This window comes from Mycoplasmatota bacterium, from assembly GCA_018394295.1.
Classification (GTDB): Bacteria; Bacillota_I; Bacilli_A; order Haloplasmatales; family Haloplasmataceae; genus JAENYC01.
The window spans coordinates 1845484-1903154 of the sequence record CP074573.1; the positions used below are offsets into that span (position 1 = coordinate 1845484).

General features: G+C 28.6%; 52 protein-coding genes, 5 pseudogenes and 1 other annotated feature (1 of these 58 running past the window's edge). Of the genes and pseudogenes, 14 read left to right on the forward strand and 43 right to left on the reverse strand.

Annotated features, from left to right (window positions below; translation table 11 throughout):
* Positions 1–281: 281 nt before the first annotated feature.
* On the reverse strand, positions 282–521 hold the full coding sequence (locus tag KHQ81_08465) for a hypothetical protein (GenBank protein ID QVK16932.1): 240 nt from the start codon (positions 519–521) through the stop codon (positions 282–284).
* A 419-nt stretch (positions 522–940) separates the two neighbouring features.
* Here KHQ81_08465 and KHQ81_08470 point away from each other — a divergent pair, with 419 nt between their 5' ends.
* The 4 genes and pseudogenes from KHQ81_08470 to KHQ81_08485 all read left to right on the forward strand — a co-directional run bounded on the left by KHQ81_08470 (position 941) and on the right by KHQ81_08485 (position 3435).
* The gene (locus KHQ81_08470) at positions 941–1504 is read left to right on the forward strand and encodes a transposase (GenBank protein QVK16933.1); all 564 of its coding nucleotides are present in this window, start codon (positions 941–943) and stop codon (positions 1502–1504) included.
* A gap of 8 nt (positions 1505–1512) precedes the next feature.
* Positions 1513–2148 carry a hypothetical protein gene (locus KHQ81_08475; protein ID QVK16934.1) on the forward strand — a complete coding sequence of 212 codons (636 nt, stop codon included), beginning with the start codon at positions 1513–1515 and terminating at the stop codon, positions 2146–2148.
* A 24-nt stretch (positions 2149–2172) separates the two neighbouring features.
* Entirely contained in the window at positions 2173–2934 is a 762-nt protein-coding gene (gene istB / locus KHQ81_08480; GenBank protein QVK16935.1) for an IS21-like element helper ATPase IstB, read from the forward strand.
* 222 nt (positions 2935–3156) lie between these two features.
* Positions 3157–3435, forward strand: a pseudogene (locus KHQ81_08485) (DDE-type integrase/transposase/recombinase).
* 676 nt (positions 3436–4111) lie between these two features.
* On the opposite strand, the gene yajC reads toward KHQ81_08485, so the two are convergent.
* From yajC to ruvA, 5 genes are read right to left on the reverse strand one after another with little or no spacing between them, the layout of a single operon-like run.
* The gene (gene yajC, locus KHQ81_08490) at positions 4112–4390 is read right to left on the reverse strand and encodes a preprotein translocase subunit YajC (GenBank protein ID QVK16936.1); all 279 of its coding nucleotides are present in this window, start codon (positions 4388–4390) and stop codon (positions 4112–4114) included.
* 15 nt (positions 4391–4405) lie between these two features.
* Positions 4406–5548, reverse strand: coding sequence for a tRNA guanosine(34) transglycosylase Tgt (gene tgt / locus KHQ81_08495; protein ID QVK16937.1), 1143 nt, complete (start codon positions 5546–5548; stop codon positions 4406–4408).
* 18 nt (positions 5549–5566) lie between these two features.
* Positions 5567–6595, reverse strand: a complete 1029-nt coding sequence (queA, locus tag KHQ81_08500; protein ID QVK16938.1) for a tRNA preQ1(34) S-adenosylmethionine ribosyltransferase-isomerase QueA — start codon at positions 6593–6595, stop codon at positions 5567–5569.
* A 14-nt stretch (positions 6596–6609) separates the two neighbouring features.
* A complete protein-coding gene (ruvB, locus tag KHQ81_08505; protein ID QVK16939.1) occupies positions 6610–7608 on the reverse strand; it encodes a Holliday junction branch migration DNA helicase RuvB in 999 nt (332 codons plus the stop codon).
* 11 nt (positions 7609–7619) lie between these two features.
* The gene (gene ruvA, locus KHQ81_08510) at positions 7620–8177 is read right to left on the reverse strand and encodes a Holliday junction branch migration protein RuvA (protein QVK16940.1); all 558 of its coding nucleotides are present in this window, start codon (positions 8175–8177) and stop codon (positions 7620–7622) included.
* Positions 8178–8317: 140 nt separating this feature from the next.
* Between ruvA and KHQ81_08515 the strand changes: the two genes are divergently transcribed.
* Complete coding sequence (locus KHQ81_08515; GenBank protein QVK16941.1) at positions 8318–9235, forward strand: DUF3137 domain-containing protein; 918 nt, start codon at positions 8318–8320, stop codon at positions 9233–9235.
* Between the two features lie 54 nt (positions 9236–9289).
* Here KHQ81_08515 and KHQ81_08520 read toward each other — a convergent pair whose 3' ends face one another.
* From KHQ81_08520 to KHQ81_08565, 10 genes are all read right to left on the reverse strand, one after another.
* Positions 9290–10057 carry a formate/nitrite transporter family protein gene (locus tag KHQ81_08520; GenBank protein ID QVK16942.1) on the reverse strand — a complete coding sequence of 256 codons (768 nt, stop codon included), beginning with the start codon at positions 10055–10057 and terminating at the stop codon, positions 9290–9292.
* 101 nt (positions 10058–10158) lie between these two features.
* Positions 10159–11028 (reverse strand): LysM peptidoglycan-binding domain-containing protein, encoded by an 870-nt coding sequence (locus KHQ81_08525; GenBank protein ID QVK16943.1) that lies wholly within the window; start codon positions 11026–11028, stop codon positions 10159–10161.
* 66 nt (positions 11029–11094) lie between these two features.
* Entirely contained in the window at positions 11095–12153 is a 1059-nt protein-coding gene (locus tag KHQ81_08530) for a hypothetical protein (protein ID QVK16944.1), read from the reverse strand.
* 81 nt (positions 12154–12234) lie between these two features.
* The gene (locus KHQ81_08535; protein QVK16945.1) at positions 12235–13401 is read right to left on the reverse strand and encodes a hypothetical protein; all 1167 of its coding nucleotides are present in this window, start codon (positions 13399–13401) and stop codon (positions 12235–12237) included.
* 176 nt (positions 13402–13577) lie between these two features.
* Positions 13578–14861, reverse strand: a complete 1284-nt coding sequence (gene obgE, locus KHQ81_08540; GenBank protein QVK16946.1) for a GTPase ObgE — start codon at positions 14859–14861, stop codon at positions 13578–13580.
* A 73-nt stretch (positions 14862–14934) separates the two neighbouring features.
* Positions 14935–15219: a 50S ribosomal protein L27 gene (gene rpmA, locus KHQ81_08545; protein ID QVK16947.1), complete on the reverse strand. Its 285-nt coding sequence runs from the start codon at positions 15217–15219 to the stop codon at positions 14935–14937.
* A 12-nt stretch (positions 15220–15231) separates the two neighbouring features.
* Positions 15232–15543 (reverse strand): ribosomal-processing cysteine protease Prp, encoded by a 312-nt coding sequence (locus tag KHQ81_08550; GenBank protein ID QVK16948.1) that lies wholly within the window; start codon positions 15541–15543, stop codon positions 15232–15234.
* Between the two features lie 12 nt (positions 15544–15555).
* Positions 15556–15864, reverse strand: coding sequence for a 50S ribosomal protein L21 (gene rplU, locus KHQ81_08555; GenBank protein QVK16949.1), 309 nt, complete (start codon positions 15862–15864; stop codon positions 15556–15558).
* 16 nt (positions 15865–15880) lie between these two features.
* Positions 15881–15951: a sequence feature (ribosomal protein L21 leader region), on the reverse strand.
* Between the two features lie 51 nt (positions 15952–16002).
* Positions 16003–16737, reverse strand: a complete 735-nt coding sequence (locus KHQ81_08560; GenBank protein ID QVK16950.1) for a protease — start codon at positions 16735–16737, stop codon at positions 16003–16005.
* A complete protein-coding gene (locus tag KHQ81_08565) occupies positions 16727–17383 on the reverse strand; it encodes a peptidoglycan DD-metalloendopeptidase family protein (GenBank protein ID QVK16951.1) in 657 nt (218 codons plus the stop codon). Before KHQ81_08565 ends, KHQ81_08560 begins: the two co-directional genes overlap by 11 nt.
* A gap of 283 nt (positions 17384–17666) precedes the next feature.
* Here KHQ81_08565 and KHQ81_08570 point away from each other — a divergent pair, with 283 nt between their 5' ends.
* Positions 17667–17942: a hypothetical protein gene (locus KHQ81_08570; protein QVK16952.1), complete on the forward strand. Its 276-nt coding sequence runs from the start codon at positions 17667–17669 to the stop codon at positions 17940–17942.
* Between the two features lie 67 nt (positions 17943–18009).
* Here the strand turns inward: KHQ81_08570 and glpX are convergent, their stop codons facing one another.
* Both glpX and KHQ81_08580 read right to left on the reverse strand, forming a co-directional pair.
* Complete coding sequence (gene glpX / locus KHQ81_08575; GenBank protein ID QVK19600.1) at positions 18010–19014, reverse strand: class II fructose-bisphosphatase; 1005 nt, start codon at positions 19012–19014, stop codon at positions 18010–18012.
* Between the two features lie 133 nt (positions 19015–19147).
* The gene (locus KHQ81_08580) at positions 19148–19804 is read right to left on the reverse strand and encodes a hypothetical protein (GenBank protein QVK16953.1); all 657 of its coding nucleotides are present in this window, start codon (positions 19802–19804) and stop codon (positions 19148–19150) included.
* 283 nt (positions 19805–20087) lie between these two features.
* Between KHQ81_08580 and KHQ81_08585 the strand changes: the two genes are divergently transcribed.
* Positions 20088–24770, forward strand: a complete 4683-nt coding sequence (locus KHQ81_08585; protein QVK16954.1) for an Ig-like domain-containing protein — start codon at positions 20088–20090, stop codon at positions 24768–24770.
* Between the two features lie 155 nt (positions 24771–24925).
* Entirely contained in the window at positions 24926–25675 is a 750-nt protein-coding gene (gene istB, locus KHQ81_08590; GenBank protein ID QVK16955.1) for an IS21-like element helper ATPase IstB, read from the forward strand.
* 359 nt (positions 25676–26034) lie between these two features.
* Here istB (KHQ81_08590) and KHQ81_08595 read toward each other — a convergent pair whose 3' ends face one another.
* A complete protein-coding gene (locus KHQ81_08595) occupies positions 26035–26403 on the reverse strand; it encodes an IS6 family transposase (protein ID QVK16956.1) in 369 nt (122 codons plus the stop codon).
* 102 nt (positions 26404–26505) lie between these two features.
* Here KHQ81_08595 and KHQ81_08600 point away from each other — a divergent pair, with 102 nt between their 5' ends.
* Positions 26506–26895 (forward strand): GNAT family N-acetyltransferase, encoded by a 390-nt coding sequence (locus KHQ81_08600; GenBank protein ID QVK16957.1) that lies wholly within the window; start codon positions 26506–26508, stop codon positions 26893–26895.
* A gap of 96 nt (positions 26896–26991) precedes the next feature.
* On the opposite strand, the gene KHQ81_08605 is transcribed toward KHQ81_08600, so the two are convergent.
* The 7 genes from KHQ81_08605 to KHQ81_08635 form a co-directional block, all read right to left on the reverse strand.
* The gene (locus tag KHQ81_08605) at positions 26992–28332 is read right to left on the reverse strand and encodes an effector binding domain-containing protein (GenBank protein ID QVK16958.1); all 1341 of its coding nucleotides are present in this window, start codon (positions 28330–28332) and stop codon (positions 26992–26994) included.
* A gap of 123 nt (positions 28333–28455) precedes the next feature.
* Positions 28456–28734 (reverse strand): hypothetical protein, encoded by a 279-nt coding sequence (locus tag KHQ81_08610; protein ID QVK16959.1) that lies wholly within the window; start codon positions 28732–28734, stop codon positions 28456–28458.
* A gap of 194 nt (positions 28735–28928) precedes the next feature.
* Positions 28929–29384: a hypothetical protein gene (locus KHQ81_08615; GenBank protein QVK16960.1), complete on the reverse strand. Its 456-nt coding sequence runs from the start codon at positions 29382–29384 to the stop codon at positions 28929–28931.
* Between the two features lie 337 nt (positions 29385–29721).
* A complete protein-coding gene (locus tag KHQ81_08620) occupies positions 29722–31806 on the reverse strand; it encodes a leucine-rich repeat protein (GenBank protein ID QVK16961.1) in 2085 nt (694 codons plus the stop codon).
* Between the two features lie 427 nt (positions 31807–32233).
* Positions 32234–33742 (reverse strand): leucine-rich repeat protein, encoded by a 1509-nt coding sequence (locus tag KHQ81_08625; GenBank protein ID QVK16962.1) that lies wholly within the window; start codon positions 33740–33742, stop codon positions 32234–32236.
* A 260-nt stretch (positions 33743–34002) separates the two neighbouring features.
* Positions 34003–34806: an IS3 family transposase gene (locus KHQ81_08630; GenBank protein ID QVK16963.1), complete on the reverse strand. Its 804-nt coding sequence runs from the start codon at positions 34804–34806 to the stop codon at positions 34003–34005.
* Positions 34740–35303, reverse strand: coding sequence for a hypothetical protein (locus tag KHQ81_08635; protein ID QVK16964.1), 564 nt, complete (start codon positions 35301–35303; stop codon positions 34740–34742). The genes KHQ81_08630 and KHQ81_08635 overlap by 67 nt, the downstream gene beginning before the upstream one ends.
* A 524-nt stretch (positions 35304–35827) precedes the next feature.
* Here KHQ81_08635 and KHQ81_08640 point away from each other — a divergent pair.
* Entirely contained in the window at positions 35828–36877 is a 1050-nt protein-coding gene (locus tag KHQ81_08640) for a P1 family peptidase (protein ID QVK16965.1), read from the forward strand.
* Between the two features lie 436 nt (positions 36878–37313).
* On the opposite strand, the pseudogene KHQ81_08645 reads toward KHQ81_08640, so the two are convergent.
* A pseudogene (locus KHQ81_08645) lies at positions 37314–37534 on the reverse strand (hypothetical protein).
* A 926-nt stretch (positions 37535–38460) separates the two neighbouring features.
* On the opposite strand from KHQ81_08645, the pseudogene KHQ81_08650 reads away from it, so the two are divergent.
* Positions 38461–39926 (forward strand): annotated as a pseudogene (locus KHQ81_08650) (IS1182 family transposase).
* 107 nt (positions 39927–40033) lie between these two features.
* Here KHQ81_08650 and KHQ81_08655 read toward each other — a convergent pair.
* From KHQ81_08655 to KHQ81_08665, 3 genes are all read right to left on the reverse strand, one after another.
* Positions 40034–40183 (reverse strand): hypothetical protein, encoded by a 150-nt coding sequence (locus KHQ81_08655; protein ID QVK16966.1) that lies wholly within the window; start codon positions 40181–40183, stop codon positions 40034–40036.
* A 217-nt stretch (positions 40184–40400) separates the two neighbouring features.
* Positions 40401–40859, reverse strand: a complete 459-nt coding sequence (locus KHQ81_08660; protein QVK16967.1) for a hypothetical protein — start codon at positions 40857–40859, stop codon at positions 40401–40403.
* 131 nt (positions 40860–40990) lie between these two features.
* Positions 40991–41176, reverse strand: coding sequence for a DNA repair protein (locus KHQ81_08665; GenBank protein QVK19601.1), 186 nt, complete (start codon positions 41174–41176; stop codon positions 40991–40993).
* Positions 41177–41348: 172 nt separating this feature from the next.
* On the opposite strand from KHQ81_08665, the pseudogene KHQ81_08670 reads away from it, so the two are divergent.
* Positions 41349–42814 (forward strand): annotated as a pseudogene (locus tag KHQ81_08670) (IS1182 family transposase).
* Between the two features lie 201 nt (positions 42815–43015).
* Positions 43016–44314 (forward strand): ISL3 family transposase, encoded by a 1299-nt coding sequence (locus KHQ81_08675; GenBank protein ID QVK16968.1) that lies wholly within the window; start codon positions 43016–43018, stop codon positions 44312–44314.
* A gap of 164 nt (positions 44315–44478) precedes the next feature.
* Here the strand turns inward: KHQ81_08675 and KHQ81_08680 are convergent, their stop codons facing one another.
* From KHQ81_08680 to KHQ81_08690, 3 genes and pseudogenes are all read right to left on the reverse strand, one after another.
* Entirely contained in the window at positions 44479–44931 is a 453-nt protein-coding gene (locus KHQ81_08680; protein QVK16969.1) for a GyrI-like domain-containing protein, read from the reverse strand.
* Positions 44932–45235: 304 nt separating this feature from the next.
* A pseudogene (locus KHQ81_08685) lies at positions 45236–46796 on the reverse strand (IS3 family transposase).
* A gap of 122 nt (positions 46797–46918) precedes the next feature.
* On the reverse strand, positions 46919–47188 hold the full coding sequence (locus KHQ81_08690; protein QVK16970.1) for a hypothetical protein: 270 nt from the start codon (positions 47186–47188) through the stop codon (positions 46919–46921).
* Between the two features lie 517 nt (positions 47189–47705).
* On the opposite strand from KHQ81_08690, the gene KHQ81_08695 reads away from it, so the two are divergent.
* Positions 47706–48263, forward strand: coding sequence for a hypothetical protein (locus KHQ81_08695; protein ID QVK16971.1), 558 nt, complete (start codon positions 47706–47708; stop codon positions 48261–48263).
* A gap of 36 nt (positions 48264–48299) precedes the next feature.
* Here KHQ81_08695 and KHQ81_08700 read toward each other — a convergent pair whose 3' ends face one another.
* From KHQ81_08700 to aroA, 10 genes are all read right to left on the reverse strand, one after another.
* The gene (locus tag KHQ81_08700; GenBank protein QVK19602.1) at positions 48300–48539 is read right to left on the reverse strand and encodes a DNA repair protein; all 240 of its coding nucleotides are present in this window, start codon (positions 48537–48539) and stop codon (positions 48300–48302) included.
* Between the two features lie 191 nt (positions 48540–48730).
* A complete protein-coding gene (locus KHQ81_08705; protein ID QVK16972.1) occupies positions 48731–50092 on the reverse strand; it encodes a leucine-rich repeat protein in 1362 nt (453 codons plus the stop codon).
* A 266-nt stretch (positions 50093–50358) separates the two neighbouring features.
* Positions 50359–51039, reverse strand: a complete 681-nt coding sequence (gene radC, locus KHQ81_08710) for a DNA repair protein RadC (GenBank protein ID QVK19603.1) — start codon at positions 51037–51039, stop codon at positions 50359–50361.
* Between the two features lie 97 nt (positions 51040–51136).
* Complete coding sequence (locus tag KHQ81_08715) at positions 51137–51748, reverse strand: hypothetical protein (GenBank protein ID QVK16973.1); 612 nt, start codon at positions 51746–51748, stop codon at positions 51137–51139.
* A gap of 48 nt (positions 51749–51796) precedes the next feature.
* On the reverse strand, positions 51797–53086 hold the full coding sequence (locus tag KHQ81_08720; GenBank protein ID QVK16974.1) for a bifunctional folylpolyglutamate synthase/dihydrofolate synthase: 1290 nt from the start codon (positions 53084–53086) through the stop codon (positions 51797–51799).
* Positions 53087–53127: 41 nt separating this feature from the next.
* Positions 53128–53766: an endonuclease III gene (gene nth, locus KHQ81_08725; protein ID QVK16975.1), complete on the reverse strand. Its 639-nt coding sequence runs from the start codon at positions 53764–53766 to the stop codon at positions 53128–53130.
* A complete protein-coding gene (locus KHQ81_08730) occupies positions 53754–54443 on the reverse strand; it encodes a DnaD domain protein (GenBank protein QVK16976.1) in 690 nt (229 codons plus the stop codon). The genes nth and KHQ81_08730 overlap by 13 nt, the downstream gene beginning before the upstream one ends.
* 160 nt (positions 54444–54603) lie before the next feature.
* Positions 54604–55761 carry a CCA tRNA nucleotidyltransferase gene (locus tag KHQ81_08735; GenBank protein ID QVK16977.1) on the reverse strand — a complete coding sequence of 386 codons (1158 nt, stop codon included), beginning with the start codon at positions 55759–55761 and terminating at the stop codon, positions 54604–54606.
* A gap of 11 nt (positions 55762–55772) precedes the next feature.
* The gene (locus tag KHQ81_08740; protein ID QVK16978.1) at positions 55773–56444 is read right to left on the reverse strand and encodes a dihydrodipicolinate reductase; all 672 of its coding nucleotides are present in this window, start codon (positions 56442–56444) and stop codon (positions 55773–55775) included.
* Positions 56445–56633: 189 nt separating this feature from the next.
* Positions 56634–57671, reverse strand: the 3' portion of a protein-coding gene (gene aroA, locus KHQ81_08745) for a 3-phosphoshikimate 1-carboxyvinyltransferase (protein ID QVK19604.1). 222 nt of this gene lie beyond the right edge of the window; 1038 of the gene's 1260 nt are visible here — the last part of the coding sequence; its start codon lies off the right edge, out of view — the gene reads right to left on this strand; it ends in the stop codon at positions 56634–56636.

The following is a 57671-nucleotide window of genomic DNA, read 5'->3' on the forward strand; positions in this document are numbered from 1 at the left end:
GTTATAAATTACTTATACATGTAATGGCTTTTGATATTCTATCAATTGCTTTCATATCCTTTGTGTTATATCTAAAACTTGATGCACTAAGATATTATTCTAAGTGTCTAGTTAAAACAAGAAAATGAGTTCCAGATATGGTTTTTATTCAAATGAGTAAAGAAACCTTCTACTCTATTGGTTGTATTAACTATTACTTCACCAGTTTCTTCATCAATATCATATTTTACAAACTCATTTTCACAATCAAGATATCTACAATCCCATGTGTAACTGCATAATTATGTATATACTTTGGGACAATCATAACATTTTTTACTTGGTTCCTTACGATCCTTTTTGTGTATGTTCCAATGATTATTACAACCATAATATAGACATACAGGACCTTTAGGCCAAAGTATCTCCTTAAAGAACTCGTAATCTTTTTCTTCCAAATAAAACACTTCTTGAAGTTGTTTTTCTGATAAGTTATTTAATCTGCATAATTTCTGTCTGACTTTATTTTTATTTACACCCATATGAACATCACCTTTATATACTTAATTTAAGTATACAGTTTTTTGTTACTAAATAATTGTAAGAAACTTAAATTGGTTTAAACTTATAAATAATTACCTAATATTAACATGTTAAATAATTTTTAAGTCAATTTTATAAAAATTTTTTTTCGGTCTTATATGAGACTAATTTTGTAATAATCTACATTTTTAAATATAATGAATTATTGAATCAATAAATAAAAAAAAATATATGTTTTCTTGTGGCTGTTAAAGTTCTATTGTAAAACAGATGGGTAGTTCAATATTTTCTATTAATGATAATATAAAGATAACCAATCTTGATTATGAGAAAGTTACCAATTTTGGTAATAACATAATCAATTAGGTTATCTTTTTTAGTATAATAGTTTCAGTTGAACTGAAGCGAGGTAAAAAAAGTGACTGAAATAAATGTACTAGGAATGTTAGATATATTGAGAACGTATGATATGAAACCAAATTATAGTGAATTAGCAAGAATCTATGGATTAGACCGACATACTATTAAAAAATATTATGAAGATGGAGGAAAGAAATTGATTACAAGAAAACGCGAAAGTGGATTTGATCAATATAAAGAAGAAATATCACATTTGATGAATAAATCTGGCGTAACAAAGAAAGCAGTTCATGAATATTTAAGAGATAAATATGAAAATATACCGGCATATTCAACCTTTAGACACTATACTCAAAATAATCATATTACCATACCTAAAAGCACCACTCCACATGTTAGATATGAAACCAGGCCAGGAGACCAACTACAAGTAGATTGGAAAGAAAGTATGAAACTAATAAGTAAGTACGGAGAAGTATTTGAGTTTAATGTATTAACTTCTACTCTAGGATTCTCAAGGTATCATAAATTCGTTTATTCAAAAACAAAAACGACAGAAGACTTCATCCGTTGTGTAATCGATACATTAAATCATCTAGGGGTATCCCTAAACATATTTTAACGGATAATATGTCAGCTGTCGTTAGCATCACAAATGGAACTAAAAAGAAACATTCTAAAATAAAACAATTTGAACGGGATTTTGGAATTTCGATAAGATTATGTAAGGCAAGGACTCCAGAAACAAAAGGTAAAGATGAGTCCGCTAACCGATTCTTGGCTTGGTTACGTCCTTATGATGGTGAATTTGAAGATGAAGAGGAACTGATCAATATATTGAACAAGATAAACAACAAGGTCAATCTAGAGAATAATCAAACCACCAATATACCACCGAGTGTCTTATTTGAAAAAGAAAAAGAATATCTAAATCCTTTACCTAACAAAATTCTGTTAGAATCCTACGTAGAAAACGTAGATATACAATCAGTGCCGCAAACACTGCTTGTAAATTATAAAGGAAATGGATATTCTGTACCCAGTAAGTTTATAAACAAAAGAGTTAAATTGATACCCATTGATGATAAACTCTATATCTATTATAACACTGATTTAATCATAATACATAATATATCCAACAAGAAATTTAATTATAATGAGAGCCATTATAAAGCTGCACTTGGTATCACCATTAAAAATGATAATTTAGATATTGATCAAATCGCAAAAGAAAATCTAGCATTATTAGATCAAATAACACGATAATAGTAGAAAGATGAGGAGTACGCGATGTTAAATAATTATAATAAATTATTAAATAACTTAGAAACCCTAAATTTAAACCTTTTTAGAGCCAATATCGACTCTTATTTGAATCTTATCGCAAAAGGCGAAAAGAATATAGTAGATTCGTTATATGAACTTACAGAGTATGAAATGAATTTTAAACGAGAACGTGCAATAACGTCATGTGTTAAAGTCGCTAATTTCCCCTTTCTTAAAACATTAGATGATTTTGATTTTGGGTTTCAACCATCTATAAATAAAGACGAAATATTAAATTTCAAATATTTAAAATTCATTGAGAATAATGAAAATATTCTTCTAATCGGATCTCCAGGGGTTGGTAAAACTCATTTAGCTACGTCAATAGGAATTGAAGCAGCTAAATCAAGAAAAAGTACTTATTTTATAAGTTGTAACGATATAATTTTACAACTTAAACGAGCACATTTAGAAAACAGATTAGAAACAAGATTAAAATTTTTCACCAAATACAGGGTATTAGTAATTGATGAAGTTGGATTTTTACCTCTTGATACAGAATCATCTAATTTATTATTTCAATTAATCGCTAGACGGTATGAAAAAAAGTCTACAATTATAACAACAAACAAACCACTCTCTAAATGGGGAGAAATATTTGGAGATAGTGTATTAGCTAACGCCATTCTAGATCGATTACTTCACCATTCTCATGTGATAAATATTGTCGGTAGATCATACAGAACTAAAGATAAAATAGAAAGTATTGAACCTAATAAAAAATGATTATGAGTAAATTACCATAATTGGTGAATCTATCATAATCAAAATTGGTGAAATTTATATTGACATTAACATTTTCCTATTCAAAATAGGTGAATACTCAACTATCTAAGAAGGACTAATGACTCATAGTGTATGGTAAACATATCTACAATTAAATGGAAAATTGATATATTTATATATAGAACTGTTAACTCATCTGGTGATACAATTGACTTCTAGTTATCTAGAAAACGTGATAAAGAAGGTGCTAAAAAGTTCCTTAGAAAATCATTACGTTCTCCTCATAATAGTGATCCTAGAGAATTTACCACAGATAAAAAGGCTGCTACAGTAGCAACAATTTTAAATGAAATAAAATTAAAAAGGCTGGATCCAATAACCCAGCACAAAAAATCTAAATATATTAATAATAATGTTGAACATGATCATCGAGATATCAAGAGAATAACTAATAAGATGCTTGAATTCAAGCATTTTAAATCAACCTGTTCTGTAATCTAAGGAATTGAAACTATGCATATGATTTATAAAGGACAAACTAATACATATTTAGTAATTACTGAAATCAATTTGATTGATCAGCTGTTTTCTGTTGTGTAACTTACTTCAGTCAAAGATACTTTATAATATCTACTGGTTCTAAATTCTTTACTTTTAATTTTATTTACAACAGAACCAAATTACTTATTCATTCAGTAGGTCTTGAGACAACTGTTATTTCTTTTCATCACCATTTAAAAATGATTTACCTTTAGATTTAGCGATTCGATTCTTTTCTTCTACTATTATAATATATTCTTTTATAGTATTTTAAATATTTTCATCAAATATTATATCTTTAGCCTTAACAACACAATTTTACCTCTAAAACAATACTATTAATGTTTTACTCTTACCAACTTTGAAGTAATATAAAGGAGTGATACTACAATTAACATAATAAGTAAAATAACTTCAAGCGTTGTTACTATCTTTCCCTCTATTTTTCTATAAACATTAACAGTTAAACTCCTATTTTTGTAAAATCTAACATCTTTAAATCACTCAAATCGCTCACTAACTAGTGAGAAAAAGGCTCAAGCAACTCTGCTTAAACCTTAATACTTCAATTTGTGGGATATTTTTTACCCACACTATTTTACTAAAGAGCCTAAATTCTACAGTCTCTTTATATTTGTTATTCGCTAATAATTCTTTTAATCGCAGCTTTTTCAATTTTCATTTTAGCTCCGCTTACAAGAATTATCGTTACGACATCTTCTTTTATATCTTCGACGATACCATGGATACCACCAATTGTAACGATTTTATTATTTTTTTCTAACTGCGACTGCATTTCAAAGACTTGCTGACGTCTTTTCTTTTCTGGTTTCATAATAAAGAAATAAATAACTACTAAAAATAATAAAATAGGGACAACTAATCCTAATATAGTTGAAATTTGTTCTTGTGTCATTTTTATTCTCCTTTTTTAAAATTGTCTTTTATTATTTGGATCATTAAGACCATACTTTTCAAAAAATTCTTCTTTATAATCAAGTAATCGATCTTCTTTTATCGCATGACGTACATTTTCCATTAATTTTAATAAGAAATGGACATTATGATAAGAAATAAGCCTTTGACCAAATGTTTCACCTGCTTTAATTAAATGTCTTAAATAAGCTCTCGTATAATTTTTGCATGTGTAACAGTCACATTCATGGTCTAATGGAGTAAAATCTCTTTCATATTGTTTATTTTTAATCACGACTCGTCCATGACTAGTCATAGCGGTTCCGTGCCTTGCGATTCTTGTTGGTAGAACACAGTCAAACATGTCAACCCCTCTAATGCTTCCTTCAATTAATGCATCAGGTGAACCAACACCCATTAAGTAGCGAGGTTTATTGGTTGGTAAATAGGGTACCGTATATTCAATCACTTTATACATCGTTTCCTTACTTTCACCAACAGATAACCCGCCAATTGAATAACCTGGGAAATCAAGTTTCACTAGTTCCGTTGCTGATAAGCGACGTAAATCCTCGAAATCTCCCCCTTGAACAATACCAAACAATGCTTGTTTATCAGTATTTTTATGGGCTTTAAGTCCTCTTTCAGCCCAACGAAGGGTTCGTAAAACGGAGTTTTTAACATAATCATATTCAGCAGGAAGTTCCACACATTCATCAAAACTCATCATGATGTCACTTCCTAAATTATTTTGGATTTTAATTGCTTCCTCAGGTGATAAAAATAATTTTTCTCCTGATTTATGATGACGAAAATGGACTCCTTCTTCTGTGATTTTTCGCAATTTACTTAAACTAAAGACTTGAAAACCACCAGAATCAGTTAGAATTGGGCGGTCCCACTGCATGAATTGATGCAAACCACCAGCTTCTTTTATTATTTCATCACCAGGTTGTAACCACAGATGATAGGTGTTTCCTAGAATAATTTGTGCATTCATTTCTTTTAATTCTTCGGGAGATAATGTTTTTACGGTTGCTTGTGTTCCTACCGGCATAAATATTGGTGTTTCAATTACACCATGGGGTGTATGAAGTCTCCCTAATCTAGCCCCAGATTGCTTACATACATGTAATAATTCATATTTTATCGCAGACATTTATATAATCACCATTCTTTATTTAATAAACATTGCATCTCCAAAACTAAAAAAGCGATATTGTTGTGAAATTGCTTCTTGATAAGCTTTCATAACTTTTTCTTTTGATGCAAAAGCTGAAACTAACATGATCAAAGTAGATTTTGGTAAATGAAAATTAGTTATTAATCCATCAATCGCTTTAAATTCATATCCTGGATAAATAAAAATATCGGTATATCCACTATCTTCTTTAAACGCTCCATTAAATTTACTAGCGATTGTTTCTAAGGTTCTTGTTGATGTTGTTCCAACTGTAATAATCTGTTTTTTATTTTTTTTCGTTTGATTTAGTAAATCAGCACTTTCTTGACTTAATTGATAATATTCACTATGCATCGTATGATTCTTGACATCATCCACCTTTACAGGTCTAAAAGTTCCTAAACCAACATGCAAGGTTAGATAGGTAATATTAATACCCTTTTTTTCAATTTTATCTAATAATGCTTTGGTGAAATGAAGCCCAGCCGTTGGTGCTGCGGCAGATCCAATTACTTCTGAATACACCGTTTGATATCTGTCTTTGTCTTGTAATTGTTCTGTAATATAAGGAGGAAGTGGCATCTCACCTAATTTATCAAGCACTTCATAAAATATGCCTTGATAACTAAATTCAAAAATTCTTCTTCCTTCATCTAATATTTCAATACATTTCGCTTTAAGCATTCCATCACCAAAAACAATCACTGTTCCTATTTTAACACGTTTTGCTGGTTTACATAAGGTTTCCCATGTATTATTTTCTTTTTGTGTTAAAAGTAATACTTCTATATGTGCCAATGTATCTTCTTTAACGCCAAATAGTCTAGCTGGCATTACTTTGGTATTATTTAAAACAAGTGTATCTCCTTCATTTAGATAATCTAAAATCTCATAAAAATGACGATGCGTCACTTCACCTGTTTCTTTATCTAATATTAATAAACGCGACGTATCCCGGTTTTTAAGCGGTGTTTGCGCGATTAATTCTTTTGGTAAATGAAAATCAAAGTCTTCTACACGCATTTTTATTCCTCTTTCTATTGTGTATACTCAATATTTAAATGACGATATGCTTTTTCAGTTGCGATACGTCCTCTTGCGGTTCGTTTAATAAAACCTTCTTGTAGTAAAAATGGTTCATAAACATCTTCTAACGTTTGGACTTCTTCGCCAATTGAAGCCCCAAGTGCTTCAACCCCAACCGGTCCACCATTAAACCGTTCTATAATGCCTAATAAATATTTATGATCAGTATAATCAAGTCCGGCTCCATCAACATTCATCTTATTTAATGAATCTTGACATATTTCCATAGTAATTTTCCCATTTCCCAATACTTGTGCAAAATCACGTACACGACGAAATAAACGATTGGCTACCCTTGGTGTTCCCCTTGAACGTTTAGCAAGTTCAATCGCTGCATCATCATCAATTGGAAAATTGAATATAAGCGCTGTTCTTAAAACAATTTTTTGTAAATCAGTCACTGAATAATATTCTAAATGAGATATGACCCCAAAACGATCTCGTAGTGGACTCGATAAATCTCCTGCACGAGTGGTTGCTCCCACTAATGTAAAGGGAGGTAAATCTAATCGAATCGAACGAGCGGTTGAATCCTTCCCAACAACAATATCTAATACATAATCCTCCATCGCAGGATATAATATCTCTTCAATATTTCTTGGTAACCGGTGAATCTCATCAATAAATAATACATCACCTGGCTTTAATGTAGTAAGGATGGCAGCTAAATCTCCACCACGTTCAATGGTTGGACCAGATGTATGTTTAATACTGACATTCATTTCATGAGCGATAATATTAGCTAATGTTGTTTTCCCTAATCCAGGAGGCCCATATAATAAGCAATGGTCTAAAGCTTCATTTCGCATTTTTGCTGCCTCAATAAAGACATGTAAGTTCTCTTTTACTTTAGTTTGTCCAACATACTGGCTTAAGTTCTGAGGTCTTAAAGTTAACTCAAGTTCATCTTCACTCATTTTTGTTGCTGAAATAATGCGTTCATCTTCCATCAATTATCCTCCTACTTCAACATTAACTGTAAAGCTTTCGTAATATATTCTTGAGTTGTTAATTGTGTTTCAGTAATTTGTTTAAATACTTTTTCAATTTCTTTTGCTTTATACCCCAAGGCTAATAATGCTTCATAAGCATCTTCCAATTCTTTATTAATCACAAGTGTGTTAATTTGTCCTAACTTACCTTTTAAATCAAGAATAATTTGTTGCGCTGTCTTAGGACCTACTTTAGGAAATTTCGTTAAATACGATACATCTCCTCTTTCTATAGCACTTACTACATCACTATAATCACCTGGCGCTAATATTGCACAGGCTGATTTAGGGCCAATGCCTGTCACACTGATTAATTTTTCGAAAAATTCTTTTTCTTCAATTGTCTTAAATCCATATAAATCTTGTGCATCTTCTCGAATGTATAAATACGTATAAACTAGACGCATTTCATTTAAAACAAATAAATATGGATTTGGGGTTATAATTTTATATCCAATATTATTATTTTCTAAAATAACATAATCAGTACATATTTTTTTTATTTTCCCAAATATATAAGCATACATATTAAAACCACCTATCTAATTTCTATATTATACCATAAATCCATTCTTTTGAAAAACATAATTTCTTTTTTCATTCTATTTCTTAAGCCTACCGACTATATTATATTAATGATAATTTTTTACATAATATGAGGTGACTTATGATAGATGAAAAAATACTTAAAAAGTTGAATTTACTACGTAAAAAAGTCTTGGCACAGTACATTATATATTATATAAGTATCCCCATAATAACTTCTTTCCTCTTCTTATTTTCTACTTATATATCACACACATTCCCCTTTTTAACGATAATAATACTTTACTTATTAATAATAAATCTTGTATTTTACTCTTATGTTAAACCAAAATTTATTAATAAATATCATATTGAATACAAAAAGGAAATTCTCGCTAAAGTTAGCACCTATCTACATGAAACCATACTTTCTTTATCAATTGGTATATCAGAAGAAGAACTTTTAAAAACAAATATCCTACCTTTTATCACTCAGTATTATTCATCACATTTAATTAGAGGAAGTATTGACCATATTCCTTTTAAGAGTAGTAATGTAGAATTTTTTTATTATCACCATAAAGACCAAACTTTATCTTTTAAAGGTCAATGGTACGTATTTAAGTTTAATAAACCTTTTAAAGGGATCACTCATATATACGAGAAAAATGAATCCATTTACCAAATTAATAAACCAATCAATCTAAATTTATATCAAACCGAAGATATAAATTTTAATCGCAGATTCCATGTCTATTCAAATAACATAGAACAAACCAATCAATTACTTCGTTTTCATTTAAGAGAAAGAATAAATCTATTAGAACGAAAATACCATGGGAAACTTATGTTTATCTTTAACCAAGATTATCTTCATATTGGAATAAACAATAACACCTCTCGTTTCACTCCTTCTTTATTTCATAAAATAAATGAAATTGATTTTATGAATCAAATTGAAGATTTCTTATTAATTAAAAATATCATCAAATATATTAAAACATTAGATAAACTATCTAATACTTATTTAACTTATATTCAAAAAGCAATTGTCTCTTAATAAAAAAAAACAAAAACTCATTTATATCAATTATATAAATGAGTTTTACGCAATTTATTTTTTTGTTTTAACAAAAATAATGTAATAACTAAAAGGAATAATAATCCCACCACCGATAATATTACCTATTGTGACTGGAATTAAATTTTGAAACATTTGTGGTATTGTAATATCACTTCCAAGTAATGCAGAAAGCGGTAATATAAACATATTAGCTACACTATGTTCAAATCCACTTAGCACAAATGTGAATACCGGTAAAACTGCAACGATTACTTTCCCAGGTACACTTTTTGCTGAGAATGACATATAAACTGCTAGTGATACAGCGATATTACATAAAATTCCTCGCATCATTGCTTCAATAAAACCTAAATCAACTTTAGCCTGAGCAATTGAATTGATAGTATTCGTGATACTACTACTTTCAGCTATACGACTGAAATATAAAACAAAAACAAAGAATAAAGCACCAAGGAAATTTCCTACCCAAACGATCCCTAAATTTTTTAAAATAAGTGAAAAACGATATCGTTTGTCCAAATAACCTAAGGCTAATAAACAATTCCCTGTAAATAATTCACTTCCAGCAATAATAACTAAAACAATTCCTACAGGAAAGACCATAGAACCTAATAATCTTCCTAGGATGGGGTAAGCGGTTGAAGAAAATCCGCTATTTACAACAACATAAGCATAAAATCCAAATGCGATATACATTCCAGCGAGCATTGCTGAAACCAATACAGCAGCAAATTTCTTTTTAATTTTTGTTTCGCCAACGACACATGTTTCGAAAGCAATTTCTTTAGCTGATAACATATTTCCCCCTCGTTCAAATCAGAATATACATTAAATTATAAAGCATTGCTTACATATTTTCAATCTTTATTTCGAAAAAACAAAAATTACCACTTTTTATTTTATAAAATATCTAGGGTATCTTTTTTCTTACTTATTTTTGTATTTTTTTTAACATACTCTCGTAAATCTAATTTAATTTCTTTCACATTATCATCAAAACCATTTTCAATCTTGTCTTTTCTTAAAGAATCTTGAAAGAAAATCTTATCAATTTCTTCGATTGGTTTACCACAGGGATAAGGTGGATTAAATAATGGATTTTGAAATAATGGTTCATAAACCCTTGGATAATTTTTATTACTTGAATTTTGATTGAAACCATTTAATAAAGGAGGATTACTAAAAGCTGGTTGTTCAAAAAACTTTTGATCAATAGTTGGACTTTTTTCTTTGTGATGAGATATGGTTAAGTCTACAGGCTTTTCTTCTATTGTTTTTACTTCTTGTACATTAGGTGATGGTTGATATACTGTTCTATTATAAACTGGTGGCTGATAGTAGGCATATGGATAACTTGGTTGAGGTTGCTGTATGTATTGGTTTTGATAATATGCTGGCTGATATAATTGTTGTTGTGGGTAAGGTTGATAAGAATAAGCCGGTTGTCCATAATATGCTGGTTGTTTTTCAACCAATTCCTTATTATCAATTGGTTTTTCTTCCTCTAAGACCAAATCATTTTTTTTCGCTGTTTGAACTTCTTTAAAATCATCCATTTTCGGATAATATTTTTCTATATCTAAAAAATTATCTTTTAACTCATCGCTAACTTCATCTGATAATACCGGTAATCTAATTTTCATCCCTGGTACGATACTATCAATGTTGTTAATATGTCGATTTAATTTTATAATTTCTTCTTGTGAAACATTATATTTTTTAGAGATATCCTGGACGCTCTCATTAACTTGAACGATGTGAAATTTCAAAAAAATCACCTCTCATATAATCATACTATTAAATTATATGAAAATATGAAAGGAATGTTAACTTATTTATTGGTTTATTGAATCATAATAAGCAATCGTTTCTTTTGCTAAATTAGATACCACCGTATAATAACTTGTTTCAAAAGGCGCTCTAGGTTTTATAATTGGTACTAAGTTTTGATTATAATTTAAATAACCTAACATATAGGTATATTCATTACCATCCATACTGATTTCATATAAATTGATGTCATTTGGGTTATTATTAAATATTGATGTATTAACCATAAATTCATTTGTGGATATTTTTTGTATGTCTTGGATATTCAAAGCATTTAATAACCATCCTGTTGCTTGATAAACCCCCTGATCAATACTAAATGAGCGATACAATATATCGCCATGATGGTCGACAACTTCAAAATTTTGATTTAAATACACATCGTCTTTTTTATTATATAAATAAAGAATAGAGATAGCATCATCTGTTGCGATTGAATAGAGTTCATAACTTGATATCCCTTCATCATAAATGACATGTGTTTTAACTATATTTTCCTCTTTAGAAATCGTCGCATATGATTTTTTCTGTTCATTACCTTGATCAAAATGAATTTTCATTTCTTTTTGATTCAAATAGTCAAAAGTAAACGTATCATATTGAATTTTATGTATTCCTGAATAGGCTTTATTACCATCCTTTAGATTTTTAACCGTTACTTGAAGTGTTCTATCAGTATCCGTATCATCAATACTTACACGTGTTGTTGTTTTATCAATTGTTGCGAAATATTCATACTGATTGTAGTTATAGACTTCACCAGAATTAATCACATGATTATCCAGCGCTTGGTCTAGAATTTCACTAAACACGACGAATAACTCATCAATATATTGATATACATATAATAATTTAGCATATACATCTGACTTATAATTTTCTTGATTGATATTTGTGGTCATCACTTGTTTCTTACTATTTTCTAATAAATTTTTTGGTAATAATTGATAAACTGAAATATCAACTTTGATTTCATCTACATCAATTTTAGGTTTTTGTGCCCTACATCCAATTAAACAAATTATTGTCATTAAGACCATAAAACTAATTATAATCTTTTTCATAAATTCACCTCAATTATTCTTTTATTACTAGTTTGTACCTAAATTTTAACATCATGAAAAAAAAACACCTTTTTAGGTGTTTTAAAATCCAAGATATTTTTTTATTAGTTGAACAAATCCATCTATTCGATTAGTTTCTACTTTCCCATCTATAGGAGTAGCTGCTTTTGAATGATTAATAATAAGCATATATTGATAATAATCTGTTGTCACTTTTTCACAATCATTATCTCTTTGATGATACCAAACTAAATGCTTATTAAAGGGTGAGTCATTTCCATTTAAATGTATGAATACTAAATTCTTTGAAAAAACATCTAAATTATTTGTCTTGTATGTCTTCTTAATCTTTTCATTTTTATAGATAAAAGTTGACTTTATCGAATAAATCTCTAAACATTCACTGTCTTTATAAAATATCATAATTGATATGACCGCATTATTTACAGGTGAGGTCTCATCATGATTTAAAAAGTAGGTGAATGATTCAAACTGATCGTTTAATAGATCAGAAAATCCATGTTTAGCACCTAACTGAGCGTAAAACCCATCAAAATCATAGTAGGATTGGAGAAATAGATAATTTTGATACATCGCTAGGTCTCTTTCTTGCCAGTTTAGATTTTCATAAAATGATTTAGAAGCAATAATATTGTTTTTTATGTGTATTAATAATGGATCATTAGATGATAGATTTATGATAGAGTCTATATCCTTTATATCCTCTTTCATATAATAATTAAAGAAGTATATGGCACTATCTAAAGAATGTTCAATATCAATTCCTAGTATCCTAATTTTTTCATGTTCGTTTAAATTTTTGTTGTAGTGATATAATTTTTGATAAAACTGATATTCTTCCTGTGTACAAAAAGTACTTCCTTTATAAAATGAAAAGATTTGGTTTAATAAATCTTCATCTCCAGTTTTTAAATATTCATTTAATAAATAACCACTACTAAAAGAAATTTCAGCTAAATGTATTGTAATATTTTTTTCTTCATTTAAATAAGTTAAAAAATCATACTTAATCTTAGAATTTTGTTTAAAACCATGTAGTTCTGAAACAATAAAGGCTTTATTTGATAATAAATCATTCTCTTGTAATTGTATAGTTGGTGAAGAATAGTTTTTTAAATACTCAACTTCTTGTGCATTTATATCTTTTTGGTCAACATTCAAAATAAAAAACAACCCTAACATGAAAACAATAACCAAACACTCTATCATCCATTTTTTTATTTGCATAAAAAAAACTCCCTTCTTAACATCATATTAAGAAAGAAGTTATTATATATCTTATCTTTATATTTTTTACCCTTATATTTACATTAGAAGTAAAAAAATTATAATTTAATTAGCAATTAAAGAGAGATAATTGTATCTTTTAGCGATTCCTTGAAATTTATGAGATATAAGTAAACTTAATCTATAAATTCAAATTCATAACTTAAGATACGAACAATATCGCCATTTTTAACCCCTTTTTCACGTAGTGCATGGTCAACACCATATTTCCGTAACATTTTTGAGAAACGACGGACTGACTCATGTTGAGAAAAATTAGTCATTTTAAATAAACGTTCAATAATATGCCCAGTAACAACATAAACACCATCTGAATCTAAATTAATCTCAAATTTAGGTTTATCTTCTTCCATTTCATATATTTTGTTTTCCTCTAATTCATCTTCTTCATAAATTGGGAAGAAAGAAGCATTTTCTAATAAGTCAGCAATTTTATAAAGCATTTCATTTAAGTTTTGACGTGTTACAGCAGAAATTGGAATAATATCAATATCTTCTGTCAGCTTACTTTTAAAGGTTTCTAAGTTTTCTTCTGCGTTTGGTAAATCCATTTTATTAGCGACAATTATTTGTGGTCTTTTTAACAAATTCATCTTGTAACTTGCTAATTCATGATTTATTTTCTGATAATCTACAAATGGATCACGGCCTTCATGTCCTGCCATATCAACAACATGAACAATAACTCTTGTTCTTTCAATATGTTTTAAAAACTGAATACCTAACCCAGCACCACTCGATGCCCCTTCAATTAATCCAGGTAAATCAGCCATTACAAAAGAACGTCCATCTGGAACTGAAACAAAACCCAAGTTAGGAACTAGCGTGGTAAAATGATAAGATGCAATCTTAGGTCTTGCAGATGATACTGAAGAAATTAAGGTTGATTTTCCTACAGATGGAAATCCAACTAAACCAACATCAGCTAAAACTCTTAAAACAATCTTGATTTCTCTTTCTTCACCTGGTTCACCTAATTCGCAAAAGTCAGGAGCTACTACTCTAGGTGTAGCAAAAGCAGCATTACCACGTCCGCCACGTCCACCTTTAACGATGACAGCCTCTTGATCTACTTCAACTAAATCAGCAATGATTAAACCAGTTTTAACATCATACACTGTACTTCCTTGTGGAACTTTAACAATAGTATCTTCAGCATTTTTACCGTGTTGTGTTTTTGTTCTTCCTTTTTCACCATTTTTAGTTTTAATATGTTTTTGATAACGAAAGTCCATTAAAGTCGATAAACCACTATCAACTTTAAAAATAACACTTCCACCATGACCCCCATTACCACCAAAAGGACCACCTTTTTCAACTTTATATTCACGACGCCAAGAAACGATTCCATCGCCGCCATTACCTGCTTTTACTTTTAATTTGACTTCATCTATAAACAATTTTATCACCTACTCTTCATTATTATATACAACTTACAAAAAAATAAAGCCCTAAATAGGGCTTTAATAACAATTATTCAGTAGGATAAACTGATACACATTTACGACTTTTATTAATTCTTTCGAACTTAACAACGCCATCAACTAAAGCAAATAATGTATCGTCTCCACCTCTACCTACATTTGTTCCTGGGTGAACTTTCGTTCCACGTTGACGATATAAGATAGAACCGGCTGTGGCGAATTGTCCATCAGATTTTTTAGCTCCTAATCGTTTAGATTCAGAATCACGTCCGTTTTTAGTAGATCCAACTCCCTTTTTAGAAGCGAAATATTGGATATCTAATATGAATTTCATAGGTTACACCTCCTATTGAAAAAGTATTTCTATATATTTAGGATAAGATCGTTTTATTGTTTGTAGTTGTACGATCATAGTTTTACAAATTAATTGTACATCTTTTTGTTTAAGTATATTAGGGATTTTAATCATATCTTCTTTAAAAACAATTTGATTTTCATCATAAATTGATAATTCTTCCAAAGCATTACAAATGCCAAAGACAATACTTGAAATCCCAGCGCAAACAATATCTTGATTGTATTGCCCGCTTAATGCATGTCCTTTTATTTCAATTTCTGAAATAATAGAATCTTTTTTAATGATTTTTACATAAGTCATATTACCATCTCATTAAGCATTGATTTTTTCAATAACTAAACGTGTATATGGTTGACGATGACCTTGTTTTTTTCTGTATTTCTTTTTAGGTTTGTATTTGAAAACGATGATTTTTTTACTTTTACCTTGTTTCTCAACTTTTGCGGTAACAGTTGCACCGTTTAATAATGGAGAACCAATTTTGGTTTCTTCACCACCAACTAACAATACTTCGTCAAAAACGACAACATCACCTTCTTGAGCATTTAATTTTTCAACCCAAATAGTTTGTCCTTCTTCAACACGTAATTGTTTTCCACCAGTTTTAATAACAGCGTACATAAACGCACCTCCTTTAATTATAACTCAGACTCGCCTTGCAGGTAACCTAATGGTTTTAAAACCTGTTCGGAGCGGTTGAGGCATCTTAGGTGCCTACAACATTAAAAGTATATCAAACATTATGATATAAGTCAACATTTATTTTTGTTTCAATAATTGTTTTAATACTTCACGCTCTGATACGAACTGATAATTTTGATAGAAAATATGATTAAATCCTTTATAAAATAAATTATAAATTGATTTATCAGAAACAATGATTTTTTCTTTTAATTTTTCATTCGGATGAATGTACTTATACCACAAAAAATTATAATAGGTATAGGCATTTTCTTTATAATTTAAAAGATTGATATAAACAAAAAAAACTAAAATAATAATATAATTGATATGATTTATAAATAAAATAATGAGTAAAAAACAAACACTAAGTGACATGATTGAAACTAACTTTAATACTTTTCTATAAGGTAAAAGGAACTGTTTTAAACTCATAATAATTTTAGCACCATCTAAAGGAAGTATCGGCAATAAATTTAAAATTAATACATAAAAAGAACTTCGAAGCAATATTTCATTAACATTCATATAATAAAAAAGTAAATATAATAATAAACTAGCGATAGGTCCACTTATATAAATCAGTAATTCTTTATAATTTTTATCATTTTGACATTTATCAATATGCAAAATACCACCTAAAGGTGATATTTCTAATAATAAGATATCTTTCTTAAATATTTTAATCATGATATAATGACCAATTTCATGAATGATTAAACAGAGGTAAATAGTCATCACTTCATAAAAATAACCTGAGATTAAACAAATAATTAAATATACTTCAGTGATTAAATGAACCTTAATTTTCATGATTAACCACATCAAGAACATCTAAAAATTCATTACCATCTTTAATCGCTAAATAATACTCACCATTCATATCATCAGTTAATCTACCAAGACCCAAAATATCACCATACTCTACACTTCTATAAAGTCCGACTTCAATGGTATCTAGATACCCATAGTGATATTCTCTACCTAATATATCTTGTATTACCACAACTTTTCCTAAATCTTCATCACGATATATTCTAATAACCATTCCAGCGACTGAAGACTCAACAGGAGCTGAATAAGCCGTCTCAATAATCATTCCATCACGATAAGTCATAGAATTGTTCATATCAATGATAATAGAGCCAACGTATTTATTAGGATCATTCGTTCTAGGAAATATACCATTTAATTTTTGATTAACAAATAATTTGATTTTTACAAAATTCATGTTATTCAAGGTTTTTTCATAGACAAAATTTAACTTATCATTATCTCTAGCAATTAATAATAATAGTAGTACACAAATACTTATTAATATTTTATTTGTAAATGAAGCTAATCGATAGCCATCTTTATTGTTTTTACTTAAGTTTTGTTTTTTAGATTTTTTATACATCTGGTAAAATTTTGAACGATATTTATTTTTTTTGACAATTCGTTGAATTTTTTTATTCATATTACCATCCCCTATAATGATATCAATAAATAATATGAATAAATTGAAATAATTATTATATATTTAACAATATTTTTTAGTTAAGTTTATAATAATTATATAATTAGATAGTTTTTTATTAGATTTTTTTAACCAGAATTAGACAATTTCTCCTATTTTTTTATCTTTCATATGATATAAAAACAAAATATTAATAATAAATATCAAAATATATTATAATTTTATCTAATTTTTATTGTCATTTTATCATATTTTTAATAATATAAATATAATAGCACATGAAATGGGTGATAATATTTTTTATTGGATGCTCTCCATTATATTGATTCTTCTTATCTGTATCCCTTTAGCTTATAGTTTAGGATTATCTACAGGTTTTCGAAATGGTTTTCAAGATGGTTATGAAAATAATCCTTTAGTTAATAATGGGTCACAGGCAGTCAGCGATATTATATTTTTATTAGAAAATATGAAATTGGATGAGAAGAAAGATTTGTCAAAAATCTATAAACTATTAAATGATTTAGACAAGTCATTAAATGATATTGAAAAAAAGTAAAAACCTTTAAAGACAATCCTTTAAAGGTTTTTACTTTATTCTTCATTTAAAAATATTAAAACATAATTTATAATAATAAATCTAATAAATAATCATCTTTTTTATTTAATAAATGCGTTGATTTAATAATTCTAATAGTCTGAGATTTTCCTCTAATAAGTAATGTTTCAGTTGTTGCCATCGTACCATTTCGTCTAACACCTTGTAGTAATTCACCATTTGTAATTCCAGTCAATGAAAAAATAAAATCATCGCCACGAATTAAATCATCAATAATTAATTTTTTTCCAATCTCAACACCTATTTCAGCACATCTTTTTGCCTCAATTTCAGCAAGTTCAAAACAATTATCATCCTTTGGATAAACCTGATTATATGGTACAAGTCTTCCTTCCATGTTTCCACCTAATGCTCGAATAGCTGTCGCTAATAACACGCCTTCAGGAGCTCCGCCTATGCCATATAAGACGTCTATATCACTAAATGGCATACAAGCTAATAAGCCCATAACAATGTCACCCTCACCAGAGGTATAGACCTTAATATTAAGAGACTTCATTAATTCAATCGCTTTATGATGTCTTTCTCTATCTAAAATAGCAACTGTTAAATCTGAAAAATCTTTACCTAATGCTTTTGCGATATTAATCAAATTATCTTTAAGTGGTAAATCAAGATTAATAGCGTCTTTTGCTCCTTCGCTTACTGCTAATTTTTCCATATACATATCTGGAGCTTTTAATATTAAACCTTTTTCAGCAGCAGCTAAAACACATACGCCATTATTTTTTCCTTCACTGACGAGTTTAGTGCCATCTATCGGATCTACCGCAATGTCTAAACGCATTCCCCCTTTTCCAACCTTTTCGCCGATGTAAAGCATAGGTGCTTCATCCATCTCACCTTCACCTATTACAATCTCACCATCAAAATCTAAAATGTTCATCATATACCGCATTGCTTTAACCGCAGCATCATCAGCCTTATTTTTATCATGTCTACCAATAAGTTTATAGGCAGCTAATGCCCCTTGTTCAGTAATTCTAGAAAATTCAAAAACTATATTACGCATTCTTAACATACTCATATCTCCTTAACTACAAATTACATTTTTTATCATATCGCAATCCTCATTTGAAGTCAATGTATTTAGGTGTATTTAGTCAATTTATCGTTTTATAAGTAGTTTTTTACCTTCTATAAAATTAATTGATACGTTCTCTTAACCACTCATAAAAATTATCATCTTTTGCATGATGAATTAAATCATTAAGATTTATCTCTTTAGTTAAATAGCTAAAAATAGCTGCGTAGTACTTATAAGCAACTTGTTTTTCATTTTTGATAATATCCCATATAGTTGCTTCAGAACAAGTAAAATTTAAAAATTGTTTACTAGCAAATATAGCAAACCCTTCAAAAAACCAGTTAGGCCCCATTGCCTCTTCATTCCCATCTAAAATTCGAACATGAAATCTATGAGCTAATTCATGTGTTAACAATCTTTCAAATCCTAGTCGATCTTCTCCTTCTATGGGATAGATATTTTGATATTCCTTAGATGATATTGAAATTAACACCTTATTTTCTAATACTGCAGATATGGTTTTAGGCAGTTCAATGTTTCGATTCAAATTTAAAAAAGAGATTAATCGTTCTTTAAATGCCTCTTGTGAATCATATATTTCAACACGTTCCATAAATGAGGGTTCTATTAAAGGTAAAAAATTATACCTTTTCGCAAATTCGACTATTCTTTCTTGAGCACTTATAATAGTTTGTTTTAAACCATCATAATCTCTTTTTAAAGATTCTGAAACTATTAACGGTACATCATAAACACCCTTTTTTATTTTTTTCATATCTTCACCTCAATAATATTCTACATTAACTTAAATTATATCATATTTTATATTATCAATTTAATAATTACTCAATTATATATCATAAAAAGCAAGTTATAAAACAATAGTCAATCGAAAACGATTGGCTATTTTTATAACTTCTTTATGTAAACGGTTTTACCACATGCTGAAATATGTCGAAAAATGTAAATTTTTACCTGTAATTTGTTGACTATTATGGAAAATTATGGATATAATGGGCTTGTTAGAAACCGTTTACAATAGGAAGGGGAAATGTGTTATGAAGTCTATAAAGACTTACTTAGGTTTATTTACTTTGATCTTATTCTTGTCTACTTTATTTGCTTGTAGTATGCAAATGACTCTAACAGTAGATAAAAATGAATTAACTTTAGAAGTAAATCAAACAGAAAAATTATTGTATGAAACAAATGACAAGAAAGGAGTTACCTTCGAATCAAGTAATGATGAGATTGCTACTGTTGATAGTGAGGGAAATGTAGAAGCCATCTCAGAAGGGACAGTAACAATTACCATTACCTCAAAATCTGATGAGGATGTTAGAGTGGACATCACAGTAACGGTAGTTTTATCTGATCCTACAGAAATTACAATTACTGGTAATGATGCAGTAGTCGTAGAAGACACCGTTCAATTAACACACTCCGTGCTACCTGCTTCTGCAGATCAAGTTGTTACCTGGTCATCTAGTGATGAAACAATCGCTACAGTTGATGAAAATGGTTTAGTTACTGCATTAGCAGTAGGAACAACTACCATTACAGTAACTTCAACAAAAGACACATCAATTACATCTACTAAAGAGATTAAGGTTGTGTTACCTGATCCTACAGAAGTAATTATCTCAGGATCTGATGAAGTAACATTAGATGAAACGATTACATTATTAGGATTAGTTAATCCAGAATTAGCTAGTCAAGATATTATTTGGTCATCTAGTGATGAAACAATCGCTACAGTTGATGAAACAGGTGTCGTAACACCTATTAAATTAGGAACTGTAACGATAACTGCTACATCAGTTGTAGATAACACAGTAAAAGGAACACTTGAAATTACTGTTGTATTACCTGCTCCTACAAGTATAGTAATCAATACAACGGTTGAACCTGTTTTAGTTGGACAAACTATTTCTTTATCAGCAAGTGTATTACCAGAAATCGCTGATCAAAGTATCATTTGGTCATCAAGTGATGAAGCAATTGCGACAGTTGACCAAGATGGTGTTGTAACAATGGTTGGTTCTGGAAAAACAGAAATAACTGCTAAATCAAGTGTAAATCCAGATGTATTTACAACAGTTGAAGTTGAAACATTAAATTATTTATTAGTTGATGAAAAAGCAGTAGAAAATGATACCCGTGAATTTGATGGATTAACGTTTACTTATGGTGTTGATTTATTCTCATCAATTCAAGAAGCATTAAATTCTGCTGTTGATGGTTCAATGATTCATGTTTTACCTGGTACATATAAAGAAAATATTAAAATAAACAAAAATAATATTAGTTTATTTGGTGCTAATTATAATATTAATCCAAACACTGAAACTAGAGTAGAAGAAACAATATTTGAAGGTACCATCACAATTGGTGATGAGGTAGCTGTTTCAAATATCGCAATCGCAGGATTTGAATTGACTGGTGAATCACGTATTATTGCTAGTACAATTAGAGGGATTGATGGATTAACCGTTGAAAATATCTATGCACATGATTTAAATTATTCAGAGCAATACGCTGCATTATTCCATTTTGTTGGTACATCTGTTGATGAAGGACTTAAAAACTTTACAGTTAAAAATAATAAAGTTGTTAATTTAACCGGTCAAATTGGAACTGGTAAAGATATTCAAAATCGAGTTATTTATGCAGCATACATTACAAATCTAACATTTGAAGGAAATGAAATTGAAAACGCTAGTCGTGATTTATTCTTTACTGGTATTGCTGGAGATTTAGTTATCAGTGAGAATTCAGTTAAAAATATTATCTACCGTTTCGTTCATGTAACTAACTTTACAAGTAATGTTTTAGTAAAAGATAACTATTTTGATACATGTACTAATTCAGCTATTACTATTTATGATGGCAATTTAACAACAACTGAGCAATATGTGAAAGTTATAAATAATACTGTTTATAATTCAAGTAATGGTATAGCTGTATTCTCAATGGACTTAACTGAAGGTACAACAGTTGATAACACTGGATTCTATGCAGAAGTTATGAATAATGAAGTTATCCTTGATGGAAGTTTAGGCGGATATTACATTCTTTATGGTGACAAAGATGAAATGGTTCCAGTAAAAGCATCTAATAATGCATTAGGTGTTCAAAATGATGGTGAAGTAAGTTATCCAGATTCAGGTTACTTTAGAAATAATCTTGAATTAGATGGAAACTTTGCCGCAAATACTTATTATGTAAGCGGAGATTATGCAAGTATGTCAGGACAAACCACTACAGTAGATGGTGAAAAAGTTACCATTGGTGTTAATGGTTTCGCTACTATTGCAGAAGCATTAGTAGGAACAAATGATTTTGGAAAAACTATTAGAGTTTTAAGTGGAACTTATTCAGAAGATATAACTATTGATTCAAACAATATAAAATTAATTGGACCAAATGCTGAAATTGATCCAAATACTGGTACACGTGTTGATGAAGCAGTGCTTACTGGTGTAATAAATGTTAATGGAGAAGAAAACATTATTATATCTGGTTTCAGTTTTACTGGTAAAGCTCAAATTATTGGACAAAAAGAGATTAGCTTAAAAGGATTTGAGTTTAGTTATAATATCGCAGAAGACATTACTTATGATGCTACTCCATATTATGGATTTATTCAATTAGTATCTACCTCTACTGAAAATGGTACATTTGATGTTTTAATTTCAAACAACAAATTACATAATATATTAAATTTAGATACAACTAAATTTTATGTAAGACCAATTTGGATTGAATACGCTACTAGAGTAACAATTACTGATAATGTCATTACAGATTTCGACCGTGAAAACTATTTAGGATATACATCTGGTGATTTATTATTTGCTCGTAACGAAGTAGCGAATAATCATTATCGTGGTATCCATATTGTAAGTTTCTTAAGTGGACATATCCTTGTTACAGAGAATAAGTTTAGTAATATGGGAGATGCTTCCGTTGCAATCTGGGGTAAAGCAATTTATGAAGATGGAATTGTTATTGAAGTTACTCACAATACATTAACCAATGTTACTAAAGGTTTTATGGTTGACCCTGAATATTGTAATGCTGCAGGTCAATGGGTAGCTGATAAACCAATCGTAGCGAAAGTAAACTATAACATCGTTAATGGTGTAGAGAAATATTGGGGACATTCTTCAGATATGTATGCTGTAGACTTTACTAAAAACTACTGGGGTCCTGTTGCTCCTACAGTAGCTAATTTTGGTAACTTAACTGAAGCAGATTTCGCTAATTACTATACAAATGAAGAAGATGTACCAGGTCCAGATGAAGTAGTTGAAATATTACCAACTGATATCTCAATTACTAATCCAGTAACAGAAATGAATCTAGGAGATACCTATCAACTAGAAACATTATTTACACCAATTGATACATCTAATAAACGCGTAGAATGGACTAGCTCAGATGCAACAATTATTAGTGTATCTCCAGATGGATTACTAACTGCATTAAAAGGTGGAACAGTGACTATTACAGTTAAATCACTTGAAGATACATCTCTTGTAGCAACAATTGAGGTAACAGTAAAGGCTGACCCAGGTATTGAGTTATCTCTTTCTGATAACCGTCAACAACTTATTATTGATGACACGGTAACCATAACTGCAACGCCATTTCCAAACACATATGAAGGAAAAAGTATCTTATGGTCATCAAGTGATGAAAATATCGCTACAGTAGATGCTAATGGTCTTGTAACTGCAATAGCAGAGGGTGAAGTAGTCATTACAGCTACATTTGCTGATGATGCTACAGTAAAGACTTCAATTACGTTATCAATCTATCAAAGTTTAGATGCAACATCAAGCTTACTTGATTTTTTAACTGAAAATCAAGCACTTTCTTCAGAAATATATAATTTTACAGCAATCGGTTATGCATTTAACTATGATCATACAACATACCGAAGTGTTTCTAATTATTATTTTGGTAATATCCCAGTAACACAAGATATTATTGGTATCAGTCAATATACAAGATCTGGTCGTTTAATGGAACCAATCCCTGCTGAATATACAACCTATAATGAAGATAATATCCACTGGATAGTTGTTCATGATACAGCAAACACTAGTTCAACAGCAACAGCAGCAATGCATGCATCTTATCTAAATAATTTAACAAACAGTGGAGAAGAAGCTTGGGTATCTTGGCATTATACTGTTGATGAAAATGATATATATCAACATATTCCAGATAATGAACGTGCTTACCATGCAGGTGATGGAAGTCGTCTTGTAGGTGACCATAGTAAAACAGATACCGGTGATTCTCTTGGTGGAGGAAATACAAATGGTATTGGTATTGAAATGGCAATGAATCAAGGTTCAGATATCTTTGCAACTTGGCAAAGAGCAGCTAAATTAGTAGCTTCTTTACTAGTTAAGCACAACCTTCCTTTAGAAAATTTCAAATATCATTATGATTACTCTGGTAAAGATTGTCCTATTACATTAGGTAATGCTGGATTAAAACCTGTATTTGAACAAATGGTTGCAACTGAATATGAAATAGCTAAAAATCATAGTGATGCTACAATCACAATGACATCAAATAACCCTGAATATTTAGATAATTCAGGCCGTATTATTAAACTGCCATTATTACCAATGACAGTTAGCTATGATGTAACTGTTACTGAAAATGGTGTTACAGAAACACGTACATTCTATACATACTTACCAGGACTTTTAAGTAGCTAGTTAACAAAGAGGCGTTATCATCTGATAGCGCCTCTTTTATTTTTTTATTTGTGTTTTAGTACTTATTTAAACATTTCTTGTAGTGGATGAAGAAAAAGATTTACTCAAAAATTCGCAAAAGAAAATCTTAATAAGATAGGAGAACGTTATAAATAATGACAACAGCACACGAGCAATTAATCTCAAATTTAGAATATTTAAAATTAAAAGAAATGAAAAATCATTTAGACGATACTATTAACTTTATTAATAAAAATAATCTATCTTTCGTTGATGGGCTTATTAAGTTAACAACATATGAAATTGATTATAAAGAGGCTAGTATGATCAAAGCTATGGTTAAAGTAGGGGCGTTCCCCCATTACAAAGAATTGAAGGATTTTGACTTCTCTTTCCAAGAAAATATAAACAAAGAACAAATATTAGATTTTGAGAGTCATAGATTCATCCATCAATGCGAGAACATCGTTTTTATGGGAACGAGTGGTGTTGGTAAAACCCACTTATCTACATCAATAGGTATATCTGCTGCGAAGAAGCGCATATCAACTTACTTTATAAAATGTCATGATTTGATAGCCCAGTTAAAGAAAGCTAAGTTAGAAAATCGCTTAAACGATAGGCTCAAGCATTTTACCAAGTACAAATTATTGATTATTGATGAACTAGGCTATTTACCTATCGACAAAGAAGATTCTAAATTGTTCTTTCAGCTAATAGATAGACGATATGAAAAACGAAGTACGATAATTACAACCAACATTAACTTTTCTAATTGGGATGATATTTTTAAAGACCCTGTAATAGCTAACGCTATCCTTGATCGAGTTCTTCATCATGCTCATGTAGTTAACATTACAGGTAAATCTTATCGACTTAAAAATTACTTTATCGAAGAAAATTAAAAATGTACATTATTATCTTGACATTTATACTCGAGGAACACGAATCACATCAGGCGGGTATTATGGATGAGTTTGCTTAACAAAACAAAGTCCGTAGTCATCAAAGCAATAATATACGTAAATGTGGCGAGTATATGAAATGAAAGTGAATAGACTAACCCTGGGAAATCTCACGGACACGTCATGGATTCAGTTGTAAATAGATTTAAAAGGAAAGTATTTTGAACAATTAGATATAAAAGTATCTTTGACTGAAGTAAGTTACACAACAGAAAAAAGCTGATTAATCAATTTGATTTCATCAGTTACACAATATGTATTAGCTTGTCCTTTATGGATCAGATGCATAGTTTCAATTCCTAGATTACAGAACAGGCAGATTTAAAATGCTTGAATCCAAGTATCTTATTGGTTATCCTCTTGATATATCGATGATCCTGCTCGATAATATTATTCATATATTTAGATTTTCTATGCTGAGTCTTTGGATCCAGCCTTTTCAATTTTATTTCACTTAAAATTGTTACTTCTGTAGCAGCAAATTTATCTGTCATAATAACTCTAGGATTACTATTATGAGGAGAACGTAATGATTTTCTAAAGAACTTTTTAGCAGCTTTTTTATCACGTTTTCTAGATAACCAGAAGTCAATTGTATCACCATTTGAGTCAACAGCTTTATATAAATACATCCATTCCCCATTTAATCGTAGATATGTTTCATCCATACGCCATGAGTCATTAGTCTTTCTTAGATGTTTACGTATTAATATAGAGGGTATATGCGAGTCTTTAAAAATAGTTAAATTAATAATAATATGATAAAGCAAATGCGAAAAACAATAATATCTGACAACAAAGAAGTCAAACAATTCTTAGGTATAAATTCCAGTAATATTACTTCAGTATTACCTATTAAGAATAGAAACTTTAATATTTGGTTTTTATGTTCTGATAATGATCAGATTATTGGGTTTTTAAGTTTCGATGATATGGATAATGACGTAAAGTTTATAAAGTCATTTTATATAGTTCCAACATTCAGAAAACGTGGATACGCAAAATACTTTATAAACAACCTACACGAAAATTATTCTAAATTGGAATGTAGGATCAATCCAGGTATTAACATCATGTATAAATTAGTCAAATCTGTTGGAATGCGTGGAGAAAAATCCACCTTTTCTAAAATGCTATCACTAGACACTGAATCACATTAGGCGAAATCCACCATTTAATCTCTCTCTTTTCCTGTTCCTGCAAGTGAACCATTTGTCCTATAAATTGTCTTTGCATTTTAAATAATTAGCCCCATGTCATTCAATGTTTTTTCCATCTTTTATAGGTACATAAATTTTTATGTTAGGATTGCCTTCAGGAAATAACTTTCCATTTTCAACTTGCCATTCCTCACGCCATTTAACCTTTGGATTTATACGTTCTCCTCTTAGTCCAGACCATTCAATAGTTTTATTCCACCTTTCAGGAAGTCTTTTGAAGTCTGTGCTGCATGTTATAAACTTTCCTCCAGTCACCTCTCCCTTTTTTATCATTTTTTCATTAATAATCATATTGCTATCAATAGTTACCATAGCTATATACCATCTCTTTAATCCTTTTCGTTTTATGTTATAATTGTGATGAGCTAAGAATTTATGCTTATCAGATGTATTACTTATACCATTAGAATCGGCCCATTTTAGTAATGTTTCCCAAGCTTCAAAGGGTGCAATATTTTCTCCTCCAATGACTTTACACATTGCAACATTAGTGTCATTTATAATATCTATTGAATATTCACTTTTCTCACATATTGGCATAAATAATTCTACTTCATAGTTGAAATCTTCATTAAAACCCTCCATGTGTTCTTCTAACCACTGATGGGTGCCAAACTCATACTTACTTATCTTTACCCAACTTTTAAATCTTGCCCATGCTTTTGAAATATCTTCTACACCTACAGTTGTAACTGCATACATTCCTCCACTTAAATCTTTTATCTTCACAGGACTATCATCCGTATTAAAATCCTCATCTATGGTAATGCAAGCTTCATACCCATATTCACTCGAACCAGCTTTACACTCTGTGGTATCATATCCAAAAAGTCTATACTTGTTATTCTCTGAAATTATATTATTATTTTTTGCCCAATCTAATAGAACTTTAAAAGCATTACTTTCAGGATTATTGCCGTAGTATTCAAAACAAGCTACTTTAATAGGCTCCATTTTTTTCAGCACCTTAATATCAGTATATTTATCCAGAAAGTTTTCATCTTGGATTTCATAATACTTGTCCAAAACATCAATTTTATCAAATCTATATTCCAAACTATCCTTCATAAATGTAGTTGGATTACACCCAACAATATTCTTAAATGCCTTTGAAAAAGTATCGCTGCTTGAAAACCCATATTTAACTGCTATACTCATTATAGTTTCTTTGTTTAATAAAACATCTTCACTAGCCAGACTTATTCGTCTTTTTCTAATATACTCTTTAACACCATGACCTGTCAGCGCAAAGAATATCCTATAAAAATTTGAAAATGACATAAAGGCTTCTTTTGCTACCTCTTTTAAATCGATTTCATTTTCTAGATTTATCTCAATATAATCAATGGATTTTTGTATACGTTCATAATAATTCATAAAATATCCTCCAAAAATTTATTATGATATTATTATAATGAATATTATGATACATATCCCGACTTTTTTTCTAAAAATTATGTGATTATTAATATCATATGTTAATTTAAGGTAAAAATATATTTATCCATATAGCCAAGCAAAACTACAGCAAGTTTTATATTTACAACTAATTGCTCTTTGAATAGACTGGAATGTAACATTATAAAAAAGTGCAGCCTCTTTGCAACTATTCCAAGTTTTAATATGTTTTCCATCTATATAGTATTGATTAACTTCTTTAGATTGTTTTCTCTTTTTAGGCTCAGAATATTCCCATATAAAATTACAACATGTTTTTCTTTCACCATTACAAACTTTACGTATTGCCTTAGATGTAGTGTTATAGTAATTTGCTTCCATCTTAGTATCTTTCCATATTTAATTAATTTTTTATTTAAATCATACTGTTTAACAGCTTTTATTACTTTTGGATTTTCAACATTACAAGCTTTCTTATAATAAAAAATATCTTTATTACACCCTTTCTTATAATGAAAAAGATATTTTATATCCATGCAATTATCATTAAAAGTCTTATACTCATCTAAATAAATTCACCTGAAGTTTTTATAGGACTTATGCTTTTCTCTATATTCACAACATTTTAAATTAAACTCTTTTCTTAAGTCCTTCAATGTATATTTGTCTAGATAATTTGATTCATTATCCAATTTTACTATTAACCTAGATTCTCTATACTCTTTTTTTGCGTCTATATCACTCATATACTTTACAAATTCATCCCATTTATCTTTTTTTCTTTTCAAGTAAATAGTTGCTCCATTATATAAAGCATCTACTGCTTCTCTATATTTTCTACCTGAAAAACTAATTTGACAACTTTTAGAAGAATGTTTGTTTATCAGAATATCTTTATCTGAACTGAAAAACTGTTTAATTCCATAAATCATATCATATGTACCAATAAATTTTATTTCACATTTAAGTATTAAACTTTTTATATTTTTTCTTGATTTTTTATAAGTTGATATACATCCATCCCCGTCCATATATCCTCTAATAAAATGATTTATTTGGCATTAGATATGATAAAGATACTCATTCATTTATTGTGAAGTTTAGTCTGGGAAATGCAACAATTCAATCAATTTATATATTATTATATATACTAGATAATGCGGTTAATATTAGAGAGGAATATTTATCTAATACTTAATCAAAAATGACATATCTTAATGATTTCCATATGACAAGAAGTACTACAAAAAAATCTAGGGATGTTAATGTACTTCAAATAATCTCAATAATTATTTTGGAAAGGTATATAGTAAAAAAAAAGTATAAATTAATATATATAATATTTCAATGGTAATTTTTTTTAGAAATTTAATTATCAATTGGAAAAATACTATCGAAATATTGCGACCATGATTTTCGGTAATCATTAACATAATCAGATGGAACATATATTTTCACATATTTATTAGTAACTCCAAAATTTATTATAGAAGGTGGCGTTGGAGCAGTTATAAAAATACTTTCTAAACTTGATGCCCCATAAAATGCACCTTCTCCTATTGTGGTTAAATGACTACCTTCTTCAAACGTTACTGTCGTTAAACTTGTAGCTCTAAAAAAAGCATTGTCTCCTATAGTTGTTACACTGTTTGGTATTGTTATCTTTGTTAAACTTGTTGCATCCTTAAATGCAGAACTATCAATTATTGTAACACTTTTTGGTATAATTATTTCTCTTAACATTTTAACTCCTGAAAATGCATTAGGACCTATTGTTAACACACTATCTGGAATGATATAAATAGATTCATTTTTTCTTTCTGGATATTTAATAATAATTGCTTGATTTTTACTAAATAAAATACCGTCTTTTGAACAATATTCAGGATTATCATCATCTACTTTTATACTTTCTAAACTTGATGTTCCAACAAAGGGGTTTCTTTCTATTGTTGTTACACTAGCTGGAATTGTTACATTTACTAAACTTTTAGCTCCTTCAAAAGCCCCATAATCTATCTCTATTAAACCATCTGGAATTGTTATGTTAGTTAAACTCGTGGCTTCTTTGAAAGCCCAGTAACCTATCTTCGTTACACTATCTGGAATCGTAATATAAGTTAAACTTGTGGCTTCTTTAAAAGCCCAATCTCCTATCTCTATAACACCATCTGGAATTGTTACACTTTTTAAACTTGTGGCTTTATGAAATGTACCTACTCCTATTGAGATTAAATGACTACCTTCTTCAAATGTAACTGTTTCTAAATTTATTGCTCCTGAAAATGCAAGCTCTCCTATGGTTGTTACACTATTTGGTATTTTAATGGTTGTTAAACTTGTTGCTCCCGAAAACACAGAATCACCTATGGTTATTACACTATTTGGTATTGTTATAGTTGTTAAACTCTTTGCTTCTAAAAACGCAGAATCACCAATAGTTGTTAATTGACTACCTTTCTCAAATATTACTGTTGTTAAACTTGATGCACCTTTAAATGCCATTGAACCTAATTTTATCACACTTTTTGGTATTGTTATACTTTTTAAACTTTTTGCTCCTAAAAACGCAGAATCACCTATGGTTGTTACACTATCAGGAATTGTATAAGTTGTTTCACTTTTTCCTTCTGGATAAAATATAATTGTTGCTTGATTTTTATTAAATAAAACTCCTTTATCAGAACTAAATACTGGATTATCAACATCAACATTTATACTTTTTAAACTGTTTATATGTATAAATGCAGAATCACCTATTGTCGTTACACTAGCTGGAATTGATAAGCTTGTTAAACTTGTCAACCTAAATGCTTCATCTTCTATGGTTGTAACACTATTTGGTATTGATATACTTTTTAAACTTTCAGCTAATAGAAATGCAGAATCACCTACGATTTTTACACTATTAGGTATGGAGTAAGTTTTTTCAGTTTTTCCTATTGGGTACACAATAATTTTTGTTTGATCTTTATTGAATAAAACCCCATCGATAGAACTAAATATAGGATTATCAACATCAACATCAATACTTTTTAAAAAGAATGATACTCTATATGTATCAATTTTTGTAACTAAACACCCATTAAAATCTTTGGGAATATAAATATAAGGATATGAACCAAAACTACTTACTGCACATGTATTATTTTCCAATGAAGTATAACTCAATCCTTCAGATGAAAGCCATTTAGCATATAAAGTGATTTTTTTTCTAGGCATAGTTGTAAATGTATATTCTCGTGTTAAATCACTATCTTTGTACCAACCGCCAAAAATATATCCTTTTTTAGTTGGGTCAGTTGGTTTTGTTACTTGTGTATTATATTCTTGAGTTATTGATGATACTTTTGTTCCACCGTTACTATTAAATGTTATTTTAGGTGAATTATTACATCCAACAATAGTAGTAGAGAATAAACAAACAAAAAGAATTATAAATATTTTTTTCATAATACCCACCTCATTTATAAAATTTATTCACTCCCTTACATATTTTACCATATTTCGACATTAAATAGATAAAATTATAAAAAATATATTATATAAGTAGAGAAAACAATATCTAATCGTAGTAACTTTCTAAATTTAATAGGGTCACTTAAATATATTTCTATTCTCTCATATTAATATATTTATCAGTATGATCAAGTAACTCTATTCCTATTATTTCTCCTACTTCCATCACTTATTAGATTATAAAATAATAAGAAAAAATCCTCAACTAGATCTTTTTAGTTGAAGGATCTTCATCTTTTTAATTTATTCAATATAAATAATCTTGTCATTATTTCTTATGAAGATTCACAAGTCATACTACTCACATTTACCAGAAAAGTATAAGTTACTCTAACTCACACTTTCATTCTACAAAATGATATTAACTACTAATTGGGTAAATATTACTGTCATAACATGGCCATGCTTCTTTATAATCATCAACATAATCAGATGGAACATAGATTTTTAAATTACTATTCGAAACTCCAAGTAAATTACTATAATTAGGATTGATAAAAGTATCAATTGATGGTGGTGTATTAGCTGTTATTATAATACTTGTTAAACTTGTTGAACTAAATACTGTAATTCCTAATGTTGTTAATTGGCTACCTTCTTCAAATATTACGGTGGTTAAATTTTTTGCTCCAATAAATGCATAATTACCCATGGTTGTTACACTATTTGGGATTGTTATACTTCTTAAACTTGTTGCTTCTTCAAATACATAATCACCTATAGTCGTTAATTGACTATCTTCTTCAAATATTACGGTCCCTAAACTTGTAGTTAAGAAAAAAGCATTGTCTCCTATAGTTGTTACACTGTTTGGTATTGTTATACTTGTTAAACTATCTGTTCTTGAAAATGCCTTTCCACCTATTTCTGTTACACTGTTTGGAATTATTATATTTGTTAAATTTTTTGCATTAAGAAATGCACAAAAACCTATTTCTGTTACACTGTCTGGAATTGTATAAGTAATTTCTTTTTTACTTGCTGGATAACTGATAAGTAATGTTTGATCTTTATTGAATAAAACCCCATCGATAGAACTAAACATAGGATTATCAACATCAACAACAATATTTGTAAAACTTCTTACTGTAAATGCTCCAGATCCTATTTTTGTCACATTTTTAGGAATTGTTATACTTATTATACTTGTTCCATTAAAAACATGTTCTCCTATTGTAGTTAATTGACTATCTTCTTCAAATATTACTGTTGTTAAACTTGTTGCTCCTTCAAATGCTAGTGGTTCAATTATTGTTACACTATCTGGAACTGTTATATTTGTTAAGCTTGTTGCGATATAAAATGCTCTATATCCTATAGTTGTTAATTGACTACCTTCTTCAAATATCACTGTCGTTAAACTTGTTGCTCCTAAAAACGCAGAATAACCTATGGTTGTTACACTATTTGGGATAATTACTCTTTTTAAACTTGTTACTCCCTTAAACACATTATCACTTATTCTTGTAACTAAACACTCATTGTGAACTCTAGGAATTATAACATTAGGAGTTGTCCCACTATATCCACTTACTGAACAAGTATTATCTTCTAAAGGGATATAACTCAAACCTTCATCAGAAAATACTAACCATTTCGCATATAATGTAATATTTTCTTTAGGCATTGTTGTAAAATTATAATTTGTTGTTAAGTTACTATCACTATACCACCCCATAAAAGTATACCCTGTTTTAGTTGGGTCAGTTGGTTTTGTTACTTGTGTGTTATAGTTTTGAATTATTGATGGTACTTCTGTTCCCCCATTACTATTAAATGTTATTTTATATTGATTGATAGTCGAATCGTTACATCCAAAAAGAATAGTAGATAAAAAACATACAAAAAGAATTATCAATATTTTTCTCATAACAAATCTCCTCGAATAATAGTAATTATATATTAACATCCAACTAGCAATTAATTTTGTCATATTGTGTAAATTTATGATAAAGCCCTAGACACTTATTCGATTTTACATGATGATAATGGATGTATATCCATGTCTTAATGTTCTTTAAACACATCTCTGGGGTGAACAAGGATGACAATAGATATAGTGAAAAAAAAGGAAGTCATATTAAACTGTACCCTATGTCAAGGACATATTGAAAAAAAGAATATATTATATTATGCTGCTTTAAGCTGATTCCTGAATTCAATAGGAGTCAGCTTATTTAGTTTCCACTGATATCTTTGGTGATTGTAATAGTACATATAATCATCTATTTTTAGTTCTACATCTTTTAATGTTTTACATTCTGAAAAGTCTATATAGTCTTTCATATGGCCAAAGAACGATTCTATAGGTGCATTATCCCAACAGTTACCTCTACGAGACATTGATTGAAGTAAGTTTCTTGACCTCACTTCTTTTGAGAATTTAGGACTTGTATAATGACTTCCTTGGTCCGAATGTATAATGGCATTTTCGGGTAAGTTTATATTGTCTAATTCTTTAACTGTATCCAATACAAAGTCAATTTTAAGATTATTTGATACCTTATAAGCAACTAATTCTTTCGTACTACCATCTAATATGGTAGATAAATATGCGAATCTATTATTATACCTTATATACGTAATATCAGTCAGTAACACCTTATATGGAGACTGCTGATCAAAGTTTCTATTTAAATGATTCTTGTGTACTCTATGGTTTTGATCTGCTTTTAACATCTGCTTATAAGGATCCTTTCTACGTATTTTACATACTAGACCATATTTACTCATAATTCTTCTAATGGACTTCAAATTCATGTTTTCCTTTAAATGCATCTTAATTTGTTTAGCACCATACTTTTTCTTTCCAACCTCAAATACTTCCTTGATGAGTTTAAATCTTTTCTTATCATTTTGTTCCTTTTTCATTCTATTCTTCTTTGATTTTTCTGAATGGTAGTTATAGTAACCACTTCTTGATACTTCTGCCACACTACATAAATAATCTTGTATTCCTGGTCTTCTAGATTTATGGATGACTTTTTGATCATCTCAAATTTATCACTTTTTCTTATTTCTTTCCCATTCCTCCTTTCGCTTTCGTCGAGCTTTTTTAACATATCATTTTCCATTTCTATTAAAGCAATTTTAGCCTTTAATTTCTCAATCTCTTGTTCTTCGGTTTGAATTTCATGCTTATATCTTCCTCGATTATCTTTACGGGAATCATCAAGTGAAACAACGCCTCCGTCATTATAAAGTCTCTTCCATCTAGTTGCACATTGTTCTATTCGTTTCATCCCTATAATATCAACATCAAAACCATGTTCAATAAATATTTGACGTGGTAATTTTCCGCCTCTATATTCATGCATAAAGTCAATCTTGAATTCAAGGGTATAAGTAATAGATTTACTTGACACACGCTTAACATTTGGATTATTTTTTATTAGTTCAATTTCTGTTTCATTAAATACATTAATGCTCATATCCTCTTCTCCTTAATACACACTAAAATTATTATAACATACAAAAATACCCTATAGAGGGAACACTTTCTTTTTCAAAGTGTCCACACTATAGGGTATATTTTATATCAATTGACTTCTTTTTGGAGTAAATCTAGTAAGAAACTTATTGTATAATCTAACAAGTCTTTTTTTTTCTTAATTTAAATAAAAATAATAAAATCTATTCAATTTCACCTAACAATATTGCCTCTCAATTAATTATATAATGAATAATTAGTATTATTGTTATTAAAATATAGAAATTCAATAAATACTTTTTTTACAACTGTTATATTTTAATAAATCAGTTATAAGTCTAAAGAATACTAATAAATTTATATTCGTTAGATATAGTGATTGAGTTGCTCCAACTACCAATATATACACGTCAAGAATGGGCTTTTATGTCCTATAGCTTTTACATTAAAAGGATAAACTATATTTAGATTTTTCAACTATTGTGTTACAATAATCAAAAAGATTAATTAAAATGGAGGATTATCATGCAGAGAAAAAGAATAAGAGAATTAGGGATTAACATTGGCAAATTAAAAACAGGAGAATTTAACGCAATTACAGATGTAGATGGTATCATTGTAGGACATAAAACAATAATTGATAAAGATGTTTGTTCAGGACTTACCGTTATCATGCCTAATAATGGCAAGTTAGAAGAGTGTCATTTTCCAGCAGGACTTTTTACTTTTAATGGAACAGGCGAATTTACAGGTAGCCATTGGATAAATGAAACAGGAACCTTGGTGACACCGATTGTATTTACAGGAAGTCATTTACTAGGCTTAGCACATCACTATCTTTCTATAGCAACAAGAAAACTAAATCATCTCGAACCATTTTCTAATGGTATTGTAGCTGAAACTTGGGATGGATGGTTAAGTGATTTAGAAAAAACGACAATGAAATATGATGACATAGAGGAAGCAATACTAAACGCTAAATCTGGTGTAGTAGAAGAAGGTAATGTTGGTGGAGGAACAGGAATGATATGTTTTGAGTTTAAAGGTGGAATTGGGACTTCTTCACGGAATATTGAGTGTGATTGTGGAAACTTCACGATTGGTGCACTTGTACAAAGTAATTTTGGTCGGAGAAAAGATCTCATTATTAACAATAAATTAGTTGGTGAAATAATTAATGAAGAGGACGTGCCACTACCTTGGTATACACCAGAAAACGATGGTTCATTATTAGTTACGATAGCAACAGATGCTCCGTTACTCCCTTTACAGTGTCAAAGAATATCAAAAAGGGTGGCGTTAGCTATGGCAAAGTTGGGCGGGATTGGAGAAGAGGGTAGTGGCGATTTCTTTATCACTTTTTCAACTGGAAATTGTTATTCTTATGGTGATGAAACAATTTGCTCCATTAATATGTTTCCCTCTGAACAACTCGATTTTATTTTTGAGGGAGCAATTGAAGCAGTTGAAGAAGCTATCATAAATTCGATGTGTATGGCAGAAACAATACAAGGACAAAAACAAAGACAAGTGCACGCATTACCTCAAGATAGATTATTAAATATATTAAAATAAACCTTGTAAGATACATTTTCTATTGCCTATACAATATAAAATCATAAAATTTAAGTAAATCTGAAAAATATATGGAGTTGATAATTATATTACTTGATTAAATAGAAATAAAGGACAGCAAAACATTGAAAAATATCACAATATTAAATAAAATATACAAACTACAACATAAAGATATAGAATGAACTCTGAAAGAAATATATATTTTTTCTTCAGTTAAGCAAGTATCTTCCACTACTAATGATTTTGGGTCTAATATTCCATTTTTTAATATTTTTACAGCATTATCATATTGATGGTTTATTCCATCGAAAATAAAAAGAAATATTCCTAAAAATAATATTAATGATAAAATTATCAAAATATATCCCACAATGTTTTCAAATTTATTCCTCTCTTTTTAATATATTTAAAAGCTAGTCAACTAAAAATTTCTTTAAAATAAATAAACTATTCCCATTAATCCTCCTACTTCCATCAACCTTTTGGTGATAGATATATCGTGTGTACTTGGAGTAAGGTCTCCACTTGGATGATTATCATCACAATTATGAATACACAACCAAGTCTTAATGCCTCTTTAAACACTTATCTAGGGTGGACAAGGGCACCTATAGGTGTAGAGTAAAAAACTAATGTAATTTTAACTATACTTATGAGATATTATTTTCATTCTCTATTGTTGGAAAAACTACAAAAGATTTATATTGACTTACTAAAATAATAAACCATACTAAAATTGATGTATAGTTTATAAAGTGATGTGAGACATAGTACAATAAATAAAACTGACTATATGCATCAAATAAAACTAACTCAGAGTATCTAATAATTAATCTAAAAAAGTATACTAAATCCCAAATAATGATAGAACATAATATAAAAATAATTATACTATGAAAAAATTTATTCAATTTATATATTTTTTTTATGATAAAGTGTACAATACCGATTACCATTAAAAAAACAAAAAGTAGAAACAAGTAATTGATTATATCAAAAATAGAAACCATAATAAAAAAAGTTTCATCAAATTTAAAAAAAGAAAATCCAGTAATATAGAATATAAAAATAATGAAGTATAATAAAAATAAGAAGATATTAATTTTAAAACTTCTTTTAGTTATATTATTTTTAACAACGTTAAAAAATAAAAAGGATAGACAAGCAATAGATAAAAAAATAAAAATCAACGAAAATACATATTGAAATCTTTGAAATATCTCTATTTTAATGTTAATCGATGGATTACTATTTGCATAAATAATTTTATTTCTATAAATATATAATGGTAATTTTATTAAATATAAGAACCATAAAAGAATAAATAATTTATTAATTTTATAACCATAGTGCAAAAAATAGTATATTACTAATAAACATAAAAATAATAGTATTGATGTAGCATAAGTTAAAACATCAAATAAATATGCAGTAATAAAGGAGGCTGCTGAAAAAGTCTCATCAAATTATGAATTGGGAAGAGTATATTAATTATTCTTCCTTTTTTCATATAAATACAACGAAAAGAAAGTGAAAAATGATATAATGAAGGTAGAAAATAATTTGAAATTGGTGATAGTATGCTACCTAATAAAGAACTTGTCTTAAGTCCATACAGTAAGTTGTATGATATTGTGGTTCCAAAGAATCATATATTAAGAAAATTTAAAGAATTAGTGGATTTTGAATTTGTTTATGAAGAATTAAAAGATAAATATACAAAGGATAATGGAGCGACAGCGAAATGTCCTATTTTTATGTTTAAATTATTATTATTAAAAGTAATGTATCCAATGTCTGACCGAGATTTAGTTGAACAAGCACAATTAAATATGGCATATAAGTATTTTTTAGAAATAGCTCCAGAAGAAACAGATATTATCCATCCAACAAGTTTAACAAAGTTTAGAAAGTTACGATTAAAAGATGGAGAATTATTAGATAAACTAATTTCAAAAACAGTAGAACTAGCACTAAACTTAGGATTAATAAAATCAAAACAAATAATAGTAGACTCAACACATACAAATAGTATGTTTAATTATAAATCACCACTTGAAATCTTAGAAGAGAAATCAAAAAATTTACGAAAAGTAGTATATAAGACTGATGAAAGTTATAAAGATAAGATGCCTGAAAAGCCAATATCAAAGAATATAGACGATCATATAAAATACTGTAATGAATTAGTTGAATTAATTAGAAATGATGAAAATTTACTAATCAGAGAAAATATTAGATTAAAAACAAACTTATTAGAAGAAATAGTAAATGATAATATTGAAGAAATAAATTCAATGGTAGAAAAGGATGCAAAAGTAGGACATAAATCAGCTGATACATCATTCTTTGGATATAAAACACATATCGCGATGGTGCCAGAACGAATTATCACAGCGGCAGTTGTGACAAGTGGAGATAAACACGATGGAAAGCAAGCAAGAGAATTATATGTGAAATCAAAAGAAACTGGAATTGAAGTTGATGCTTTTATAGGGGATGGAGCGTATTCAGAAAAAGAACTAATAGAATATGCGAAAAAAATGAATTTAAATTAGTTTCAAAATTGAGTAAAACAGTATCTAAAGGAAATAAAAGAAAATGTGAGAATTTTGAATATAATAAAGATGCGAAAAGATATGTATGTAAAGCAGGTCATATGGGAGTTAGAGTTGCACTACATGGTAAAAAGAAACATGAGATAGAAGGAACTCCATTGCGAGAAACGCATTATTTTGATGTAGAAAAATGTAAAACGTGTCCATTTAAAGAAGAATGTGGATATAAAGAAGGACAAGATAGTAGATCTTATACAGTTACATTAAAGAAGGATAATGTTCATGCAGAACATGAAAAATTTCAAGAAAGTAAAGAATTCAAAGAATTAGCAAAAGAAAGGTATAAGATAGAAGCTAAAAATTCTGAATTGAAAAATAGTCATGGATATAAAAGATGTCAATCCCATGGCCTTTTAGGTATGCAGATACAATCAGCAATGACAATATTCGCAGTAAACTTGAAAAGAATTGTAACACTAATGGGATAGAATATATCTCATTCTTTAATAGAAACAATAAAAAAGTTAGAAAATGAAGTTAAATCATTTCTAACTTTTTTTATTTAATATTAGTTATCTGAAAATAGACTAGATTTTCAGCACCCTCTAATAAAGTCCCCATTTTTATCAAATAAAAATTCAAATGAAAATCTAAAATAAAATATACTACTTATTTTCATTAACATATCAAAACTTGATAATATCAATAAAATAACTAATAATTCTTTTTTAATCTTAACCTTCATAATATCCCTCCATTTTCTTCCATTATAACATATAATTATTTAATTATATATAATTGCAATTATTTCTATTTCAGATAGATAATAAATTATTATATTAATAAAGTTTTCTTGATAAAAAAATAATACTATCTCTATAAAGAAGATTATTTATATGTATTTTTCTTCTCGCATATTATTATATCCATCAGCGCTAATTAATTAGGTTGTATACCAAAGATTATTTCAGTTCATCTATATCTTTTGACATTGAATTACAATTATATATACAGAATATAACCAAGCAAGTTAAATTTACTAAAATAAAAATATGGAGTACAATATGATAGAAATCTGGAATAACCCTAGTATCAGATGCTGCTATAATGTGATAGGTATCTTTAAAGAATTGATTATATGAAATTATTTTCTTATCAGAAGCACCAAATAAGGTATAATACCAATGACTAAAAAACTGAATTACTGTCCAAAGAAACACGAATACAGTTAATATATATTTTCCTAATCTGTCTTTTATATAAAAGAAAAAACATAAAACTAAAAAAATTATCCACCACACACCATCAATACTATTCCAAGCAGCTTCCACAATGATAATATCACCAATAGAAAATCCTGTCATATCCATTGAAAACCAGATTAATAATATTGATAATAAAATAATACAAACCTTTTTCATTTAATTTCCCCCTCGTATAATTTGAAAATTTAATTATTTGTCTATAATTATAGTCATAAATTAATCATAGTCAATACATAAATTTCTAGTAAAGCAGATTAATAATTTATGAGAAGCATACTTCTCTTCTCTCATCCATCAAATCCTATTTTAAAGTGATCCAGTAGTCCAATTTCCATTAATACTTCTACTTCAATAAACCTTTTCAAAATGGATACATCAAATGGGCTTGAGATGTGATTGTGGCTGACAATAATTGATACACATCCTTTTTTTAAGACTTCTTTATATACTTCTCTTGATTGTACACTAGTGATAATACATCCAGAGAGAAAAAGGAAGTCAAAAGGAGGCTGCTGAAAAAGTCTCATCAAATTATGAATTGGGAAGAGTATATTAATTATTCTTCCTTTTTTCATATAAATACAACGAAAAGAAAGTGAAAAATGATATAATGAAGGTAGAAAATAATTTGAAATTGGTGATAGTATGCTACCTAATAAAGAACTTGTCTTAAGTCCATACAGTAAGTTGTATGATATTGTGGTTCCAAAGAATCATATATTAAGAAAATTTAAAGAATTAGTGGATTTTGAATTTGTTTATGAAGAATTAAAAGATAAATATACAAAGGATAATGGAGCGACAGCGAAATGTCCTATTTTTATGTTTAAATTATTATTATTAAAAGTAATGTATCCAATGTCTGACCGAGATTTAGTTGAACAAGCACAATTAAATATGGCATATAAGTATTTTTTAGAAATAGCTCCAGAAGAAACAGATATTATCCATCCAACAAGTTTAACAAAGTTTAGAAAGTTACGATTAAAAGATGGAGAATTATTAGATAAACTAATTTCAAAAACAGTAGAACTAGCACTAAACTTAGGATTAATAAAATCAAAACAAATAATAGTAGACTCAACACATACAAATAGTATGTTTAATTATAAATCACCACTTGAAATCTTAGAAGAGAAATCAAAAAATTTACGAAAAGTAGTATATAAGACTGATGAAAGTTATAAAGATAAGATGCCTGAAAAGCCAATATCAAAGAATATAGACGATCATATAAAATACTGTAATGAATTAGTTGAATTAATTAGAAATGATGAAAATTTACTAATCAGAGAAAATATTAGATTAAAAACAAACTTATTAGAAGAAATAGTAAATGATAATATTGAAGAAATAAATTCAATGGTAGAAAAGGATGCAAAAGTAGGACATAAATCAGCTGATACATCATTCTTTGGATATAAAACACATATCGCGATGGTGCCAGAACGAATTATCACAGCGGCAGTTGTGACAAGTGGAGATAAACACGATGGAAAGCAAGCAAGAGAATTATATGTGAAATCAAAAGAAACTGGAATTGAAGTTGATGCTTTTATAGGGGATGGAGCGTATTCAGAAAAAGAACTAATAGAATATGCGAAAAAAATGAATTTAAATTAGTTTCAAAATTGAGTAAAACAGTATCTAAAGGAAATAAAAGAAAATGTGAGAATTTTGAATATAATAAAGATGCGAAAAGATATGTATGTAAAGCAGGTCATATGGGAGTTAGAGTTGCACTACATGGTAAAAAGAAACATGAGATAGAAGGAACTCCATTGCGAGAAACGCATTATTTTGATGTAGAAAAATGTAAAACGTGTCCATTTAAAGAAGAATGTGGATATAAAGAAGGACAAGATAGTAGATCTTATACAGTTACATTAAAGAAGGATAATGTTCATGCAGAACATGAAAAATTTCAAGAAAGTAAAGAATTCAAAGAATTAGCAAAAGAAAGGTATAAGATAGAAGCTAAAAATTCTGAATTGAAAAATAGTCATGGATATAAAAGATGTCAATCCCATGGCCTTTTAGGTATGCAGATACAATCAGCAATGACAATATTCGCAGTAAACTTGAAAAGAATTGTAACACTAATGGGATAGAATATATCTCATTCTTTAATAGAAACAATAAAAAAGTTAGAAAATGAAGTTAAATCATTTCTAACTTTTTTTATTTGGTTCTATAATATTTGGTGTGGGTAATAAACTCACACCATTTAATTTGCATAAAAAAATGAGACAGATTTCCAATATCCTGATACAATTAATAACGACGAAATCACTAATGAAAGGATTGGAAATATGTCTCAATACAATTGTATCGTAAAAGTACTAAATTTAAAAGATGAAAATATTTCTTTTAATGAAAACTTTTACTCAGAAGAAATTATTAAGGGTGTTAGATCACAAATCTATTATGGAACTCTCACATATCAGCCTCAATATTGTTATTCATGTGGTTGTGTATTTGATAACCAGTTTGAAAAGCATGGCTTTAAGACATCTACAATAACTTTACCTAAAGTATCTAATATGAATGCTTATTTAAAACTTAAAAAACAACGTTATAAATGTCATCATTGTAATAGTACCTTTACTCTCAAGACATCTATTGTTAATCAGCATTGTTATATATCTAATAATACTAAAGTAGCTGTTGCTCTTGCAGCTTCTAATAAGATTTCTGAATGTGATTTAGCCAAAGAACATAATGTATCACATTCCACTGTAAATCGTGTTATAAACAGTTTCTATGAAGTGCATAAGCCTAATTATAATTATTTACCTGAACAACTTTGTTTTGATGAATTTAAATCAGTTAAATCATCAGTAGGGGCTATGTCTTTTCTTTTTTGTGATGCTCATAATGGAAGCATAATTGATATCGTTGAAGATAGACGCTTAAATTCATTAATCAAATATTTCCAACGATACACTAAAAAAGCAAGGAGAAGTGTAAAATTAATCGTTATCGATATGTACAAGCCCTACATTCAACTTATAAAGATGCTCTTTCCTAACGCTAAAATAGTTATGGATAAATTCCATATTATTCAATTAATCTCTCGCTCATTAAATAAAACTAGAGTTAGAATTATGAATCAAGATAAAAAGAACTACAATAAGTTTAAACGTTATTGGAAGCTTATATTGAAAGATCGGGCTAAATTAGACATCAAAAATTATAGAAAAGTTTATTGTTTTAAACAAATGATGTGTGAAGAAGATATTGTAAATTATTTACTAGATCAAAGTAAGGAACTTAGAGATACATATGAACTATATCAGGACCTTTTACATAGTATTAAAAACAAAAATCCAGAACTCTTTACAACTACTCTTGATCAAATTGAACAAGAATACCCAAACATATCAGCTTATATGAAAACATCAGTTAAATCTATTCGTAAGAATAAATCCTATATTCTAAATCTAATGTCTACTAATTATACAAATGGTGTAATTGAAGGTATAAATAATAAAATAAAAGTTATCAAGCGTATAGCTTTTGGTTATAGAAGCTATCATCATTTTAAACTACGAATTCTCATTTCTCATGGAATGGGAACAATGAAAAAAGGACTAAGCCATTCAGCTTAATCCTCGTAATTGATTTAATGTCAGTTTATTGGATATTCTCTACCCACACTACTTGACAAAGAGCCTTTTATTTAATATTAGTTATCTGAAAATAGACTAGATTTTCAGCACCCTCGTCAAAAGTGACTTCCTTTATATACAGTATTAAATCCTAATGATATTATCTATTTTAATTTAATCGGAACATATATATCAAACTGGTTTCTAATCGGTAATCCTTGTGGTGTAATTACGTGACCCATTCCATAACGTGTATGGTAATTCGGGTCATTTTCTTCAGTTGCTAAATCAAAATGTTCACTGCTTTTAACCCATGTGTAAATTCTATTGTAGGCTTCAGTTCTATCCTCATCTTCGTCGTAAGCTGTAGCAACTGCATATAGACCTCCAGGAAAATCAAAAACTTCATAACCAGAGGTGTCTTCTAGATTTTCAGGAATTGCGTATATCCATTCTAAACATCCTAATTTTTCGTTATTCCACATAAAATCTTTAGGATACAAAACTCCTGTTTCTTCTGAAGCTATTTTACTCCACCATCTATCAAATTTCTCTAAATCTCTTCCTCCAGAACGTGCCATTTTAACTCTTGGTAATTGGATTATTCTTATTGTCATACTACACCACTCCTTTTCAATTATTAATCAAATATTACTATACTGGTTATTAATTTTCAATATGTTTATATAATTTTTTATAATTTTAATGTAAATTAAATGTTCATAATATTTTGTTGATATTTGAGATACTCCTTACATATTATTATTTTTAATAAATTGATTCATTCTACTAGTAAACATATTTTTTATTTTTAGCTAAGAGCTAATTAAATTTTTATAGAAAATATACAAACAAAAATGAATGCTATTGATATTACTCATCGCTTAATGTCAAGGTAGTTGTCGCATATTTTTAATTTTTTTAAGAAGATTTTGTTTCTTCTTTTTCCAAAATTGATGATTTTTCTGGGTTTAACCAAACTATGTTTTCCACACTCCAATTTCTTATGTTTCTCGACCATCTTTCTGGGTGTTTAAGTTGTGCTTGTTCATAGACTTTAATTCGCTTTTTTAATATTTTATTAGATAAACCGGAATGCCTTTGGTGCGGAGTTAAATATTTTATCCCACTATGAAGATGTTCATAGTTATACCAGTTTATAAACTGTAATGTCCAAGTTCTTGCTTGTTTAATAGTCTCAAAACCCTTATCTGGGTAACCTGGACAATATTTGAATGTTTTAAATATAGACTCCGCATAAGGATTATCATTACTTACTCTAGGTCTACTATTTGATGGAGTAATACCTAGTTGATAAAGGGTCTCTAAAAGAGTGACTCCTTTCATCGGACTTCCATTGTCAGAATGAAGCACTAAAGGTTTTTTATGTAAAAGTATATTTTCTGCTAATACTGCTCTTTTAACTAATTCACTAGCGTGTTGAGCAGATTGTTCAGACCATATTTCCCATCCTACTACTTTTCTACTAAATAAATCTAGGATCAAATATAAGTAATAATACATCCCTTTTATTGGTCCTTTTAGATAAGTAATATCCCACATCCAAACTTGATTAGGACCTGTGGCATAATGTGTTGATATAGGTCTATTTTGGGGTTTTTTAGTATTTCCTCTATGTTTTAGTTGTTTTTCTTCTCTTAAGATTCTATATATTGTTGATTCAGATGCTAAATATATTCCTTTATCAGCTAGGAGCGGCACAATTTCATTAGGAGATAAGTTTTTATATTCAGGCTGATTTACGACTTTTAAAATTTCTTCTCGTTCTTTTTTAGTTAATCTATTTTTGGGTGCTTTTTTTTTACTAATAGGTCTTTGATCTTCATTTGGTGATGAATCACTTCTCCATCGTTGAAGTGTTCGTAAACTAATTCCTATTTCTTCACATGCTTTTTCTTGTCTTGCTCCATTATCTACAGCTTCTCTTATCAGTGATATTGCTTTTTTGCGATATGTGGCACTGATTAATCTTCCTCGTCTTCCCCCCAAATCGCACTTGCCTTTTTTCTAAGTACAAGAAGGGCTGCTGCTTCTGCAAGTGCTGATTCTTTTCTTTGGAGTTCTTTATTTAATTTCTTAAGTTCTTGATTTTTTCTCTTAACTGCTTTTGTAGTTCTGTTGCTTGTTTAGCTACACCACCATTAGCCTGCATACATGCATCTCGCCATTCTTTAACTTGATTAACATATAGTCCTTTATTTCTACAATACTTAGATAATTCTACTTCACTTAATGTTGCAGTTTCTAAGACAATATGAAACTTATCTTGTGTACTCCATTCTTCTGATTTTAAAGGTTGTTCGTTAACAGGGATTCCATTTTCTTTCGCTTTCTTTTTCCAAGTAAAAAGTGTTATTTCTGGTATTCCTGATTCTCTTGATAATTCTTTGACTGATTCATTATGTAGTGGCATCATTCTTTGTATTAATGATAACTTATAATCCTTTGAGTATCTTGCCATAAAGTTGTTCTCCTTACTAAGTTTTTAAATTTTATTTCAAGACAACTAGTTGTCTTGAAATAACTTACTATGTCTACTATACTATTTTTAGAGCTCCATGACAACTATTCTAACACAGAGGGTCATTTCTTTTCTATACTCTTATATTTATCTTTAAAATCTTCCCATTTTATAGGAACAATTATTATATATAATATTAAAACTGTTACATACGCTGCTAATAAACAATATAAAACTAAATCCCATCCATACCATTTATTATTATTAATATACTCTAACATAATATTAACCAACAATAATGGAATTGGAATAGTTTGAATTGCTATAAGATTATTGATGTAAAACTTCTTCTTACCTGCGTTATAAACTTTAATTAATTTTTCATCTTTCAAAATAAAACCTCCGATCACTTTAAATACACATTTAAAAGAAACTATTATTACCTTTTAATATAATCTATTAATTATCCGGCATGAATTTTCTTTGATTACGCCACTTTCTCTTTGATTTCATAAAAAATATCTCTTCTTTATAAACCATTACTTATGCTTTCTTTCTTTATTATATTATATCATATTTTACAACTTCTTTTGATTTAAATTTAAATATATAACGCAAATGACGAATTAACATTACTAAATACTCATGAGAAATTGTTTGTATTAAATTCTTTACTTTTAATTATATACTCTATAATTAAAACTAATAATAGCAAATTCATAAAAATTAGGTAAGCTTTAATGATTAATTATAATCTATTTTAAATCAAGCTTCTGATTGTAAATAATGATGTTACTTATAAACAATATACTTATTAAATACCCTTTGATATAATATTGTTATAACTAACAAATAGAGAGAACTATATATTTATTAATTACTTAAATTTTTTAATTGGAGGGGTAAAAATTGAAAAAATCAGGAATAAAAGAGATTGTTAATCGTAGTATAAATCAAAGAAATCTTTGCAGAATGTTTTTTAGATATGATAAACATTATTGGTACTATTTTCCACTTTATGCAAATGATAAGTTATTTTTAGGTGCAGAAGAAGATGATTTCATAATTGATGGGTATTCAATTCGTAGATTTGTTGATGTTACAAAAGTACAAATCAAAGACGATAAGTGTTTAGAAATTCTAAAAAATGAAGGAATAATAGAAAGCATAAAAAAACCTATTGTAGATATTTCTAATTGGGAATCAGTTTTTAATTCTTTAAATTCTTTAAATAAGAATGTCATTATTGAAAAAGAAAGTTTAAATGATGATGAATGCGAATTTGTTATTGGAAAAATAGATAAAGTTTATAAAAACTTTGTTTATATTTATCATTTTGATGCTGATGGCATTTGGCAAGAAGAGCCCTATAAAATCCATTATACTGCAATAACAAGTGTTTCTTTTGGAACACGATATGTTGAAGTTTTTTCAAAATATCTTGATGAATTAAAAATTAATAAATAATGCTTGTAAAACTTGAGTATACATTAAAAAGAGAAGTTAAATATACTTCTCTTCCCTCATACTAATATATCCATCAGTACCTATCACTAAATGATCAAGTAAGTCTATTCCCATTAATTCTCCTACTTCCATCAACCTTTTAGTGATAGATATGTCTTGTGTACTTGGAGTGGGATCTCCACTTGGATGATTGTGTACGACAATAATCGATGCACAGCCATGTCTTAGTGTTTCTTTGAAAACTTCTCTGGGGTGGACGATGGTGACAATACGTATAGGGAAGAAAAATCGTCAACATGAAATTTCAGTTAACGATTTTTATTAATTATATATTCTTGTCAATTATCCCTAAAAACAGAAAACACTAAAATAAACTAAAATTAAAATTATTTCCATTATTTAAACTCTATCTTATAACTCAAGTTTTCATTCTATGATAAAAATATGGAGTTAAAGTAATTACTAAATCAATTATCAATTGGGAAAATTATTCTAGCATAATAACTCCACCAAGTTTTATAAATGCTTACATAATCAGATGGAACATAAATTTTTAAATTTCTATTCAAAACCCCCAAATTATCATCTATTGATGGTGGTGTCGTAGCAGTTATAATGATACTTGTTAAACTTGTTGTAGAAAATGCATCATTCCCTATTGTTGTTACACTATTTGGTATTGTTATACTTGTTAAACTTGTTGCTCCAAAAAATGCACAATCCCCTATTGTTGTTACACTATCTGGAATTGTATATGTAGTTTCATTATTACCTACTGGATAAGCAATTATTGTTGTTTGATTTTTATTTAGTAAGACTCCATCTTTAGAGATATATCGAGGATTATCAACATCAACATTGATACTTGTTAAACTTGTTGCTCCAGAAAATGCATTGCGCCCTATTGTTGTTACACTTTTTGGTATTGTAATACTAGTTAAACTTGTTGCTCCAGAAAATGTTTCATAATCTATTGTCGTTACACTATTTGGAATTGTATATGTAGTTTCATTGTTACCTGCTGGATAAGCAATAATTTTTGTTTGATTTTTATTTAATAAAAATCCATCTTTAGAGCAAAATTGAAGATTATCAACATCAACATTGATACTTGTTAAACTTGTTGCTCCAAAAAATACACTACGCCCTATTGTTGTTACACTATTTGGTATTGTTATACTCGTGATTCCGCTGCGGGAAAATGCCAAATCCCCTATTGTAGTTACACTATTTGGTATTGTTATACTTGTGATTTCGGTACGAGAAAATGCACTATTCCCTATTGTTGTTAATTGACTACCTTCTTCAAATATTACTGCTGTTAAACTTGTAGCGCTACTAAATGCTCCAGCTCCTATTGTTGTTACACTATTTGGTATTGTTATACTTGTTAAACTTGTTGCTCCAGTAAATACGTAATCTCCTATTGTTGTTATTAAACACCCATTATAATATTTAGGAATCAAAAGATAAGGGTATGAACCGCTATATCCACTTACCGAACAAGTATTATATCCTAAAGAAGTATAATTCAACCCTTCAGTTGATAACCATTTAGCGTATAACGTAATATTTTCTGATGGCATTTTCATAAACTCATAAGCGGTTGTTAAATTACTATCACTGTACCATCCACCAAAAGTATATCCTGTTTTAGTTGGGGCATCTGGTTCTGTTATTTGTGTGTTATAGTCATGAGTAATTGCTGATACATCTGTTCCACCGTTGCTATCAAATGTTATGGTATATTGATTGTTTTCTGAAACATTACATCCCACAATAATCGTAGATAAAAAATAAATGAAAATAATAATCATTATTTTTTTCATGATTTCCCCCCTTATATCTATAATTATTTATATAATAACATAAAGGATAACTAATTCAATAATAATTTTTGGTTTCTTTAAAATATATGCTGAATATGCTGATTTTAGTCTTTGGAAAGAGAAAACACTGTACAATATTTAATTCCGTGTAATAATATGTATCAATTTATGAAATATGACAAAATTGTTGGTGAATATAAATCAATTAATTAAATATAAATATTACTTTTGGATAATCGGTTCTTTTGAATCATTAAATCGAAACTCTATATATACTTCTCTTCCCTCATACTAATATATCCATCAGTACCTATGACTAAATGATCAAGTAACTCTATTCCCATTAATTCTCCAACTTCCATCAACCTTTTGGTGACAGAAATGTCTTGAGTACTTGGGGTGGGGTCCCCACTTGGATGGTTGTGAACCACAATTATGGATGCACATCCATGTCTTAGCGCTTCTTTAAATACTTCTCTGGGGTGTACCAAGGATTTATTTAATGAACCAACAAACAATGTCTTTTTTGCTAATATTCTGTTTTTGGTGTCTAAATAAATTCCAATAAAATGTTCTTGTTCTAATGATTTTACTTCCTCAGCAATATAATCAGCACACTCATTGGGTGATTTAATTTGTATACCTCGTTCTAAAATATAATGATTTGTTCTTTTTCCTAGTTCTATAGCTGCTAATATTTGAATTGCTTTCGCTTTACCAATTCCCTTTATCTTTATTAACTCATCTAACGTAATATTTTTTAAAGCATATAAATTTGGATATTTTATTATTATTTCTTCTGCTAAATGAATGGCAGATTTTTTTTGTGAACCTGTACGTAATAATATTGCGATTAATTCAGAATTGTTTAACATATTCGGTCCTTTTATCTCCATTTTTTCTCTTGGTCTTTCTTCTTTAGGTATTTCCTTTATTAAATAATTAATCATTTTATCACCTTTTTTTTCATTATTCATCTCTATATACGACATATGACTTGTATTTTATAAAATAAATAAAAAGCGTAGGACTTTTCCCTACGTTTTAAAGTAACAAATCAACTAAATTTTTGTATATATACAACTCATAAAGTGGAGATGAAGTACTACTTAAATCATTATTTAAAATGTTTATATTATTGTATAATTCTAAATTAATGACATTAACACGATTAATATAATCATCATCTATCTGTACCTGAGTCTTATGAATAAGCGATGTATAATAATTAATACTATCATAATAAAACTTATATTCATCAGAACTAGGATCCAAATCCGTCAACATGTAATATAATTTTTTTGACTTAATTAAATAATTTATTTGATTATCTTCTAATATTTGTGTCATACCTGTAAAACTTTCTGTATTTGATGAAACACCATGATAAACATAATAATTATCATGTTCTTTCACAACAAGACCGATTAGCCCTAGTTTTTTCATTTGATCTAAAGCAATCGTTGCAGTTGATTCATCATAATACACCCCTGATTGTAATATATAGATATCATCTGAATAGTTAGTCGCATTTGCATATATCGCTTCATTTCTTAACATACTATTTCCTAAAAATTTCCCGAAAATAATCCCTACGATTAAGGCTAATATGACATTAAAAATAATTCTTGTATCAGAATTAAACCAATTCTTCATTCTATCACCTCATAAATTATTTTTAACACATGAGAGAAGAATATATTATCAATCTTTGTCAATCGATTGAAAATAAGTAATAACTTTTGAAATAAAATATAATGAGCCTGTTACAAGTAATAATTCCTCATTTTTAATCTTATTTAATTTTTCATTCAATACTGTTAAATAATCTTCGTGATAAGTGACATTTAATTTATTCGTATTCTCATATAAATTTTTAGCCGTTTCTGCCCTATAGTAATTAAAACTTGTTAGAGTTAACTCAGTACTAATCGATTGTAATTGTGCTAACATTTTATCTGTTTCTTTATCTTTTAAAGCCGCAAATACTGTATGTATCTTATACCCTTTATCTAAATAATATTTCATTGCTTCAACTAGAGTATTTACACCATCAATATTATGTGAACCATCAATTAATACGAGTGGTTTTTCCTTAATGATTTCTAAACGTCCACCCCATTTAGCATTTTTAAGTCCATTATAAATATATTCATCTTTTATTGACATCTTTCGTATTTTCATTAAATACTCATATATCTTTAGTGCTAACAAAAGATTTTTTAACTGATGAATGCCTAACATCGGTACATATAAAGGCAATCTTTGATAATTAAAAGTCATGCCATGGTCACTAAATTGGGGATCTTTTATCTCATCAAAATCACAAATTTGTAATTTCCCATTAACTTCTTTACAATAATCTTCAAAGACTTGAAGTACTGTTTCCCTTTCTTCAGTAGTCAATAATAATGTATTTTCTTTAACAATACCAGCTTTCTCATAAGCAATTTGAGTTAAAGTATTTCCTAAAACACCGATATGATCATAGGAAATATTAGTTATTCCACACACAAGTGGGTTAATCACATTTGTCGCATCATATCGTCCACCAAGTCCTACCTCAAAGATAACATAATCTACTTTTTTTGATTTAAAATAGACAAATGAAAGTAAGGTGATAATCTCAAATTCTGTCATTTCATCATTTAATTCTTTTTCAACTTGTTCTATAACAGGTAAAATGATATTAGCACATCTAAGTAAGTCTTCATCACTAATATATTCATGATTTATTTGAATCCGTTCGTTAAAAGTTATAATATAAGGAGAAATATAGATTCCCACTTTAAATCCTGAGGCTACTAATAAACGACTAATATAATTTACGGTTGACCCTTTCCCATTGGTCCCTGCAACATGAACTGTTTTCAACTCATCTTGAGGGTTTCCTAGTATCTCACAAGCTCTTTTAACCCGTGTTAAATGTAATTTCATTGAAAACTTATTTTGTGTACTTAACCAATCAAATAGTTCTTTTTTTGTTTCAAACATCTTATCACCTCTAAAAAAATGTCCTTTAGATAAAAAGGACATTATTTATTTTCATTTTCTTTATAATAACGACAAATCATTTTTAATGGACACTTATGACAATTTGGTTTACGCGATAAACAATGGTATCTACCAAAAAAAATCATTTGATGATGAAGTTTATTCCACAGTGCTTTTGGAAAGAAAGCATTCAGTTTTTTTTCAACTGTTAATACAGAATCATCTTTAGCAGCGATATTAAGCCGTTTACTCACCCGTTCAACATGCGTATCAACCGCAAAGGCAGGTTCATTAAACGCAACTGATAGGACTACATTCGCCGTTTTTCTTCCTACTCCAGGAAGTTTCACTAAATCAACGTGTTTTTCTGGTACTTGCACGTTAAAATCATCAATTAACATTTGTGACATTTTCTTTAAGTTTTTAGCTTTATTTTTATATAAACCTAATTGTTTAATCGCCTGTTCAATTTCTTCTAAACTCGCTTTAGCAAAATCTTGTGGTGTTTTATATTTTTCAAACAAAGATTTGGTTACTTTATTAACACTTTTATCAGTCGTTTGTGCTGACAACATTACAGCAACTAATAATTCAAAATGATTCCGATGTTCTAATTCACAATGGGCATTAGGATACATTTCATCAAAAGCAGAAACTATTTGTTTTGCTACTTCATCCATGAAACGTAAACTTCCTCTTCTTTTATTGGCATTTCTTTTTTAGGTACCTCATAGCGTTTAAAAGTCTTAGTATATTCTCGAGCTTGTTCTACATTTTGAATATTTTTTTGTTGCCAAGTTAGTAAAATACGATCAACATATTTTAAGTTATAAGCAGAAGATAATAAAGCTTCTTTTATCGCTAATTTAATTAACCCTAAATCATAATGATATTCATTTATCCATGAAGCAATCATCTGCATTTCAAATGAAGATAATGTTCTACCAAATTCTTTTTCAATTAAATAAACGAGTTCACTCGTATCATTTTCTCGATTAACTTTAATTTCTTTATCATTTTGATAGATTAAATCTTGTAAGATTCTTTGATAAAGTGGTTCTAATGTAAATTTTTCTTTTCGTTTTCCATTGTTGTCAACAACAATATCAAAGGCAATTAAATTAGCTTGAACTAATTTTAAAACTAAGTTTGAACACTCCACAAAATCAAGTGTCATTTTATCCTTTAAATTATTTATTGATAAAAAATGTTCTCCTTGTTCACTCACATTATAAATGTGAAGCAGTAGCATCGCTAATTTTTCATCTAATTCTAATTTAGTATAATTATTTATAATATAATCTTTCACATTAATTAAACGATTATGAATTAATTGCTTAATAAACGGATCAGTCATCATCATACATCTCCAATCAGGTTCATTATGTATGACTATTATAACATAAGTTAATTACTTTGATAATAAAAAATGTCGAAATTTTATATTAAAAGAAAGTGTTATAATTTTTAATTTATATATAGTAAATTAATAAAAAAAATTAAAAGAGAAGTTTCATTTAACTTCTCTTCAAATACTTATTTTGTAAATATTCTTTAATTACTTGATATTCATTTTGGAATTCTCCAATAAGTATTTTTAAACATAGATCATCAAGAACATCACTAATCCATGAACCTGGTTCTTTGTTAAACAAAGTGATTATGTCATCACCTTTAAATTTCACATCACATTGTTTATGAATTGGCATTGATTGGTATGCTTCAATAATTTCTGTTTTTTTATCAGTTGTATGATTTAAAAAAACATTTAATTTATTGGTGAACAAGCAATTTCTTAAACCATTTCTAAAAATCAAAGGTTTTGGATAATCAATAATATCTAATTCAAACATTTCATAAACAATCCGTATTTCTTTTTTATTATGATTAGAAATAGGAAGTTCCATCACTTGTTCATAACTAGAACTAACCGCACAGATGGTTAAAAATTCAAATAAATCAAGGGGAACTATTTTTGTCTTATTTATTGTTTCTAATCCATTTTTTAAAATAGGCAAATGTTCATGAAAGGATGTACTAACTAAAACTTCAATAGCCTTTAAAAAATTAGTTCCTCTCATCATTTTATCAAATTCTATTAAAATTCGTTCATGAGAAATATTTTTGATAAGGTGTGCATTTTGTTTTATGGCAAGTAGTGCCTCATTTTCAATTGTAAATCCTAAAGTAGAAACAAAACGAAATGCGCGAAGCATTCTTAAAGCATCCTCTTGAAAACGATCATAAGGATTTCCAACCGTTCGAATGATTTTATCCTCTATATCTTTTTTTCCACCAACATAATCAATAATTTGATGATCAATCGTTAAAGCTAAGGCATTCATTGTAAAATCACGTCTTTTAACATCTTCTTCTAGATTAGAAACAAAAGCAACTTGATCTGGTTTTCGATTATTAATATACGTACTTTCTGTCCTAAAGGTAGTCACTTCATACTGAGCATCTTTTAAACAAACAGTCACTGTACCATGTTTTAAGCCAGTTAATATTGTTTTTGGAAATATTTCTTTTACAACATCAGGTAAGGCGTTTGTTGCGATATCAATATCTGAGTTTTCTTTATCAAGTAAGAAATCTCGAACATAACCTCCTACAATATATGCATCATATCCATGCTCATTTAATGTTTTAATTATTACTTTTGAATTATTCATTTTATCCCCTTCTATATTAATATTTCTATGGTTTTATAATTTGTTACTTCTATTATCGCATGTTCAATTCCATTTATAAAGGCTTGGCGATTATTAATCTTATGTGTTAAAAAAATACTTTGGTTATTATCAGCAAACAACAAATGATGATTAGCGATAATTCCTGGAAGTCTAACTGAATGAATGTGTTCACGATCAACATTTAATAGTTTCCCAAAATATTTAGCAGTACCACTTGGCTTATCTTTTTTATGAATATTGTGTTCTTCAATTATTTCTACATTAGGTAGTATATTTTTAATTTGAACAATAAGTTCTGACATTTCTTTATTGACAAGTGAAAAATTAGGAGAAATTATGATTCCTACTTGATTTTTTTTAGCGAGATACTTCAAATGTTGAACATCATACTTTTTATACCCTGTTGTCCCACTAACGACATTAATCTGATTTAATATTGCTTTCTTAATTATGTCTAAACAAAATGGATAAATCGAAAAATCAATTAAGGTATCAAATTGTTCGTTTTCTAAACACGTTTTGAATTCAGGATGAATTGGGATTCCCAAATCTAAATTTTGCCTTGATATCCCAGCAACAACTTCATATTCATTTTTTTCTTTTAAGTAATCATATAGGAAAGCGCCCATTTTCCCAGAGATTCCATTGATAACTATCTTCATTATTATTTCCTCTTAATGTGGTATTTAGCCTTTTTATGCATATGTGTTCTTTCATAATGGCGCTTACTCACATAAACATAACTTGTTACCAATACCACCGGAACAAATAACAATAAGATAACAGTTACTGTATTACCCATGATATTCCCTCCCTATCTCACTTTATGTCAAGAATATCTTATTCATAACTTATTTAAGCAGTTTCCTTAAATCATTTTCAAAATTTGGATAGGAAATTTTATCACAATCATCATGTTTAATTTTTATATTACCACAAATGATTTTTGCGACCTTTAACATCATGCTAATCCGATGATCATAATAGGAATCAACTGTATTTGGTGTAAGATTTGTCTTTCCATTTATTATCATTCCATCCTCTAATTCTATTATATCAGCCCCTAAAAGTGTAAGTGAACTTTTAGTTGATTTAATTCTATCTGATTCTTTAACTCTTAATTCACGTGCATCTTTAATTACAGATGTTCCATATATTTGTGTTGCTAGGAGTGTTAAAATCGGTATTTCATCAATAAGGTACGGAATTAAGTTTTTTTCTAATTTGAGTGGTTTCAAATTGCTTTGATATTTAAGATAAAGATCCCCCACTATTTCATTACAAATAACTTTTTGATTCATAATTTTATAATAAGCCCCAATTTGATCTAATACCTTTAAAATTCCTATTCGAGTCGGATTAAGACCACAATCCTTTATTAAAATTTCACTATCTGGTGTGATTAAACAAGCAACTATAAAATAAGCTGCTGAAGAAATATCTCCAGGTACAATTATATCAACTGCATTTAAACGATTCTTCCCAGATAATCTAATTGTTAAGTCATTAGCAGAAATATCTGCTCCCATCGATTGAAGCATCAGTTCCGTATGATTTCTTGAGGTACTTAATTCATGGATAACAGTGGGCTCTTTGACTTTTAATGCTGCTAATAAAACCGCTGACTTCACTTGAGCACTACTTACATCTAGAAAAACTTCATTCCCTTTTAGTTTTGAAGGCATTATTTCAGCGGGTAGATAGTTTTTATCTGTGAGTAGTATATTTGCCTGCAAACATTCTAAATGTTTAACTACGCGCCTCATAGGACGTTTAGAAAGAGAATCATCTCCATTTAATACTGAACTGATTTCTAATCCTGATAAAAGCCCTAGTAAAAGTCGTGCAGTTGTTCCTGAATTCATACAATTAAGTATTTCTATTGGTTC

Excerpts from the sequence above, each read along its gene's own strand:
- nth (QVK16975.1), bottom strand. The coding sequence starts at position 53,766 with ATGGATGAAGTAGCAAAACAAATAGTTTCTGCTTTTGATGAAATGTAT.
- istB (QVK16955.1), top strand. The coding sequence starts at position 24,926 with ATGACAACAGCACACGAGCAATTAATCTCAAATTTAGAATATTTAAAA.
- KHQ81_08720 (QVK16974.1), bottom strand. The coding sequence starts at position 53,086 with ATGTTTGAAACAAAAAAAGAACTATTTGATTGGTTAAGTACACAAAAT.
- KHQ81_08680 (QVK16969.1), bottom strand. The coding sequence starts at position 44,931 with ATGACAATAAGAATAATCCAATTACCAAGAGTTAAAATGGCACGTTCT.
- KHQ81_08635 (QVK16964.1), bottom strand. The coding sequence starts at position 35,303 with ATGAGCATTAATGTATTTAATGAAACAGAAATTGAACTAATAAAAAAT.
- ruvA (QVK16940.1), bottom strand. The coding sequence starts at position 8,177 with ATGTATGCTTATATATTTGGGAAAATAAAAAAAATATGTACTGATTAT.
- KHQ81_08580 (QVK16953.1), bottom strand. The coding sequence starts at position 19,804 with ATGAAAAAAATAAAAAAGGGTGTTTATGATGTACCGTTAATAGTTTCA.
- rpmA (QVK16947.1), bottom strand. The coding sequence starts at position 15,219 with ATGAAATTCATATTAGATATCCAATATTTCGCTTCTAAAAAGGGAGTT.
- KHQ81_08600 (QVK16957.1), top strand. The coding sequence starts at position 26,506 with ATGCGAAAAACAATAATATCTGACAACAAAGAAGTCAAACAATTCTTA.
- KHQ81_08675 (QVK16968.1), top strand. The coding sequence starts at position 43,016 with ATGTCTCAATACAATTGTATCGTAAAAGTACTAAATTTAAAAGATGAA.
- KHQ81_08465 (QVK16932.1), bottom strand. The coding sequence starts at position 521 with ATGGGTGTAAATAAAAATAAAGTCAGACAGAAATTATGCAGATTAAAT.
- KHQ81_08595 (QVK16956.1), bottom strand. The coding sequence starts at position 26,403 with ATGGATGAAACATATCTACGATTAAATGGGGAATGGATGTATTTATAT.
- KHQ81_08655 (QVK16966.1), bottom strand. The coding sequence starts at position 40,183 with ATGAAGGTTAAGATTAAAAAAGAATTATTAGTTATTTTATTGATATTA.
- KHQ81_08730 (QVK16976.1), bottom strand. The coding sequence starts at position 54,443 with ATGACTGATCCGTTTATTAAGCAATTAATTCATAATCGTTTAATTAAT.
- KHQ81_08560 (QVK16950.1), bottom strand. The coding sequence starts at position 16,737 with ATGAAAATTAAGGTTCATTTAATCACTGAAGTATATTTAATTATTTGT.
- KHQ81_08640 (QVK16965.1), top strand. The coding sequence starts at position 35,828 with ATGCAGAGAAAAAGAATAAGAGAATTAGGGATTAACATTGGCAAATTA.
- tgt (QVK16937.1), bottom strand. The coding sequence starts at position 5,548 with ATGTCTGCGATAAAATATGAATTATTACATGTATGTAAGCAATCTGGG.
- KHQ81_08660 (QVK16967.1), bottom strand. The coding sequence starts at position 40,859 with ATGAAAAAGGTTTGTATTATTTTATTATCAATATTATTAATCTGGTTT.
- KHQ81_08735 (QVK16977.1), bottom strand. The coding sequence starts at position 55,761 with ATGAATAATTCAAAAGTAATAATTAAAACATTAAATGAGCATGGATAT.
- KHQ81_08515 (QVK16941.1), top strand. The coding sequence starts at position 8,318 with ATGATAGATGAAAAAATACTTAAAAAGTTGAATTTACTACGTAAAAAA.
- queA (QVK16938.1), bottom strand. The coding sequence starts at position 6,595 with ATGCGTGTAGAAGACTTTGATTTTCATTTACCAAAAGAATTAATCGCG.
- KHQ81_08740 (QVK16978.1), bottom strand. The coding sequence starts at position 56,444 with ATGAAGATAGTTATCAATGGAATCTCTGGGAAAATGGGCGCTTTCCTA.
- yajC (QVK16936.1), bottom strand. The coding sequence starts at position 4,390 with ATGACACAAGAACAAATTTCAACTATATTAGGATTAGTTGTCCCTATT.
- rplU (QVK16949.1), bottom strand. The coding sequence starts at position 15,864 with ATGTACGCTGTTATTAAAACTGGTGGAAAACAATTACGTGTTGAAGAA.
- KHQ81_08625 (QVK16962.1), bottom strand. The coding sequence starts at position 33,742 with ATGAGAAAAATATTGATAATTCTTTTTGTATGTTTTTTATCTACTATT.
- KHQ81_08520 (QVK16942.1), bottom strand. The coding sequence starts at position 10,057 with ATGTTATCAGCTAAAGAAATTGCTTTCGAAACATGTGTCGTTGGCGAA.
- glpX (QVK19600.1), bottom strand. The coding sequence starts at position 19,014 with ATGCGTAATATAGTTTTTGAATTTTCTAGAATTACTGAACAAGGGGCA.
- KHQ81_08570 (QVK16952.1), top strand. The coding sequence starts at position 17,667 with ATGGGTGATAATATTTTTTATTGGATGCTCTCCATTATATTGATTCTT.
- KHQ81_08530 (QVK16944.1), bottom strand. The coding sequence starts at position 12,153 with ATGAAAAAGATTATAATTAGTTTTATGGTCTTAATGACAATAATTTGT.
- KHQ81_08715 (QVK16973.1), bottom strand. The coding sequence starts at position 51,748 with ATGAAGAATTGGTTTAATTCTGATACAAGAATTATTTTTAATGTCATA.
- KHQ81_08615 (QVK16960.1), bottom strand. The coding sequence starts at position 29,384 with ATGGACGGGGATGGATGTATATCAACTTATAAAAAATCAAGAAAAAAT.
- KHQ81_08585 (QVK16954.1), top strand. The coding sequence starts at position 20,088 with ATGAAGTCTATAAAGACTTACTTAGGTTTATTTACTTTGATCTTATTC.
- KHQ81_08475 (QVK16934.1), top strand. The coding sequence starts at position 1,513 with ATGTCAGCTGTCGTTAGCATCACAAATGGAACTAAAAAGAAACATTCT.
- KHQ81_08620 (QVK16961.1), bottom strand. The coding sequence starts at position 31,806 with ATGAAAAAAATATTTATAATTCTTTTTGTTTGTTTATTCTCTACTACT.
- KHQ81_08565 (QVK16951.1), bottom strand. The coding sequence starts at position 17,383 with ATGAATAAAAAAATTCAACGAATTGTCAAAAAAAATAAATATCGTTCA.
- KHQ81_08705 (QVK16972.1), bottom strand. The coding sequence starts at position 50,092 with ATGAAAAAAATAATGATTATTATTTTCATTTATTTTTTATCTACGATT.
- istB (QVK16935.1), top strand. The coding sequence starts at position 2,173 with ATGTTAAATAATTATAATAAATTATTAAATAACTTAGAAACCCTAAAT.
- ruvB (QVK16939.1), bottom strand. The coding sequence starts at position 7,608 with ATGGAAGATGAACGCATTATTTCAGCAACAAAAATGAGTGAAGATGAA.
- KHQ81_08605 (QVK16958.1), bottom strand. The coding sequence starts at position 28,332 with ATGAATTATTATGAACGTATACAAAAATCCATTGATTATATTGAGATA.
- KHQ81_08610 (QVK16959.1), bottom strand. The coding sequence starts at position 28,734 with ATGGAAGCAAATTACTATAACACTACATCTAAGGCAATACGTAAAGTT.
- KHQ81_08535 (QVK16945.1), bottom strand. The coding sequence starts at position 13,401 with ATGCAAATAAAAAAATGGATGATAGAGTGTTTGGTTATTGTTTTCATG.
- KHQ81_08550 (QVK16948.1), bottom strand. The coding sequence starts at position 15,543 with ATGACTTATGTAAAAATCATTAAAAAAGATTCTATTATTTCAGAAATT.